This window comes from Bdellovibrio reynosensis (assembly GCF_022814725.1).
Taxonomy (GTDB): Bacteria; Bdellovibrionota; Bdellovibrionia; order Bdellovibrionales; family Bdellovibrionaceae; genus Bdellovibrio; species Bdellovibrio reynosensis.
Genome location: NZ_CP093442.1, coordinates 1,208,215 through 1,265,885, shown reverse-complemented (window position 1 = coordinate 1,265,885; position 57,671 = coordinate 1,208,215). Strand labels below are relative to the sequence as shown.

The following is a 57,671-nucleotide window of genomic DNA, read 5'->3' as shown; positions in this document are numbered from 1 at the left end:
ATCTGTTGCAATTTTCCAGACTGTAAATCGTAAAAGCAAAGCCCTTGGTTTTCGCACAGGAACACCACGGTTTCTTTTTTTTCGTAACTTAAAATCAACGGACTTGATTGCGCGCGGTTGGCGATATTTTCAATATTGCTGATCCATTGAATTTTGCCAGTGTCAGCGTCAAGGACAAAGTTTTGTTTTGCCCCGGTGATGGCGACGGTTTTGCCATCTCGGCTGATAGAAGGGCAAGACATGGATCCCCCATCTAAAGCAGTCTTCCAATTAAGCTTTCCTGACTTTGCTTTTACAGAATAAATAAAACCGTCCCAAGAACTAAAATAAACCGATTCATTCATCACTAGGGGGCTGCATTTGATGTCGTCTTTACTTGCGAAATCCCAAAAGTGTTTGCCGTTTTTAAGATCGAAGGCTTGAAGAAATCCTGTGTTAGATCCCATGAAAATCAGATTATTGCTATCATCTAAAGCAGGTGAAGAATGGGGATGATTTCCAATAAGATTTGAATTCCAAAGCCAGGCTCCGTTTTTAGCATTCAGCGCCAGCAAAAAACCATCGGGGCCGTTAAGTTCAACGCCGACATATAAGACGCCATCATGCAAAAGCGGTGAAGACCCAATCGTCATACCGGCCTTCGTTATCCAGCGTATGCTGCCATCATGTTTGTTTAAACAATAGATAAAGCCAGCATAATCACCAAAATAGATGCTGTCCTTATCTACAAGGGGGGTTGAGTGCAAACCGCGGGTAGCGACGGCACTTACAAACTGCCACTTCAGTTGACCTTGCCAATCATAGGCCCTTACAAAACCAGTGTCGTCGGCGACATAAAATCCTTCATCATCTACAGCAGGGGAACTTTTAGAAGCTCTGTGAATTCCATTGTTCAGATTTTTTACCTGCCACTTTAAAGAAAAAGGTAGAAATTCATCTTGGCTAGAAATATCAACTCGCCCCCAGCGCGCGGCATTTCCACGGTACATGGAAGTCGCTTGCGAGGGGTCCGTGACAGAGTATTGTAAAGGGCTTGCAGTGACGGCAGTGGCCAACTTTTCAAAACTAAAATCCGATTTAAGCAATGGTAAAGTTTTGTATTCGACCCAAGTAAGTAAACCTAGGATTAAAATGCAATAGACGATGAAAATTATCTTCTTCATAAAATTTCCGCCCAGAACAAAGCCATAAAAGACTTTTTGCAGACATCTTTAATATGTAGCCGTGTTTGCAATTGCGATTCGGTGCTGCGACGGGACTGCAACCAAAAATCAAAATTGCCGTCATCATTTTGGCAGATGCGATGAATTTGATTTAAATAAACAATCGGATCACATTGCGTGCGCGTGGAAGGGGGACGAATAAACGGGTCATAAATTTCGCCCGCATTTTTCAGATTTCTAATTAAAACAGTTTCACAGTGCACGTTTGCATCTAACATATTTAAAGATACCAGACGTGGGGCCCCACTGGTCGCTGGGTCCTTTGAAAACATATAAGGTATGAATTGCAGACTGGCCAGAAGAAGCAATAAACCTAATGATGACTTATTCTTTATCAAATTCTGATCTAAATAAGATTCCCAAGGTTCTTTGCCCAGAGGAATTAAAATGAATAATCCTAAAAGTAAAAACATTGTTAATGGATAAAAGTAACCAACGATGTGCCAGGAAAATAAATGAAATAAGAAAAATTGTCCCAGGATCAAGTAACGGTGCAATGGTTTTTTACTGAATAAACCAAAAACTAGGATCGTTTCCAAGATAACGACATAGATTAAACTTAAATGCTGTAAAAGCGGACTTAAAAAACTAGGGCGAACTAAAGCGACACCGCTTAGCCATTCAGGATTGAATTTTAAAAGGCCTGCTCCCCAATAAAAAATCCCAATTATAAATGGAATCAGTTGTTTTTTATGGGGAACAAATAAAAATGCCAGATGCACAATAAAACCCATGTAGTGGTAATTGCCCATAAGGCCATAACTAAGACTTAAAAAGTAAACTTTCAAAACAAGCAGCCCAGCTAAAAGAAAGTAAGCAACCCGCTTTTGTAAATAAAAAGCAACGGCGGTGATTAAACCTAAAGCTGCATAAAAGTATAAAAACAAAGCCGCATTATTACCGTCACTGAATCTAAACGATTCGCAAAAGGGCATCATCGGCCAACACAGGGGTAAAGCTGCGCTAACTAAACGTAAAGAATTTTCCATCCAAAAGTAGGCACTTAGTACATGGCTCAGTGCCAGTAAAACTCCATACAGATTTAAAGCCCGAGAATGAAAGATCTCTGAAATATTCCTGCAAAAATATTTCTTCATGGTGAGGACCTAATGACTATTTTTGATTTCTTTATAAAATCCGCCGGCAATAACTTCGCCGATCGTGAATCCATACTGCAGTTCTTAAAAGTGGAGGCGATAAAATCAGTGCGGCTGAACTGGACATTCGTAAAATCAACGTTTTCAAACTGACTGTTAAAAAAGCGGGCGCCATCTAATTTTACATTTTCAAACTTCGCATTTTTAATCTGGCAGTGGAAACATTTGATTCCCGAAAGGTCCGATTCGAAAAATTGCACATCTTCTATTGAGCTTGAAACTATTTTGGTACCTACGAGTTTTGATTTCACCCACGAGCTGTTTTTGACCGATATTTGCTGCCAGTGATTTAAAATGAAAGAGGAGTTGGTGAAGCTTGCATTAATTATTTGAGAGAATGCCAACGGCTTCTCATCATAGATCACTTTATTTTGCTTCTGACCGCTAAACACAGAGGGGCTAAGCAAATTAGCTCGCGTAATTTGCGTTTGAAAAATTAAGGCAACAAAAGTAGCTCCGAAAATTCCGATGGCCTTCATGATTTAAAAATCATGACAGGAATTTTACAGAGAAACAATCCAGTTTTTTTGGGTAATTTCCGATAAATAAAATGTGATGCTTGCACGTACTTTTTTAATCACATCGTTGCTTGTCTTAGTGGGCTGCATGAACGGCGGCTTTGAAACTCTTTCTTCAGCGTTGAAATTAAAGACAACTTTAAAAGCGGCATATAAAACAACGGACGTTATTGCCCTACAGTGGCAAGTCGCTAAAGGTGATCAGGCGCCAGAATATTTGCAGCTTGAAGTTTCTACGGATGATGGAAAAACTTGGACCGTTCATCAAGAGAATATTGAACCTACGGGTCTGTATGATTGGGATCTTAGTCCATTGCTTCCGGGAACTTATAAAGTGGCCTTGGTCACTTTCATTAAAGGCACTTCAGAACGTTTTATTCTAGGCTCTATTTTTATCGACAATCAAGTTCCTGTGGTAGGTGCTGATCAATCGATCTCGGTCACTGAAGACACGGTAAAAACCTTTGATATCAATCTTCCTGTAGAAAATGATCAGTACACTCTTTCTATTGTATCAGCACCGACAAAAGGAAGCCTTACGGGTTGCACGGATGGTGGTTCAACGCTTCAGTGTGTGTACACCACCAGTGCCGATAATGATCTTGATGATCAGTTTACTTATAAGATCGTGGATCGTGCTGGATATGAATCAGCCATTGGGACAGTGAATTTCGATCTTCAACCACTCAATGACGTCCCCGTTATTACGACCCTTGCTTGTGCTGCTTCGGCCGGCGAAAACGTTCTTTATTCCTGCACTATAAGTGCAACAGATGTGGATTTGCCATCACCGCTGACCTTAAGTTATCAGTTAGATCCAGCGACGACCTGTGGACCATGGTTGACTATCGACTCAAGCACAGGAGTCGTTAGTGGAACACCGGCTGGAAGTGATGTGGGAACCTCATGTACGGTGGAAGTTTATGCTGAAGACGATGTAAGTGGTCAAAGCCAGCATTTTGCTTGGAGCTTAGCGATCGAAAATTCCCCTCCGATTATAATTTTAACCGGCGGACCCTATTCTATAAATGAAGATGCAGGCTTAGCGACAGTAATCCCGGCAGGAAATATTTCCTCCATCGAAGAGGGCGGAGCGAGTACCTACAGTCTTTCGACGCCGTCTGTTTCTGGTGATCTGTGCGAAGATCACACGGCAGCGCCGTTGGCGACAAACCTATCGATTGATTCAAGTACAGGAGCGGTGAGCTTTAGACCTCAAGCAAACTATCAAGGCACTTGTTATATCCGAGTCAATTTAACAGATAGCTTTCCATCAACGGGTTATTTGGACGTTCCGATTCAAGTGAACAATCAGCAGGATGCCCCGGCGGTAGCAACTAATTTAACCCCGTGTGCAGCTGCCATCACAGAAGACGTACCTTATACTTGCACTGTCACAATCACAGACCCAGACCCTGAAGTATTGACTTTAAGTCGTCATGCCTCTGACACCTGCGGTTGGATTTCTGAAACCTATGGGGCCGACAATAGAACCGTGACTTTTTCAGGAACTCCTAATGATAGCGATGTGGGTGTTTGCATACTTGCTTTAGAAGCGGCAGACCCTTTGGCGGCGAATCACATGCAGTCACTATCCATCACAGTGAATAATGCAGAGCCCACTTTAACAATCGCAGCTCCAACCACCTTGGTTGAAGATGTGGAAACAATGCCAGCCACTGTCTTAACTGACGTTCAAGTCGTTTCTCTGGATGAAACCCATGGGACATATTCTTTAGATTTTACTGGGCTTACAGGGACTGCGTGTAACGATGCTGCCGTCATCGCTGTCCCCTCGGATTTCAGCATTAATTCAACCACGGGTGCTGTCACCTTTTTGCCACGTGCTGATTACTTTGGAACTTGTTATGCAAATATTCAATTTGATGATGGCAATGGGGCTGGCAATTCGATTGATACTAAAGAAGTGACCTTTGTTGTGGATCCAGTTAACGATGCTCCGCAAATTACAGCGATTCCAACCAGCCACGAAATTCTTTTAAATCCAAGCGGCGCAACCACATCCTCATTTAATCTGACTATTGACGTGGGCCCAGCGAATGAAAACAGCCAGTCATTACAGTTGATTTGTACAAATTCGAATACTTCCAGGTTGACGGTGGATTGCACGCAAAACCGCAATGGTGATGGCGTTTTGACAGTGAATCTTTCTGCGATAGCGGGACTTGATACCTCTGCTATAGTGACAGTGAAAGTCAAAGATAGCGCAGCAGGAACGGATGAATCCACCGTGGCTACGATCCATGTTTCTGTCACGGATGCTGTGGTATTATCGGCCATTGCTGCGAGCACAAATAATTATAATATCTATGACCAGGCGGTTGCTCAGTACAGTACGGGTGTTGCTACTTCTACGCGAACTTTTGTCGTGACCGTAAATCCGGGTGTGACAGTTTCAAGTGCAGATCCAAGTTTGCCAGCCATGCGAACGGGCTCTTTGGTCGCTGGGGCGCGTGTGCGATTGATTAATAAGGGATCGATAATAGGCGCTGCCGGTGCTGGTGGAAGTTCTGCATTTGCAGCGACTGGTGCTCAACGCATGGGTCAGCATGGAGGAACTGCATTTAAAATTGAAGCTCTTTACGCCCAAGTGGATATTCTGAATGACGGATTTATTTTCGGCGGCGGCGGTGGCGGCGGTCGCGGTGGAACAGACAACACAGATGCAGGCGCCGGCGGGGCCGGGGGACGTGGTGAAGATGCAGTCGCGAACGTCAATGGCACTGCGGGGGCATTGGCCGGGGGATCTGGTGGGAACAAAGCCACAAGCCTTATTTATGGAACAACACCAGCGGCAGATTATGCGCCTTCAAACGGAATCGGTCCCACGGATGGAATGGCAGGACAGGGTGGTTCAAGTTGTTTAATTGGAACGGCTTTAGGAAACAGCGCCGGTGAAGCTTATTTTGGCCGAGGTGGTTTTGGTGCCGGCTTCGGCGGTGGGGCGGGGGCATGTTCTGTCACCTATGGCGGTGGCGGCGGTGGTGGGTATTATGGCGGTGGCGGTGGTTCTGGGGGCCTAGCTGACAATCAAGATGCGGGAAACGTGAATACCGACACCAATGGTTATAATGGCGGTCATGGTGGCGCCGCAATTGAAGTTCCGACCAGCGTGAATTCGCCTAGCGATATAAATATTGATATCACCCCAGGGGCTACAAGCAAAATAGCGGGTTGTGTGTGGAACGACTTTAGTGGCGTTTACCTAGTTTCAGTCACGTCAGATAGTGATGTGAATAACAGAGCACTGACTTTCAGTTCAACAACGAGTCTTGATGTCAGTGCGCCGCCAGGAATTAAATTCTGGAACAATGGTCGTGGTAAAGCCTATCGCTAGTGGGCTGTACTTGAAGCGTGCAGCGGCGAATGGAAATCCACCTCCAAGGTCACTTTCGTATTTAACAATCTTGAAATAGGGCAATTGGCTTTTGAATCTTCAGCGATGGCTTGAAATGTTTTAGCATCACAGTCTGGCACTTGCGCGCGCAGTTTAAGTTTTGAAGAGGTCACCGTAAAGCCGTCTCCTTGTTTTTCAATGGTCACGACAGCACTGGTTTCAAGGCTGTCAGCAATAAATCCTTTTTTCTCTAAGGCTCCAGCTAAAAACATGGAAAAGCATCCCGCATGGGCAGCGCCAACAAGTTCTTCAGGATTGGTCCCTGGAACATCTTCAAAGCGATTTGAAAAGGTGTAAGGAACATTTTTAACAGCGCCACTTTCAGTTGAAAGTTCACCTTTGCCTTTTTTTAAGTTGCCTCTCCAGATAGCACTGGCTTTTCGATCCATGAAATCCTCCTCATGAGCGGCTATTTTACGATCAACTTAAACAGGTAAAGTAGCCCCGGCGCTAAAATACACACTTGGCAAAAAGGGCCTAATGCTGATGAAATGATTCCCATGAGTTTAGCAGTATTCTTTCAAGATCTAATTCAACGAGTCGAAGAATCCGACACCATCACCAATGCCGGAAAAGACAAAGAAGGTTTTTATAAGCCAACCAGAACGATTTTATTGCGGCACTTGCAATTGCTAAAAGACCTCCATCAGAAACCGTTGGCAAAACAGATGGTGAAAGCATCCTGGGCTTACGTGATTGAAAACGTACCTCCGGAGTGGCTAGTGCCAGCTCCGGAAGACCGTGAAGAATTAAAGAGGATTTTAGAGTAAGCCTTAGTCGGCTTTGTAGGTGATCGGAATGATCTGTGATTGCGTATCTTCAATCACTAAATCACGAACGGCTTTATTTTTCGGCGCATAAAGAATCAAATTGTTTGCAGCGTAGCCTTTTTGCAAAGGCACTGTGATTGATTCTTGAGCCTTGAGTTCAATTTTTTCTGGGATTCCATCAAAAGCCTGGCCCAATGGATTTGCAGAAATTTTCGTCCATTGTACATCGTTTGTTTGAAGGTAGTCATCATATTCAACCGCATAACCCACTTGGTGAGTTGTTGAAATTTTCAGACTTAATTCACCAGTATCATTAACCCCAACAAGCGCAAGTTCCGCTTCGATAATCGCAAGTGTTGAATTATCAAAAACTTTCATTTCGCGCAGGTCAATCACCGCAGCCGTGTAGTTTTCTTCTGTTTTTGGATTGGTTACAGAATCAGTTTCAAACTTCTTGCGAAGTTCACGGGCTTTTGTGCCATCTAATAGAAGGCTAGAGAAAACCTCGCCACTTAAGCCTGGCAAGGACCCTTGGGTTAAACCTGCTAATTCTTGATCCATGATGCCATCGTTGTTTGTATCAAACTGCACGTTCACTTCGCAGTTATTCCAAGTCGTCATGCCTTCAAAAAGTTTAAGAGCAAACTGAATAAATTTGCCACCATCGCGTTCAACAATACGATAGCCTGCAGATTGAAGATCACAATGACGATTGTGAACAACGTCAGGTCTGTTATCTTTTTTGCGACCATCTTGCGCTAACAAATTGAAAAGATAAGCAGTGCCTGGGTTTGCGCTTTTGTTTTCAATCGTGATCTCTGCCATGCTGCCTGGTGCATCGTTGGCAGACGTTGACTGAACTACAACTTCCTTAGCCTGAACTTGGGAAATTAAACGAGTCACCACCAGAGCTGGCACTTGCAAAGCTTTTTCGCCTTGCGCGTTTTCAAAGACCAAATATCCATCTAGTTCATCAGTGGCGTTTTTAATTCCTGCTGCAGAAATCTTTGCAACAACCGTGATGGTTTTGCTTTCGCCCGCAGCCAGGGTCACAGCCGGGGCAAGCAAGTTCAAAGAAGCTGACCCAGTCCATACTGGTCTCACAGTGATTTCTGCTGCAGTGATATTTTTTAGAATGATGTCTTTTTTAAGACTCTTTTTCTTTTCAACATCAGTGATGCCAAATGAAAGGCTTGCTGGAAGACTGATCACTTGCGCTTTTAACGAAGCACCCACTTGAACGCGACCTGCACCTTGGCGGCTCACGCTATACTGATTTTTCTTTTCATCCACCATGAGCTTGGTGTGGCCCATAGCAACTGATTTTAGCTCTAGGGGAGTCAGTGCGCTGAATTTTTGTTTTAACAAAGCCATAACTCCGGCCATGTGAGGACCTGCCATCGAGGTTCCAGACATAGCTTCACCTTTAGCTCCACCGCCCATTGCCGCAGAAATGATATTGGATCCCGGAGCAGCAATTTCAGGTTTGATCATACCGTCTTCAGAACGGGGACCACGGGAAGAAAAGTCTGAAACCGTGTCTGCTAACCAAGGCTTTTCAATTTTGAAAGCAGGCTTTAAGTTGGCAGTCACAGAACCTTTTTGCAGGTGTTCCTTAATTTTTTTTGCAGCTTCTTGAGTGATCATGACGCCAGGGATTTCAAATTTACCTTCACCGCCCATGACAAACGCATCACCCGGGGCATTGTTGCCAACGACGACGGCAATGGCTCCAGCCTCTGCCGCACGTTTGATTTTTTCAGTGAACGCCACTTTACCACGATCAATAAAGGCTATTTTGCCTTTCACTTGATCTTTTACTTCTTGTTCAAAATCAGTATCAGCAAATCCTAAGAAGATGATTTCACCTTGGGCAATAGCAACGTCTGCTAAAGGTTTAGTGACCGCACCTTCTACGAATTCAGTTTTAAGGCTGTCGTTTGCAAAGGTAAATTCTGCCGCAGCAAAGGTTGTATTAAGGTCGCTATTGTCTACGCTTGATGCAACGGAAATCGCCTCATCAGAAACACCGGGGGCACCGACAACATAAGGAAGGTCGCCAGAGTTTCCGCCAGAAGCCACAACGATCACGCCCCCTTTTGTAAGGTTGCGAATTGCGTGATTGTACATGATATGAGCACTGCCGTAGTTACTGCCTAAAGAAAGATTGACGACATCTAGTTTGTCATCAAATTGCAAATCGCCATTGGGATCCATCGCGTATTCCAGACCCGCGATCACCACTTCGTCACTGGTGCTGCCCTTAGCGCCAAAAACTTTAATAGCATATAGCAAAGCTTCCGGAGCCACGCCGCTATAAGTGTTCACGCCATCACCGATACCAGCCACGGTTCCAGCCACGTGGGTTCCATGCCCACCCTCATCAAGAGGATTGGCATCACGAACAGGAATGCGATGTTCAAGATTCTCAGAACCGGAATGGTAGTTGGTGCCGGCAAGGTCAATCCCGCCGACAACTTTAGTATTAGGGAAAGCGGCATTAGGCTGACTTGGGTCAATGGATTCATAGGCTTCAGAAGTGCCTTCACCATTAAACATTTTATGGGTGTAGTCGATGCCGGTGTCGATGATGCCGACCTTCATGCCTTCACCGCGGATGTTTTGCTTATAAGCTTCTTCCACGCCGATATAATTTACAGAAGTTTTATCGTTAAGAACGGCTAACTGAGACGCTTGGGTCAAAGCTTTAGGGCGGGCAAAAGTTCCTGACTTTTCAGTCATTACAACGTTCGGTAACGCTTTAATTTTTTCGTACGCATCTGCCGGGGCCCAAATAGCAAGACCGTTTAGAACTAAACGGTAGCGTTCCAAGATCTTGATTTTAGGTGAAAGCGCCTGAAGCTCAGCAATAGTTGCAGATTGTTCTTCGTCGATTTGCTTGATGATGTCTTTGTTGATAACGATGCTGCCATCTTCTTCGCGCGTCGAATATTCAAGCAAAGATTCAGTTTGTAGTTTTAAGATGGCAGTAAATGGTTCTTCTGTGGTGGGACGGTTTGAAAACAGTCCTTGGAAGAATTCGGTATTTAAAAATTCGCTGGGTTTGCTGTTAGTGCAGCCTGAAATTAAAAGTGCTGACAGTGCTAGTGTTGATAGCTTTTTGTGCATTGATCCCCCCTGGTGGACTCAGTGTCAAAGAGGCTCCACCCCGGAACCTTTTTTGCCACCTCGGCCGGTGATCCAAGAACCATGCCGGGCCTGCTGGTGTCAATTTTTATTCCCGTAAAATGGGCCCGTTTCAATTGTAATTTCCCATGGGGGCCCCACGGCTTATTGTGGGCCTTTGAGGGGCTAAGTAAGATCACTAAAACCTCATATAAAAAGGAGCCACTATGCAAAAAATATCTCCCTGCCTTTGGTTCAACACCCAAGCCGAGGAAGCAGCCAAATTTTATACCTCTGTTTTTAAGAATTCGAAGATCCTAAGAACCAGTTATTATGGTCGCTCTGCGGCAGAAGTGTCAGGGATGCCCCAGGGGTCGGTTCTTACCGTAGAGTTTGAAATTGAGGGGCAATATTTCACGGCGCTAAATGGTGGTCCTATTTTTCAGTTCACCCCGGCGATTTCGTTAATGGTGAACTGCCAGTCCCAAGCTGAGGTGGATGAGCTTTTTAAAAAAATGAGCGCAGATCCCAAAGCCGAGCAGTGCGGTTGGCTGAAAGACAAATTTGGAATTTCCTGGCAAATAGTTCCTGAACAATTAAACAAAATGATGGAAGATAAAGACCCAGAAAAAGTAGAGCGTGTCATGCAAGCGATGCTTAAAATGAAAAAGCTCGACATCGCAGGGCTTGAAAGCGCATATCGAGGATAGATTTGACGAAACCAGGGCCTTCAGAATTTAATATAATTATGAAGGCTTTAAAGATCGCAGTTTATGGAATCGCAAAAAACGAAGAAACCGTGGCCGCTCGTTGGGCAGCATCTGCTGCGGAAGCCGATGTGAGGGTCGTCTTAGATACAGGCAGCACTGATCGCACCGTGCAGGTTTTGGCCGCTAACGGGGTTGAAGTTCACAGGGCATTGATAACGCCTTGGCGTTTTGATGAAGCTCGCAATCGCAGCCTTGATTTAGTCCCCGCGGATGTGGATATTTGTATCTCATTAGATCTTGATGAAGTTTTAAGTCCTGGTTGGCGCGACGAAGTCATTAAAGCATGGATTCCCGGAACAACCATGATCCGTTATCCCTTCATCACAGGTTTCCACCAAAATGGAAGTCCTTCGCAAGTCAGTTGGGGGCATAAGGTTCATAAGCGTGACGGCTATCGCTGGAAGTACGCAATTCATGAAATCTTAAGACCCGTGGGCCAGCACCAAGAAGTTTTCACCCAAGGTTTTAAGATCGAACATCTTGAAGTTAAAGAAAGATCCCCAGACAGGTACTTAGATATTATTCGCCAATGGTCGCTTTTAGAACCGGACGAACCACGCTATCAACAATACTTAGCCAGAAATCTTTTTGATCAAGGGAAGTACGAAGAATGTCTTGCTGTCTTAGAAAAATATTTTAATCTTCCTAATCTTGATGCGCCCGAAAAAGCTTTTTCCTATCGCATACAGGCGTGGTGTTATCGCCAGTTAAACGCAGGGCCCGATCTTATCGTTGAAGCTTTGTTGAAGGCTGTAGCGAACTCCCCAAGGGAAAGAGAAACCTGGGCCCATCTGGCAGAGGAAATGTATTTTTTTGGAAACATTCCCAACGCCTATTCCGCGTTAACCAATGCACTTCGTATAAAAGATGTTTACCAAAGCTATCGCTTAGAACCAGACGTATGGAATGGAAAACTTGAAATGATGATGGACAAAGTGATCGTTGAATTAAAAAGAAGCCTTTAGGAAAAAAACCGAGTCTTGCAACTCGGTTTTTTTTCAGTCTTTAGTTTTTAGGTTGGTCTACGATACGCAGATACGGTTTTAATGTTTTCCATCCTTGTGGAAACTTTTGTTTAGCTTGCTCATCAGAAATTGATGGCGGAATGATCACTTGATCGCCGGGGTGCCAGTTGACTGGTGTGGCTACTGTGTATTTCGTCGTAAGTTGGCAAGAATCTAAAAGTCTTAAAACTTCATTAAAATTTCTGCCGCTGCTCATCGGATAGACTAACATCGCTTTAATTTTTTTATCAGGTCCAATGATGAATACATTTCTGACGGTTTGGTTGTCTGATGGAGTTCGATTTGCCGAAGGCTGTTCTTCAGCTGGCAGCATATCATAGGCTTTTGCAATTTTTAAATCTGCATCACCAATCATAGGAAACGTGACTGCCGCCCCTTGGGTTTCTTCGATGTCTTTAGCCCATTTTGCATGATTATCAATAGGGTCGACACTAAGACCGATGATTTTTGTATTTCGCTTGTCAAACTCAGGCTTCATTCTAGCCATGCAACCTAGTTCAGTTGTGCAAACAGGTGTGAAGTCTTTGGGATGTGAAAATAAAATCGCCCATCCATCGCCAATCCAATCGTGGAAAGTGATTTTGCCATGGGTGGTTTCAGCTATAAAGTTAGGTGCTTCGGAATTTATTCTTAAAGCCATAATAAGCTCCTCTAAAGTTGTTAAATTAGGTGAACTTACTTTGAGTGGAGTCATCACTGAAAACAATGGGAAAAACTTTGTATGCTCTCACTGTAACAGTGATGTATTACTTGGTAGTTATATGGACTCAAGAAAAATTATTTTGAATTTAAGGCCCCACGAATTTCTGTGAATAAAAGTTCTGCTGTCATTTTTAATTTTACCGATGAACTAACTGAAAGGGGTGAAACTAGATGCACCGGTAAACCGGGACTGCTCCAGCCAGGCAAGGCATAAGCTAACGCTCCATCTTCGATCGCTTGGCGGCAAATAAATTTCGGGACCAAGGCTATGCCACCCCCAGCAATGGCCATATTTAAAAGACTGGTCATTTGGTTACTTGAAATACGTGGCTTAATTTTTAACAGCGCTGTCTTACTTTCATTTTTTAAGCTCCACTTTGATATCAAATTGGGGTCGTTCAAAGTTAAACAATCATGATTTTCTAAATCTTTCGGCCCGCGGATTTTTTCTTTTTTTCTTAGATACGTTGGCGAAGCCACCGGTACTAGAACGATTTCGCCAATTTTTTTGGCTTTAAGGCTGCTTTCAGTTAACTTGCCAATTCGAACGGCTAAATCAAATCCCTCTTTGACTAAATCTAAAACTTCATCGGTATAAACTAGTTCAAAATTCAAAGCCGGGTGAGTCTGCCCAAGACGGGCAATGGTGGGGGCGATGACTTGAGAACCTAAATCTTCTGGAGCCGTAATACGAATCAAGCCAGAAACTATACTGTCTTGACCATGCAACGATCGCTGCGCATCTTCTAAGGTCTGGATAGGGCCGACACATGAATCATAAAAAGCTTTTCCCGCAGGGGTCAGAGTCAAGCTGCGGGTTGTTCGTAAAAGCAATTTAGTTCCAGTGTTATTTTCTAAGGCAGTGACAGCTTTACTGACCGTGGATTTCGGGATCTTTAGTAATTCCGCTGCTTTTGAAAAACTAGAGTTTTGTACGACTTTAACAAAGATCCGAGTCAATTGTAAATCCATAAGGGACCCCCCTATTGTTTCTATACGGAAACAGTGTATTTCAATTTATGCCTCTTATCAACAATGCGATGATGAGAGATACTAGAGGTGTTCATTAAGGAGTCATTTATGAAAAAAGAAACTGTTTTAGTCATTGGTGCTTCAGGCACTGTAGGTTCTGAGGTCGGAAGTTCATTAAAAGCTCAAGGTTACACCGTTAAATCTGCAACCAGCAAAAAAGCGAGCGGTGAAAATTCCGTTTATTTAAATTTAGCTACTGGCGAAGGCATCAATTCAGCCTTTGAAGGTGTGGATCGTGCCTTTTTACTTTCTCCTCCGGGATACGCCGATCAATACAGAATGTTGTCGCCGCTGATTCAAGAAGCGAAACGCCGTGGTCTTAGAAAAGTTGTTTTAATGACTGCTATGGGTGCTAACGCTGTTGAAACGGCCCCGTTTCGCAAAGCTGAAATTGAATTAGAAAAATCAGGTTTGGCTTATAACATCGTTCGCCCTAACTGGTTTATGCAAAACTTCAATACTTTCTGGGTTGAGGGGATCAAGCAGCACGGAAAAATACTTTTACCTGTGGGCACAGCCAAAACTAGTTTTATCGACGCCAAAGATATTTCTGATGTGGTTACAAAGTTACTAATAAGTGATGAATTTAATAATCAAGCTTTTGATATCACCGGACCTGAAGCCTTAAATCATGATGAAGTTGCAGCGCTGATTTCAGAAGCTACAGGCAAAAAGATTGTTTATTCTGAAATTCAACCTGCGGAACTTAAAAAAGCTTTTTTCGTCGCAGGAATGCCTGAAGACTATTCTGACTTTTTATTGATGATCTTAGGTTTTTTAAAAGAAGGCTACAATGCGGGAATTACTGACGGAGTGAAGCGAATCTTAGGTCGTGAGCCGCGCACGATGAAAAATTACGCCAAAGAATATCGATCATCTTGGGTATAAACTTCACAGGCGAATGTAGAGGTGAAAGCTAAAGGTCTTATCAACCTTGGTCCGGCAAGTGTGTCAGTTTCTGTATATAAACTTGATGCAGAATTTTAATAAGCCATACTTAACAGATAAGGTGAGGTAGTAATGAAGTATCGCTTAGGGCTTTTAGCTTTTCTTTCTTTTGTCGTTCAAACCAATATTTCAGAGGCTAAAGAGATTCCGGTGCAAGCTAGATTTTTTTTCGGAAATTCTACGATTGATCCTGAACAACTCAACACAGCTGTTGAAGCACAAGGCATTAAAAAGTTTGAGTCTGCGATGCAGTTCGGGGTTGAGGTGACTTATCCTGTTCTTAAGTATTTAGACTTTGGCGTTCGATATACTAAACACTCTCAAACGAACACTGAAGATACGGATAACATTATTACTGAATACAGTACCAAAATTGATCAAGACGGTGTTCTTTTGGTGGGACGTGTGCCGATACTTCGTGAAGGTATTTTCCGTGTAGATGCTTTCGCAGGATTCGGGGGCACGAATACCACCGTCACAGTCAAGTCTGCAACCCAAGATGGTGAATACACAAGAAAAGAAGCGGAAGGTTGGTTTTCAACTCCTTACGCCGCTTACGGAGTTTCCGCTGGTATTGGTTACAAACAGTTATACCTTATGTTTGAAGGTGGAATGGAAATAAATAAAGTTTCTGGATTCACCCGTGCAGGCTCAGTAAGCGCAAACATGGATGAAGTAGATCTGTCGGGTTCCTATTTCACCATCGGTATCATGTTAGACGGTATCCCGGGAACGATTGGCAAATAATCTATAACTTAGGCTGGCTGATCCCCTGAAGCTTCAATGGCTTTATTTAAAAGGGCAAAACCTTCAGCGCCCGCCAATTTTTCAGCGAACGGGTCGGTGAACAAGCGGCTTTCGACGTCAGGCTTGTTTTGATTCTACCGCACGCATGGCAGCGACCAGCAGTGATGTTTTTCCGATTCCGTCCATAAGCTTCCTTTAATTATTTTAAATAATTTTATTAGGCTTATTAAAAATGGCAAGGGCGAAAAAATTTGGTTGACAGGTTACGTAACCAGTTACATAAAGGCCGACATGAAATTCTTTGATCAAGTTGGCAAAATGGCGATGGGGACACGGATACGTTTTCTTGGGGATAAAATAACTCAAGACGCGGCACAGATTTATAAGGTGTACGACAACGCTCTTCAGCCCAAGTGGTTCCCCGTATTTTATGTTTTATCTTCAGATGGTGAAAGTACGGTTACGGCTATTGCAGAATATATTGGTCATTCCCATGCCTCCGTCAGCAAAATCCTGGCCGAAATGTCTAAAGCCGGCCTTGTCTTAGAAAAGACCGATCCAAAGGACCGCAGAAAAACTAAAATTTCTTTATCAAAAAAAGGCAAAGAGATCGCCAACAATATCTCTGATCAGTTTCAGGATGTAGGCGCTGCAATTGAAGAAATCTCTGCCCAAACCACTCACAATCTGTGGGCCGCTATCGAAGAATGGGAATATTTCTTAGCGCAGAAGTCTTTATTAGAACGAGTCATCGAAAAGAAAAAGCAGCGGGAATCCATCTCGGTTAAAATTGAATCCTATAAGCCAAAATACAAAGAGGCCTTTTTTAAACTCAATGAAGAATGGATCTCTAAATATTTTAAAATGGAACAGCCGGATCGTGACGCTTTAGGAAATCCCAAAGGTTACATTTTGGACAAGGGCGGGGCGATCTTTGTAGCCACTCTAAACGGGGAACCGGTTGGAGTTTGTGCGTTGATTAAACGCGATGACCTGAATTGTTTTGAATTAGCCAAAATGGCTGTTTCACCAAAAGCCCAAGGGAAAAACATCGGATACTTACTTGGTAAAGCGTGCATTGAAAAAGCGGAAGAATTAAAAACGGATCGTCTTTTCTTAGAAAGTAATACGATCTTAAAGCCTGCCATTCGACTTTACGAAAAATTAGGTTTTAAAAAAGTGGTGGGACCACCTACTCCCTATGAACGTTGCAATATTCAGATGGAACTAAGATTAAACACGGGGAACTAAGGTTTTCTTTTCGTAACCTTTACGAAATTTAACTTTAAGCCGCGTGATTTTTTCTGAAGTCTATTTTTAAAATGCCTTTTGTTTTTAAAAGCAGGAGGCGACCTATGTGTTTCTCAGCGACAGTCAGTTATGGTGCCGCCACAGTTTTAGTCGCGACCGGCACCATCACCACTCTAAAAAACAAATTAAAAGAACAAAGGATGATCGCGGCGATTCCTTTTTTATTTGGCATCCAACAAGCGGCTGAGGGAATCGTGTGGCAAACGCTACGAACCGATTCTGCAGCCTTTCTGGGGCATATTGGCAGTGTTCTTTTCGTGACGGTCGCTTTGGTGATCTGGCCAAGCTGGTTACCCTGGTCGCTTTATCAAATAGAGCAAAACGAAAAAAGAAAAAGGATATTAAAAGCCATTGGGATCATGGGCCTAATAGTGTCTTGTTTGGCGGCTTGGGTTCTTTCTGCTTCAGAAGTTCATGCCTATCAAACAGGCCATAGCTTGGGGTACACTTTTCACAATGTCAGAAGATTCTGGCCCGCCAGTCTTGATTTTCTTCTTTACGATATTCCCACTTTAGTACCCTTCTTCGTTTCAAGTCTGCGCACAGTGAAAATAGCCGGTGTATTAGTATTTTTAGGAATGATGGTCGCTGCCATCGTTAACCGCGAAGCAAGCACTTCGATTTGGTGCTTCTTTGCAGCATTAATCAGCTTTTATATCGCTTGGAATGTGCTGTGGGTGCAAAGAGGAAGAATTGCGTAAAAGTCTTCGTTTTAAAAGCAAAAATCTGATACATAAAGAATGAATAGCAAAGGAATCAGTATGGACGCTCATTATGGCAAAGTGATGCAAGCACGAGATCAAATTAAAGACGGCGGAAGCAGACTCTATTTTGCTTACTCTGGTGTTTTAGATCGTCAGGCTTTTGAAATCTGGGCCGAAGAACACAGCTATCAATTTTTTAAATTGCCAGAAGGCCAAGTGGCTGAAGCAAAAGGTGTTGATTTGATTTTTGATTTCCCTTCACGCTGGTGGGGCGGTCGTGTGGCAGGATTGACGGAAAAAACAGGATCCTCTGTCTTCGGAAGACTGTTTGAAATTCCGGCGAAAGAATGGCCTATCATTCAACACAAAGAAGGTGTTGTGACAGGAATGTCAGTAGAAAAAATTTTAACTGTGACAGTCGACGGAAAAGAATTTGAAGCCACCGTATTTGTGACTTCGCCAAGCCGTCAAAGTCTTGATGGTCCTGTAAGTGATAGATACCTTGAAGCTCTGGTTCGCGGCGCAAAAGCGTCTGGACTGCCACAGACTTATGTGGATTCGTTACCCACAAAAGCCAAATAAGAATCTTTAAAGACTTGCGCGGAAAGACAACATCAATGGAGTGGTTTTCAGGGACTGTGTTCCAGTCCCGCCACTTTGTACTAAACCAAATTGAAACCGACCATAACCAATATTGATCCCGCTTCCACCAATCAGCGCAAAGGTCGTGACCCCCGGGGTGCCATCGTCACAACGATTGTATTCTCCGACGGCATAGTCAGCCCCAGAGTAATCTGGTTTTATACATTGCGGATCCGAGTTACCTAGGGCATTTAGATAAGGGTTGATGCGGAATTTGCCAAAGCGAAACGCCAGCTGCAATCCAAAATACATTCCTGAAATATTGGGTTTCGTTGTCACTTTGGTGATGCCCGTATCATGGTGAATGTTGGCTGAAGCTTCAGAGCTTATAAACGCAGGACCACCGAAAACCCCTAATGTGAAGGTGGATTTGTCATCACCAATCAGACGATAGGTTAATCCAGCCGCTCCCACCAAGCTTTGTGCAGATATGTCGCGCACATCAGTTGTATAGGCAAACGTGCTTACGGTTGAAGACATTTCACCTTGCACTTTGCTATAACCAAGCATTCCGAAAAAACCTAAGTCACCTTTGCCAGAATAGTTGAAGGTCAAACCAGCAACGTGACCCGTGACTGTCCCTGAATTTTCGACGATCAATGGATCGCCATTAGCAAGAGTTCCTTCTTCCCTGATCCCTTCCATTTTCACTGTCCCAACAAGTGGGGAAAGGGATTTTCCGTCGTTATCTAAACTTGGTAGGGCGGGGGAAGAAAGAATTTGTCCTGCAGCCTCCATAGACATTTCAAAGGCTGCTGATTCGGGATAACCGATTGCAAAAGCACGTGAAGATAGAATCGTAGACACAATAAAAAAGAAGCTTAGGTTCCTGATCGTCATGAAATTAGGCTAGCAGTTCAAGATCAGGAAGTCAGTGCGTGACTATGAAGTCCTAGACCCTAATCAAAGGCGTGAATATCTAAACATTGCAGTGCTGGATTGTTTGCCACATAAAAAGATTGGTAGGCGTAATCATAGCCCATCTTTCGAATCCATTTGACGTTTTCTGTCACTGGTAACAACACCGCCGGCTGATTGTAGCGAGCAAAAAAGGAAATGTTGAATTTACCAGTGGGATAGCTTGAGTGTTGGCAAACTCTGCTGGGCTCATCAGTTCTGACAGGGCGATCATCCCAGCTACATTCGCCAGGGGCGATGTAAGTTGTTTTTGATCTTTTAAAATGCATCGTCAGCCAGTTTCCGTATTCTTGGGCATAAAGTTGAAATTCATGATTGCCTCCGCCACGGCAGCGCAGGTGAAAAGTTTCAACAGCTTGAGCTTCAGAGGTAAGAACAAAGCAGGCAATAGCAAAAATAAAAGTTTTCATTGTCGCAGCTTACTGCTGAGGAAAACGGATTTCAAAACAAGTTCCCGGATTGTGTCGATTTAAACTAAGGGATGCACCATGACTGTCGACAATGCCTTTAGCAATGGAAAGACCCAAACCAGTGCCTTCGCCGACGGGTTTCGTGGTGAAGAAAGGATCAAACATTTTTTCTTCGGTCTCAGTGGATAGGCCTGGGCCTGAATCAATCACACGAACGATAAGACTGTCAGATTCTTTATTCAGCTCGATTTTCAGTTCGCGCACCGGTTCTTCTTTTACTGCTTCAATGCCATTATTAATCAAATTGACCAGAACCTGTTCAATTTCAATCGGATCGCAGTGAATCATTTCGACCGTATTAAGTTCGACATTCAATGTGACTGCAAACTTTTTAGCTTTCCATTCAGTTAGAATTAATGATTCAGAAATAATATGCGCTAAGGATTCAAGCTTTCTAACTCGGGTCGAATTGGTTCGGGAATAATGTTTAAGCCCTTTAACGATATGACTGATGCGAGAAACTGATTTTTTAATGCTTGCAGATCTTTGCGCCCACTTTTCGGGTTCGTTCATGTGGCGATCTAATAAAGACATTTGTCCTTCAATGATCGCCAAGGGATTATTGATTTCGTGGGCGATGCCCGCCGCAAGTTCACCGATAGAAGCAAGCTTTGCGTTTAACATCGCACGACTTCTTTCTACGTCAATTTGCTTAGTCAACGTTCGCTGGGCATGAATGTTCAATGCGACTTTACCGATTGATACGATATCGCCCGATTGATCCCGAATAGGGTAGACGGTGGCAAGATGCCACTCGTCTTTACCGTTATTCATTAACAACTCTTCATAGGTAATAGGTTTTCCAGAGCTAAGAACTTCTAGGTCTTTTAAATGGCTGTTGTCGGCATGGGTCAAACTTAAAAAATCTTCCAGTTTTTTACCAATCAGTACCGAACGCTGCAGCCCTAATGACGAAGCAAACGCAGTATTGCAGTTAGTAATTTGGCCATCACGATTTTTAACGATCAATAAAACTGGGGCCGCATCGATAACTTGTTGCATGCGTATTTGAAAATCTCGTTCATCGGTGACATCACGGGCAGAGGCGTAACGCACGCCAACTTCGTTATCTGCCGCCGCACTCCAGCTTAGAATGCGGTAAGTGCCTTGGGCCGTAATATAGCGATTTTCAAAACCAATCGAACGAAATCCCAGGTGTAGAAGTTCGATGTTTTTTTTCGTCGCTTCGCGATCCTCTGGATGAATGAACTCAAAAAAAGGACGACTTAAAAGTTCTTCCTCACTAAAGCCCAAAGTTTTAATTAACGAAGCGCTGACTTTTTTAAGCTTTCCATCTGTACCAGCCACTGCCATGAGGTCGCTTGAAATTGACATAAAGCGATCCAGTGTGACTTGGGAATCTTCGACTTCTTTTAGTGTTGCTAAAACTTTTTCGTACTCTTCAGAAGCAGTCTGCAGATCGTTGCGTGCACAGTTAAACACCATTAAGCCATAGCACGCGAAGATAGGGATTAAGACGATGAATCCCATTGATAAATAAAGGCTTAAAGAATTCTTAGCAAATATGTTTGCGAGGGCAAAAAGGATTGAGACGACAAGAATCAAGCACAGTGAAATGAAAATGTTTTGGTATTGCTTCTGCCAAAACTTATTCGGGCTCACTTGTTCGTTTGATTTGGTTGGCCGCAAAACTCACTCCACAATAAGGGATACGAAGGTCGTACCCTTATTTGGACTACTTAACAACAAACTTCACAGCTTTGCCGTCTTTTATTTCAAAAACTTCGGCTGCTCCAAGATAGGTTTCAACTTGAATACCGGTTTTATTGGCAAGCTTTTTAGCATGTTCCCCTTGTGCTGGAAGAACGTAGATTGGAATTCCAATTTCTTTTTGTTTAGGGTCGGAAGCAGAAGGCAAAGACGTGGATCTGATATCAGTCAAAGTCCATGAATAAACTTTCACTGGCGTCCACTGTTTATTCTTTTTTAATAAAGCAACAGCGTATTGATGGCGTAGGTCTGCACCTAAAAGCACCACGTCTTTTTCGCCGTTTGCATCAAGATCCGCAATGAAGCCTACCGGAACAGCCTTTGGATCGATGTCTTTAAAAAGATCTAAAACAGACTTGCTGTAGTCTTTAACGTTGAAAACCACAAATTCAGGGTTCCAAGTTTTTAAAGCGGCTTTTGCTTCTGCTGGTAGTGAAACCTCTGCTTCACCATTGCTGATTTTAATTTCGGCAGAACCATTTGCAGATATAGAAATAGGTGCGGCTTTGCAAACTGATGTAAGAAGTAACAGTGCTAGTACTGATTTCATTATCGAACCCCTCTGCTGTTAGCAGGTCTTTGACGAGGACGGATCCCTGAAGCACCTAGTTTTCTAGGGCAGGCTGTTCCTTTAGGAGTCATAAAAACATGATTTCCAAGGGGGCCGCAATCATTGAATTGGCGAGCCCATGCGGGGCTTGCTATGCTGGGATTATAATAATAAAGAACGCCATTTGCTCCTTCATTATTTGCAGTAGTAATAGCGCCTTTGCATTCATTTAATGCCTTTTTATCATCTACAGTAGTTGCATTAATATTGTTGCGAATGCGGTCTTGGGTCCAGCTAAACTGATAGGGTTGATAGATCACTCCACAGACACTGCTAGGGAAAACCCCAGAATCCGCTCTTGATAGAACGACCTTTGCCACCGCAACCATGCCATCACGGGATTCACCACGAGTTTCATGATAGCAATTGCACAGAAGACAAGTCGTCGCGGACTGTCTAGCGTTACAGGTGATGGGTGCTGCTTCTGCATTAAAACTAAAAAAAGAAAAGCCTATGAACAATGTCGCAACGATCTGTATTTTCATAAATTCCATTCTAACAACCTAAAATACTTTCGGTAGAAGTTTTGAGTTTATTTAGGATATTTGGTCGAAAGCTCTGGTGGGGTGGTAAAGATCAGTAAAATCGAATAGATACGGCGCATTGAGAGCTTTAAGGAAATGTCCGTCGGTCATTGCCACCTTCTTGTATTTTAGCTAAATTAAACGCTTTAGAGGTAAATATGCAGCCGGGATCAAAGCCAGAAAATAAGTTCGCTCCACCATCAGATGTTAAGTCGGTTCTTTCAATGTTTAAGAAGCCTAAAAAGGTGGTGGTCACTGCGGGGATGCCCTACGCGAATGGACCTTTGCACTTAGGACACCTTGCCGGAGCCCACGTGCCTGCTGATATTTACGCTCGTTGGATGCGTATGTTAATTGGTGCAGAAAATGTTCTTTTCGTAAACGGCAACGATGATCACGGGTCCACCAGTGAAGTGGCGGCGGTGCAAGCTGGAAAAACAATTCGTGAGTTCATCGATACAATTCACGAAAAACAAAAAGAGACTCTAAAAAAGTATTCCATCCAAACGGATGTGTTCACGGGCACATCTCGTCCTGAAACTTATCCTTTGCATGAAGCTTACTCGCAAGATTTCTTGCGTCGTCTTTTTAAAAACGGTCTTTTAGAAAAACGTATTACCAAGCAATGGTACGATCCAAAGATGAATCGTTTCCTTCAAGACCGTTTCGTTCGCGGCACTTGCCCTAATTGTGGTAACACCGAAGCTTACTCTGATGAGTGTGATGCCTGCGGTACGCAATTTGATCCAAGCACATTGCAAAATCCACGCAGCCAATTAAGTGATGCTAAGCCAGAGCTTAAAGACACCGCTCACTGGTGGCTTGATATGTGGAAGGTCGCCGATCCTTTAAAAACTTGGATCGACACCAAACAAAAAGCATGGCGCACAGCTGTTGTGCAAGAAGTGACGAACACAGTTTTAATCGGCTGCCGCTTTGAAAATCAATTTGAAGAAAAATATAAAGAAATCAAAGCAACTTTGCCTAAGCATAAATCTCGCTATGTGGCGGGTAAAAAGGTAGAGTGCTTGTTTGATTCAAAAGCGGATTTGGCGACAGCCCAAGCGACTTTGGAAGCTGCTGGCATCCCTTCATCTGTAACTGACAAGTGGGGATATCGTCCCATCACTCGCGACGTATCTTGGGGTATTCCAGTTCCTTCTGAACTTGATGCAGAGATGAAAGGTAAAACACTTTACGTGTGGCCGGATTCTTTGATTGCGCCTATCGTGTTTACGCAAGTGGCTTTAAAGCAATCAGGTCGCGCGCCTGAAATGTATAAAGACTTCTGGTGTGATCCGGAAGCGACAGTGGTGCAATTCCTTGGGCAAGATAACGTTTTCTTTTACGTGATCATGCAAGGGGCAATGTGGCTTGGTCACAAGGACAATGCTTTGGCGTTGCCTGCTAAAGGTGATTTGCAAATGACTGAAATCCTAAGCTGCTATCACTTGATGGTGAATGGCGAAAAGATGAGTAAGTCTAAGGGCAATTTCTATAGCGGTGATCAACTGATTGAGATGGGTTATTCGCCGGATCAAGTTCGTTATTACTTAGCTCTTTTAAGTTTGCCTGTGAAAGCTTCGAACTTTGATTTTGAGCATTTCGCTGAACGTAACAAGTTCTTGGCGGGTCCAATGAACGCGGCATTTGAAAAACCGATTTCAGCTTGTAACGGTAAATTCAATGGCGTTGTTCCTGAAGGTAAATTGATAGGTAAGGCCGAAGCTGAAACCGTGAAGCTTGTGCAGATGTATCTACGTTCAATGCAAAAAGGCGATTATGCTATTTTGTTGGGGCAAGTTGAAAACTATGCGCGACAAATTAACTCGTTATTCACTCAGTATAAACCCCATGATGACCGTGCTAATGAAGCAGAACGTAAAGATGCCTTGTTCACATGTTTCTATGTTTTAAAGAACTTGATGATCATGCTAGCGCCATTCGTGCCAGAGACTGTGGATGCTTTACGAAAGTCTTTGAATCTTCCAGAAAGTTCGCTGCGCGCAGAAGAATTAGGAACGGGGATTCCTGCTGGTCATAAGATTGGACCAAAGGGAATTTACTTCCCAGCAGTAAAGGACGCAGAACCTGCTGCTGAATAGTTCCAATTGTATTTAAAAACCCTAAAACCCGAACACTGTGTTCGGGTTTTTTATTTGTTGTTTGAACGGATACTTGCTTTCTACGGTCATCAAAATATCATTTCAACAATGACTATCCAGCGTAAGATCAAAAGACGAATCATCATTGCCATTTCTATCCTTGTCGGTTTAATTCTGCTATTAGCCGTCACCGCGTTTTTTATTTTTAGAATGCCTGCCTTCGGCGGATCATTTGAAGGCCGGCGTTTAGAGCGCATGAAAAGCTCCCCTGAGTATCAAGACGGGCGCTTTGAAAATAGTCCGAAACAAAACACGGATAATTCGTTGATAAAGAATTTTAAACTTTATCGTCAGGGTTTTGTGCGTGAACCTGAGTTTGAAATTCCCGTGAATAAGATTCATCCTAATTCATTGCAAAAGGCTGCTGCACCAGGATTTCGAGTGAACTGGTTCGGACATGCGACGGTGTTATCTGAAATGGATGGCGTTAGATTTATGACGGATCCGGTACTTTCAGAAAGAGCCTCGCCATTCAAAAGCGTGGGACCTAAACGCTTTCATCCGACGCCTATTCCCTTGAATGACATGTCAGGAATCGATTTTGTCGTCGTTTCCCATGACCATTATGATCACCTGGATATGGAGACGGTAAAGTATCTTGCAAAACAAGCCACTCATTTTTTTGTGGGTCTTGGTGTGGGTGCCCATCTTGAAAAGTGGGGAATCCCTGCCGAGCAAATCCATGAAATGGATTGGTGGGACGAGTTTACTTTTAGAGGATTAAAAATTATTTGTACTCCGGCCCGCCATTATTCTGGTCGTAAAGCGATGGATAATTCAACCTTATGGGCTTCGTGGATTGTTAAAAGCCCCAATCACTCGGTTTATTTTAGTGGCGACACGGGATACGCTGGTCACTTCGCTGACATCCGTAAAAAATATGGACCCATTGATATCTCGTTTATGAAAGTCGGCGCCTATGGTGAAACATGGCTTGATATTCACATGGATCCAGAATCAGCGGTCCTAGCCCACAAAGATCTTGAAGCGAAAATCATGCTTCCGGTTCACTGGGCCACCTTTGATCTTTCCTATCATGCTTGGGAAGAGCCGATCTTACGCACGCTATCCGCTGCTAAATCAAAAAACGCCGAAGTCATTACTCCCGAAGTAGGGGAGTGGTTTGAATTTGGTAAGCCCTTCATCAATCATAATTGGTATCAAAAGAAATAATTCGCCGTGATCGCAAAGGAGCTGTTAGTTAGCAGGTCTTTTTCCCGCTGAGTTTTCAAAAATTAAATGTATTTTTCGAAGCAGTAGTGAGCTTCGAAGCGCCACGGTTTATTTAGAATAGGTCACTTTTTAACTTCAGGAGGGGCCGATGAAGGCAGTGCAAATCGAAAAATACGGCGAAGCCGATGAGCTTAAAGTTCAGAATGTTGAAAATCCTAAGCCTAAGAATAATGAAATATTAGTTCGCATCTTCGATGCGGGTGTGAACCCATTTGATTGGAAGGTTCGTCGCGGTTACATGAAAGACATTATGCCCATGAATTTTCCTCTGACAATGGGTTATGACTTCGCAGGCGAAGTGGCCGAAGTTGGAAGTGGGATCACAGACTATAAAAAAGGTGATAAAGTTTTTGGATTCACTCAAGGGGCCTATGCAGAATATGCTATCAGCGATGTGAATCATATTGCAAAAATTCCTGCCGGGATAAGCACGGAGTTGGCTGCTTCTTTGCCGACTCCTGCGCTAACGGCTTATCAAATTATCACAAATCATATTCAAGCGCGCGGAGCAAAAGAGGTTTTAATTCATGGTGCAGCTGGATCTGTGGGCTCGATTGCAGTGCAAGTGGCAAAGTCCTATGGGATTACTGTCTATGGAACTGCAGCAAAAGAAGACGAGTCCTTTTTAAGGGACCTGGGAGTCACTGCAGTCATCGACTATAAAACGCAAAAATTTGAACAGTCCTGCAGCAATCTTGACGCTATTGTCGATCTTGTTGGCGGTGACACCCTGACGCGTTCATTTCAGTGCGTGAAGAAGGGCGGAATTATAGTAAGCACCGTAGCCCAGCCGCCGGAAAACTTAGTCAAAGAAACTGGGGTTGAGGGAAAATATTTTTTAACCAATCAAAACTCAGAAGATCTAACGGCCATCGCTAAATTGGTTTCAGATGGAAAATTAAAGGTGCGAATTTCCGATGTGCTCCCTTTAGAAAAAGCTGCGGAGGCCCAACGACTTAATGAAACCGGTAAAGCCCACGGTAAAGTCGTTATTCATGTTCAATAGGAATAATTCGTTAAGTTCAGAGTTGATTAATGGCTTTTAAAGGTCAAAAATCAACTCTGTGACTTTTATTCTTAAAAGGAGTCCTTGTGGCTAAAATTCAAATTGAAGCAACCGTTCACGCGGCCCCTGCAAAAGTATGGTCTTATTGGACAAAGCCAGAGCATATTCAAAATTGGAATTTTGCTTCCGATGACTGGCAATGCCCACGGGCTGAAAATGATTTGCGTGTCGGTGGAAAGTATTCTGCAAGAATGGAAGCTAAAGACGGAAGCTTTGGTTTTGATTTCACGGCGATTTACAATGAAATCGTCGATCAAAAGAAAATCACCTACACCATGGAAGATGGCCGCGTGGCATCGACGACATTTGAAGATCTTGGTGGGAATACCAAGGTCACCACGATTTTTGATGCAGAAAAAATGAACCCGGAAGAGATGCAAAAAAACGGGTGGCAGGCGATTTTGAATAATTTTAAGAAGTACGTTGAAGGAAACTAACGGTTTGAAAGCTCTATTTGTTTTATTTGTTTTTGTTGGTTCTAGTTCTTTTGCTGCAAATAAAATAAGTGCGAACCAAGAAACAAAGATTGAATTTTCGATTGTTCGCACGGGGACGGCTAAAACCCAAGAAGCCTTAGTAATCCAGGGCGGCGCCATCAGTAAAAAAATGACCTTAAATCATTCTGCTTTTTTAATTCGCCATGGGAATGATGTGATTCTTTTAGACACGGGTCTGGGGAAAAATATTGATCAGCAATTCAAAAAAGATATGCCGGTTTGGGCAAAACCTTTCTTTTCATATGAAGAAACTAAGGCTGCTATAGATCAGATTCCAGCAGAGCTTAAAGAAAAGATTAAAAAAATCTATCTCACCCACGTGCACTGGGATCACGCCAGTGGCCTAGAAGACTTTTTACCTGGAGTGTGCGTATCAGTACCAGATGAAGAAATGAAAGAGCTTACTGATCGCAGGGCCGCAGCGACTTTTCCTTCCCAGTTTTCCCATGCAGATTTGAAGTGGTGTAATTTTAATTGGTCTAATAAAGCTTATCGCGGCTTTGATCAAAGTTACGATGTGTTTGGTGATGGAACTGTGGTCGCAGTACCGCTGCCAGGGCATTCTATAGGCTCTATGGGAGTTTTTGTTCATACCAAAACGAAAGATTACTTTCTAGTCGGTGATTTAGTGTGGTCCGCGCGCGCCATTGAATTAGGGAAACATAAATTCTTTGTCGCTTCAAAAATCGTCGATCGCAATCGTGAAAAAGTCATGGAAGCCATCGAAAAAGTTCGCGAAGTTGCAAAAAAAGATAAGTCCCTAATAATCATCCCAGCGCACGATGCAGAAGTGCAAGACACGCTAGGGTATTTCCCGAAGTGGATTCAGTAGCTTTCTTAGATGCTTACCGTCGTGATTTCGACCGTGAATGTTTGTTCGCTGATGGTCAGATCCATTTGTCCATTTTGAACTAATATTGCCCAGCGATTGTTTTTATCGGTTTTATCGGCAACAGTATCTAAAAACTTCGGATCGAAAGAATAAAGTTTAAGGTCTTCGGCGCGATGGACTTCGCCATTTTTTATTTCAGTAAGTAAAACTTCGGGATTTTTATAAGTAAAGACCATCACTTGTTTTGCTGTCTTATTTGCTTTATGAAGTTTGCGTGCTGATGGATTTCCAATCTCGATCCATAGATCTATTGAATTGTGCAGACCCAGTTTGCGAAGGGCAGGGGCTTCAGGATCAGCTAAGCCTCCGGGGCTAAATTCAAGGCCCTGTTCGTAAGCCAAGCAATATGCAAGGACTCGGCTTAACATATAGGGATAAGTTTCAGACGGGTGTTGGGCTACGCGGAAATCCAAAGTTTCGTAAACTCCACGATCCACGTCAGATAAATCTATTTGAAAGCGATATAACATGCCCTCAACCTATGATCTTTAATAAAGGCATGCAAGATTAATTCGGGAATGGTCCCATGGAAACTGGCGCCAATCTGAACGGTTTACGACTTGTGCCAAGCTCGCTATTAGTATCGATGCCAGAACAATACCAATTAGTTCCGACTTTTCCGCATATACCGTTAGTGCCTCGCGCTTCAACGTCCGTGACCGTGCCAACAGCATTTAGCGAATTTAAAAGCGTCGGAGAATGATGATATTCGTTCGTCAAATAATCGTTGTTCCCGTGTTGATCATAACGATTAAACCCCCAGCAAGAAGCTGCTCCGTTTTGGATAGCGCAATGGTTGTAGTTACCACCAACAAGTTTCGTAACGTTAGTCCATGTTCCTGTGCTCACAGGAACTTTTTGATTGCTAGAACTACCATTGCCTGGGTATTGCCCCCAACATTTAATTGAAGTCGTTCCGATGCGGGCGCACGCACCATAGTTTGTCGCCGAGATTTCATCAACATTGGTAAGACCCGGCACTTGAGTTAGGCTGATACGATCCGTATTGTCGTTCAGGCCCAACTGACCATGAAGGTTGTAGCCTGTGCACCATACAGTTTTGTCTGTTTTTAATACGCAACCGTGATAACGGCCCATTCGCACGCTCACGTTATCAGAACCTGCCGCAGTGACTTCCACGGGCGTATAATAAGTGCCAATCTCCATATCAAAGAATGGAATGATGTCGACGTTGCCCCAGCAATACAGTTTACCAGAAGCAATGGCACACATGACATCACCAAAGCTTGCCGCGATATCCGTCGCACCTGTCGACAATCCGGCAGGGATTGCTGGATTACCTGAAGTTGAACTTGATCCTCGCAGATAATTGCGTCCCCAACATTGAACTGCACCAGAAACAATAGCACAGCTTCCTGTGTTTGAAGTTACAACCTTAGTAGCTCCAGAAGTCAGATTTTTCACCTGAGTCACTACTTGATATATCCTGTCGACTAAAAGATTTCCGGTCTTAGAGTAGTTGCTATCTCCTAGACACTTCACTGCGCCACTGAAAATACCGCAGGCATGTTCAACGAAGATCGAAAGACTGCTTGCACCGCTAAATTTAGGACTTAACACATGGGCATTGGATTGCAGTGGTTGCGTATCACCATGCTGACCCCAGCCTGAAAAACCAGTGCAATAAACTTGGCTATTTCGAATAAAGCAAGTGTGAGCACCCGTTGATCCCGCAACCGCCGTGACTCCACCAGTGCCATTAACAACTGGAGTTAATGGGATGTTAGAAACTCCGGTAGGTGAATTGATACCACCTTCACCAAAATAGTTTTTGCCTTTACAGTGCAGGTCACCGCTAAGAACCGCACAGAATTGAATGCCGTAATAAATATCAGTAGCACCAGCAAGTTCTGTCATTAATACCGGTGATGATTGATCTGATGTGCTATTACTTAAAAGTTGATTGTCGGCATTGTTTCCCCAGCAATAGACTTGGTTTGAGCTATTCTTAGCGCAAGTGCCGTAATAGCCAGTCCACACGTTAGTAACCGTGCCAAGACCTGGGACTGCAGTCGGGGTCGGAACTAGAGTCATATGACCGACTCCAACTTCACCATTGGTGTTATATCCCCAGCAGTACAAAGTTCCTGCTTTGATCGCGCAAGCATGGGTTTGACCCTTAGATATTTTTGTAACGCCTGTTGCTAAACTTGGAATGGCCACGGGAGCCGTCGTCGAAGATACAGTCGCTGGATCACCAAGAATTCCGAACTCTTTAGCACCCCAACAGTACACAGCACCGTTTTGAATTGCGCAGGAATTCATGTAACCGACAGTGACTTGAGTAACACCGGAACTCATCCCAGTTACCAAGGTCGGAGTCCATCTGTTGCTAGTACTGCTTGTTCCAGTTAAACCCGCACCTGGATAAGTATTGTGATTTCCTTGACCCCAACAATATAAGGCACCGGTATTTAGAATCGCACAGACGTTATTGTAAGCCGTCGACATTGCAGTGGCCGGTGCCGCAAGAGACATCAGAAGTGGGGACGAATAAGGTAAATAGTTACCTTGCGCAAGTTGTCCGTTACCATTGAAACCCCAACAGTAAACATTTCCGTTGCTAGTCATCGCGCAAGTGTGATTGTCGCCGGCACCAATAGCCACAGCATCCTTACCTGCAGGACTGTCATTGTCGCTAATAAAAATATCCGCGTTAGAAATATAAGATGTACCACCGGTGATGCTGGTGATTTTAATTGGAACGCGTTTATAAAGCTCATCTGCCGCATTATCAATCGTAGTTAGACTTCCGAATGTGATGGACGTTGAACCTGACGGTACTGAAGCCGTTCCTGAAGTCACAGCCATTGTGTAATCAGTGCCAGCCGTCGCACAATCAACGCCAGTACAAGTGTCTCTTGTCCAATTAATAGCAACGGCACCCTTGTCCGTCGGATGCGATAGGGTGGCCATTAAGTTTGTTGTAGCTCCTTCGGAAACGTAAACGTCTTGAATAGTTACTAACGGTGGCGCTTCATCATCAGTGATAGTCACTGTGTGCACAGTGTTCGTACCCAGCGATCCACCGACTGGTGAACTTAAAGTGAGTTTGAAAGTTTCAGAGTTTTCTTCCGTCGTGTTATCAAGAATTGGAATCGCGATATTAACTGTTGTACTGCCAGCCGCAATCGTCGCAGTCCCGTTTGTTGCCGTATAGTCATTGCTCATTGTCGCAGATGGAGCCGAGCCATTTGAGAATGTATAAGATACCGAGACCGCCACATCCACAGCACTTGGAATGCTGACAGCCACGTTATGAGTAGGATCGTTATATTCAGAAACAGAAGATGTCGTCGCCGTAAATTGAATTGCCGGAGAGTTTTTAGTCCACGTTGCAGACGTCGCCGTCGCATAGGTCTGCCAGTTACCGGCAGCATCCTTACCCACCACGCACACTTTTATAGTGCCGTTAGCCAAGGCAGAAATATTATCGGTGATGTTCACTGTGTAAGCGACCTCGGAAGCGGAATAGCCCGTCGCCACAGAACAATCTGTGGATCCTGATACGCCGACCTTGTATTTATAGCCGACAACACCACTGCCACTGACATCGATGTTTAAGGCATATTTCGAGCTGCTGCCAGTAGGTTGTCCAGAAAGAGTCGCTGTCGGAGGAGTATTATCAAAAGTAATCGAAGCAGAACTTGCCATGCTACTAACGTTACCGGCGGCATCTTTCACCCACGCATACAAAGTTTTTGCTTCATTCACCGTGCTCACTGTGAATGTCGCAGGCAATGTAGCACCCGCCGTCCAAGTGCACGATGCAACGGTCGTACTATTTTCCATTATACAATAAGTTGCAGGGGAGCCACTGACTGTAGAAGTGATATTAAATGTTGTGCTGTTCGTTGGCGTTGAATTCGTTACCGAGAACGCAGTAATACTTGGTGCCGTCGTATCAATAACGATATTTTTATTTGTACCAAGTGAACCCGCAGCGCCGGTGGCAGGTAATGTTAAGGTGGCATTATTTGTTGCCGCATCCTTAATAGTAGCAGAAGGAATAGTTAATGAAGTCGTTGCCGCATAGTTTAGGTCGGCAGCAGTATCAGTCGCTACCACCGTATAATTAAATACTAATGTGGAAGTGCCAGATCCAGACACATAGGAAGCCGAACGGGCAGGAGTCGTGTTTAATGCGATCACCGGTGTGCCAGTGACAGTCACATTTTCGCTAAAGGTGATGCGAACATCTATAACTTCGCCCACTGTGTAAGCGCCGTCTGTCTTATTTGAAGTGACGTTGGTTACGGTTGGTACGGTGGTATCGATTACTAATGCGCTAGAACACGCCGAAGTGACGGAATTTCCTGCCGTGTCCGTGGAAATAACCTGATATGTATAAGTATTGCCGTTAGTCCCAGTGAAATTTGAAGTCGTTGCGGAACTTGAAGCAGAGTTTTCAGTACCAGTATACGTGTTACAAGCAGCCCCGGTATAGAAACGCACTTTTTGTGACGCTAGATCACTGCTGGTTGATTTAGTCCACTGGGCTACAAGTGACGTCGTATTCGTCGGAGTTGTCTGCTGCCAAGCCAGAGACGCTGCATTTACTGGAGCAGTGATATCATAAGTAACCGTAGAGTCCGTAGTTGTAGATGCATTATTCGTATTGCCAGCAGGATCACTGACTTTGCCTGCCGTAATAGAAGGAATCAAAGTTCCTGCCGTCGTGATTGCGGTTGCCTGCAGTGTCCAAGTGATATTATCAGATGTCGATAAAGTCCAAGTGATACCAGAAGCTGTACCACCTTGTGTGATATCCGCAGCAACGAAAGTGCTTGGATTTATAGCTTCCGTAAAGATGATCGTGAATTCAATCGGCAAGGTGTTGGTTGGATCCGTTTGGCCAGAAGCCTGATTGATAGTTAACGACGGTTTAGTAGTCTCATAAGTAATTAGATTATCCGTGCTAGTGCTTGCTGTGTTGTTATTACCAGCCACATCCGTCAGTTTATTGGCAGTGATCGAAGGAATAAGCGTCCCAGCGCCAGTGATGGCCGTTGCTTTTAAAGACCACGTGATATTGTCTGAAGTGGTGAGTGACCATGTGATGCCTGTTGCAGTTCCTGATTGGGTAATATCTGCAACTGCAAAGTTGGTTACGGCTTCACTAGCAACGATTGTGAACTCAGCTGGTAAAGTATTTGTTGGATCTGCTTGACCTGATTTTTGATTGATAGTCAAAGTAGGAGCCACTAAATCTTGAGTCCAAGTGACACTAGTAGCTGAAGTTAAAGCTTGCTCCACAGCAGCAGAGTTTTTACCGATCACGCAGACTTTAATGTCTGTATTACCTAATCCGCTCACGGAATTAGTAATATTCGTAGCCGCGGCGATATCACCTGAATAACCAGTGGCATCAGCACAGTTGGTAGAGGCTGCAACGCCGACCTTATAACGATAGGTCTGAATATCAGCACCGGCCACGTCAATATTAAGTGTTGTTTGGTTGGTTTTACCAGTCGGTTGTCCCGTGATTGTCGCGATCACCGCTGATGTATTTACGTTAAAGACAAAATCATTATTCGTCGCCGCTGTCGAGTTGCCAACGGCGTCTTTCGCGGCAACTCTTAAAGTGTACTGAGTGCCATTTACTAAGGTACAGCCTGCAAATGTATAAGATGTCGTCGCCACAGTCTGTTCAGCGCAGACCGAAGCTGAAGCATCATTGTTACGGATCTCTACAGTATACTGCGTACTACCAGCCGCTGCGACCCAATGAGCCGTCGCGGTCGAGCCATTCGTCAGCCATTCATCTTCGGTTGCATCAGTGCCACCAGTAACACCTGAGATAGAAAAGGCATCTGGGGCTTGAGTATCGATCACGATATTTTTATTAGCACCTAAAGAACCAGTTGCACCCGGAGCAGGCAGAGTTAAAATCATGTCATTTCCAAAGCTGTCTTTAATAGTGCTTCCGTTTAAGGACAGGGAATTCGCTGATTCATAATCTAAATCTGAAGAGTTGTCTCCAGCCTGAACCGTATAATTAAAGATTAAGGTATTTGATCCACTGCCGCTGACATAAGTAGCGATTTGATCTGTAGATCCAGTTTCAATTAAAAGTTGCGGAGAGCCACTTGCCACAGTCACGTTTTCGCTAAACTGCACTGACACCGGTACTACTTGACCGGCTTTGTAGCTTCCATTAGCTAAAGAAGAAGTCACTGACGCCACAGTACCCGGTAAATCTAGTGTATAAGAAACAGTTCCAGCTGCAGACGGCGCATTGCCAGCTAAATCAGTCAAAGTCGCTTTTGCAGTCAATGTACAAATTTCTGCATTGGCTGGCGCAACTGACACAGTTAAATTTACTACAGCTGACGTCGTTGAAGCAGCAGACACTCCTGCCACTGACGCCGATCCACTACCTGAACAAGTGATAGCCCAGTTACTTAAATTTTCAATCGAGGTGGAAAGCATGTCTTCGCTAAAGTTTACAGTTACAGAAGTCGGTAAGCTTGAGCGAATACTCGTTGCAGGATTAAACGAAGCCACCGTCGGTGCTGTGCGATCTAACACTAAAGCTGTAGAACAGGCAGATACAGAGACGTTCCCTGAAGTATCAATCAAGGTGAGGTTATAGGTATAAGTTTCACCATCCGCTCCAGAGAAAGTGCGAGAGGTTGCCGAAGTCGCTAGTGAAATGGCTGAGCCTTCTAAAAGTAAACAACTCGCATCCTTATAGAACTGGATTTTTTGATCAGCTATGTCCGTTGAAGTTGAAAGCGTCCATTGCGCCGTCACAGGACTTGCTTTAGACGGAGAAGACTGTAACCAAGTTAGGGCGTTTGGAAGAGCAGGGGCGGCCGTATCATAAGTTACCTGATTGTCGCTCGCCGTGGAAACGGTATTATGATTTCCAGCAAGATCAGAAAACTTATCAGAGTTAATCACTGGCTGAATCACACCATTGTTATCAACGGCAGAAACAGTGAGGTCATAGTGAGTACTATCAATTTTCGTTAATGTGTGGCTGCTAACTAAAGCAGAACCTGTAAAACTTATGTCAGAATCAGTTAAAGATGATTCAGCAATTGCTTCACTAAAAACTAAAGAGAAGTTTACTGGCAAAGAATTCGTCGGATCTGTTTGTCCTGTTTTTTGGCTGATCACAACGCTTGGGCGAATTGTGTCGAAGTTCCAAATATAACTTGTTGCGGCTGTGAATGGTTGCCAGAAATTATTAGAATCTTTTCCGACCGCGCAGATTTTTAAATTTTGATTCGCTAGCGAAGTAAGATCATCCACGATTTTTGTGCTAATCGCAGTTTCAGAAGAATAACCCGTCGCCACTGTACAATCCGTACTTGCTTGCGGCCCGACTTTGTAGCGGTAATGAGTGACATTGGTACCAGAAACCGTAATATCTAGATCATTCACGTTGCTTGGGTCTGCAGGACGACCGCCTAGAACAGCAGCGACTTCCACTCCCAAACCAGAAATGCCTAAGCTATCATTGTCGGCAAGGTCCGGGTTTGTGTAGTTCCAAGTTAAATTCTGCGAATGGGTATTTACCTCTGTTGGACTGTAAGTAAGAACGACCGTACATGAAGCATGGCCATTTAATGTTCCCGAACAAGTGCCGCCAGTACCAGGGTAAGTTCCACCCTTAAATGCAAAGGGAGCCGACAACGCGCCGAGAGTGAATCCTTGTGCTGGCGCATCCCCAGAGTTTGAAAAAGTTAGAGATTTTTCAGCCACCGTATCTTTAAGCTGCGGACCAAAATCAAGACTTGCTGAAGATGTTACTTTCGCACGCGTGGTTTTATCTTTTACGACGAATGAAATTTGGTTTGTATCAAGATTTTCGAAATGCTCGCCAGTGAAGCGAAGCTGAAAACTTTCATCACTTTCAATTTCAGCATCACGAGTCGCTTTGATGATGAAGCTAATCGAAGTGACCCCCGGCTGTACAATAAGTGTTCCATTTGACGCTTCAAAGTCACCGTTTTCGTCATTTAAAGTCCAACCCAGATCTTCATTCTTAAGAGTTACGCCTGGAACAACCGGAGTCTCAATACTTAAGGTAATTTGATGGCCAATACCTTCATCAAGGGACACAGCAGTGCCAGATTCCACTGTGATTTTTCTCATGACTTGATTTTCGCTTAATAGAGGAGCCAGCGTTGCGTCCATACAGCTTGTTAATAACAAAGCAAATAGAGCAGTTGTGATGTGTATGAAATACGAACTGGCTTTAGACATCATAGTCGTCTCTTCGGCGGAATCCTACGGAATGTTTAGTATCTTTACAGGAATTTATTTTGGAATTTATTTAGTTCTTACAAATGTTTACCTTGAGTGAGTCCTCGCATTTTTACTATGGGGGTGCAGGTAAATATTCTTAAATTAAGACACTGGTGTTGTTTGAGCCTTTACATCTGGACGGTGTTTCGCTTTTGTCTTACTGTCCATCGTTATGAGTGACGATAAAAACCAATTTGGCTGGAACTTTGATAACACCTATGCGCGATTGTCTGATGTTTTTTTTGAAAGAATAAATCCGACTCCGGCGCGTTCCCCTCACATGGTCATGTTCAATGAAGATCTGGCTCGCACGCTAGGGTTGAATGTTTCTGCGCTTTCTAAAGAAGGTCAGAATTATTTTGCTGGTAACAGTCTATTCGATGGGTCAGAGCCTTTGGCGCAAGCCTATGCCGGTCATCAGTTTGGACATATTAATATGCTGGGTGACGGCAGAGCGAATCTTCTAGGTGAACACGTGACTGCAAAAGGTCAGCGTTTCGACATTCAGTTAAAAGGGGCCGGCCGCACGCGATTTTCAAGAAGGGGAGATGGCCTAGCCGCTCTAGGTCCTATGCTTCGCGAATACATTATTAGCGAAGCGATGTTTGCGTTAAATATTCCGACCACAAGAAGTCTTGCGGTTGTAACAACGGGCGAACAGGTTATTCGTGAAACTTCTTTGCCGGGAGCGGTGCTCACTCGAGTTGCTAGCAGTCATCTTCGGGTTGGAACCTTTGAATATGCGGCAGGAGTTGAAAAAGGAAAATACCTTCGCGAACTTGCTGACTACACTATTCAACGTCATTACCCAGAGTTAGCGTCCCAGCCTGAACCCTATGTAGGTCTTTTAAAAGCCGTGATCGAACGTCAAGCTTCCCTGATCGTCAAATGGATGCAAGTGGGTTTTGTTCACGGTGTGATGAATACAGACAACATGACAATTTCAGGCGAGACGATTGACTATGGTCCGTGTGCTTTTATGGATCGTTTTTCTTTATCTACTGTTTTTAGTTCCATTGATACCCAAGGAAGATATTCCTATGGCCAGCAGCCCTCTATTGGGCAATGGAATTTAACTCGTTTTGCGGAAACTTTGTTGCCTCTATTCAGTACTAATCAAGAAGAGGCTATTGCTAAAGCGGAAGCAGCTTTGGATACGTACGCAGAACATCTTTCGCGTTATTGGGTTTCTGGCATGCGTGGAAAATTAGGTCTCGTGAAAGAGGGTGAAGATGACATGTCTCTTTTTAACTCTTTGCTTGAAATGATGGAAAGAAATCAAGCCGACTACACGAATACCTTCCGTGCTCTTTCTGAAGGAAAGATGTTGGATGAGCCTTTATTTAAAGACGGTGAATTCGTAGAGTGGTACAAGGCGTGGCAGGCTTTGAATCCTGATTTGGAATTAATGAAAAGCCGTAACCCCGCCGTCATTCCACGCAATCACATGGTTGAGAAAGCCTTAGCTGCCGCAGTCGAAAAGGATGACTATTCAGTGGCACAGCGGTTACTTGATATTGTTAGAAACCCGTTTGTAGAACCAGGGGATGGCGATGAATTCAAAAGACCCGCTAATGATGAAGGCTATCAAACTTTCTGTGGGACATAAGGTGTGCGCATGTCTTCTAACGATCTTCTAGGTTGGGCGGCCTCGCTGATTTTGATCGCTACGATTGTGAATCAAGTGCGAAAGCAGATTCGTGATCGGACGGCTGAGGGCGTTTCTATTTATCTTTTCGCTGGGCAGATTGTAGCTAGCCTTGGACTTGCTGTTTATTCTTATAATCTTGGTAACTGGGTTTTTACGGTTTTGAATTTGGTTTTGTTGATCGCGAATATTACTGGCTTCTATTTTACCAGGAAGTTTAAGCGCGAAGAGGGGAAGGGCAATTAAGATTCGCCTTTTTCCATTTCGATAATTCTCTCTAACGATTGATGATGGAACTTTGCTTGTTTGCCTTCAAGTTTTAAGCACATTTCTGCGTTGATTGTTTTCTTTGTTGGTTCTTCAAATTTTACTTCTGGAAATCTTGCTGCGAATGTCTCAAAGCTTTCTTCGATGATGAATTCTGCGTGTTCAAAGCCCGATGCGTAGTTCGCTCCTGGTTTTGGTGCTGGGAGTTCTACCAAAGGAATTTCGTGGGTCTTTGTTTTAAAAGGTGTGTGCAACTTAAATGTGGCAATAGGGCGGCCGTTAACGTTGGCTTCAGTGAGTAGCGTACCATGATTTAATAAGTGAGTTTTGTATTCTTGGTATTCTTCGGTCGTTGCGACTCGGAAGCAGAGATGGTCGGAGGCTAAGTGGGTTGGTAGACCTAAGGCTGCCAGAGCATCAATGAGGGACTGGAAGAATTGTTCGCCGCGGCTTCTGAAGTCTTCAAATTCGAACTTTGTCGTGATCGTTTCCATCGGGAAACACTGTATTCACTTTTAGGCATCTATTCAACCGACAAAAAAGGATCGATATTTATGTCAGGTGATATCATTGACGGAAAACAGCCTTAGCTTGGTAATAACATAGTGATAGCAGCGCATTAGAAATAAATACTAAGGATTCGCGGGAGATCTTTGAGGAGGTCTGAAAATGCACACGCAAAACTTTGGCGATCTTTCAGCGATAACTTTAGCTCCGCCTGGAAATCCAAACGGAGCTCTGGTTCTTCTTCATGGTGTCGGCAGTAATGAGCGAAATATGCTGGAACTTGGGCCGATTCTTGCCGAAGACCGCCTGATCGTTTCTTTAAGAGGCCCTTTGGTTTTGGGCGCCAATGCTTTTGCGTGGTTTCATGTTCAATTCACAGCTCACGGGCCGATTCATAACTGGGATGAAGCGAAAAAGAGTTTGCAACTTATTGAAGAAGCTTTGTTGGATCTTTCTGATAAAACGAAAATCCCGTTAGAGAAGATTTCTATTTTTGGTTTTAGCCAAGGCGCGATCATGACTATCGGTTTGGCTTTGCAATCAGAACTTCCGCTTGAAAAGTACATTGCATCTTCTGGGCGAACTCTGCCTGAATTTGCACAGGCTTCTGAAAAATCGCCTTTAGCAAGTTACAGAGATCGGAAAATTTTTATCGGCCACGGGGAATATGATTCTAAACTTCCAGTAGCTCTTGCCAGAAATACCGAGCGAATTCTTCGTTCGGCCGATTTGGATTTGATTTATAAGGAATACCCAGCCGACCATTCCGTTTCCCCTGAGCTTATTACCGATGCAAGAAAGTGGCTTAAGTCGTTATGAATCGTCGATCAGCTATTCTGACATTAGGTTGTGCGGCGATGGGGTTTTCAATTTATAAACTATTGAGGTCTTCTATGTTGGACAAACTAATGAATGGTCCCAATTCCGAAAGAATGCCGGTTTTGTTCATCGGTCATGGCTCACCAATGAATGCGATAGATTCAAATCCCTATACAAAAACATTGAATAGCCTTGGCGAAAAACTTCCGAAACCAAAAGCTATTTTAGTTATTTCGGCTCATTGGATGACGGAAGGCTCATGGATCACAGAAATGCCAAAGCCAAAAACGATTCATGATTTTTACGGATTTCCTCAAGAATTATTCGATGTTCAGTATCCCGCTCCGGGCAGTCCTGAAATAGCTAAGTTCATTCGCGAAAGTGTTCAGCATCCACGAATTCACGCAGACACAGAGATGTGGGGATTGGATCATGGTACTTGGTCAGTGCTTCGCCATTTGTATCCAGCAGCAGACATCCCAGTGCTGCAGCTAAGTCTGCATATGGAAAAGCCCGTCGAGTATCATATAGAACTTGGGAAGCAGCTCTCGCAGCTTCGTGATAAGGGGATTTTAATTTTAGGTAGCGGCAATCTTGTTCACAATTTGCGAACGATTCGTTGGGAGCCGAATGCGCAGCCCTATGATTGGGCGGTTGAATATGATGAGTGGTTGAAGGCGAGATTGCTTGATCGAGATTTCTCTGCGGTGCTCAATGATTTCCATCGGACGGAGGCAGGGAAGATGAGTATTCCGACGATGGAGCATTATTATCCGCTTCATTATGTTTTGGGTGCTGCGGATTCTGCGGATGAATTGAAGTTTGAGTATGAAGAGTTGCAGAATGGGTCGATTTCTATGCGGAGTTTTAGTTTGGGGCGGGGGTAGGTTCTTACAGGCTCTTCGTTCGCTTTGCTCACGACTCGCTTTGTGCTGGTTTCAAGCTTTGCTTGAAACTTCGCTGGCGTTCCCAAGGGGATGGGGCTCGGGCCGTCGTGGCCCTCGGTCGCGTAGCGACTGCCTACGGCGCCCTCGAGGACGCATCCTGCGTCGTCGAGTGAACCCCTGTTGTTGGGCGACGAAAATTTTTTGGAGATTTTGACGGGCTTGTTCGCCCAACGCTTTTAAGTCCACTTCCCCTTGGGGTACGTGAACTATCGTAAAAATAAAAAACCCAATCCGTTGGATTGGGTTTTTTATTTTTAATATAAATTGGCGTTCCCAAGGGGATTTGAACCCCTGTATCCTCCGTGAAAGGGAGGTGTCCTAGGCCCCTAGACGATGGGAACGTTTAGAGTTAAACAGACTTTTTCTTTCTTCATCCTTCTTGCAAAAGCGAAGTTGGAAAAAATGGTGGCTCGCGATGGATTCGAACCATCGACCCCTTCATTAAAAGTGAAGTGCTCTACCAGCTGAGCTAGCGAACCACTGTCCGTTTAGGAAGTGCTAATTTGTAGTAACACGGGACCAAAGTCAATACGATTTCTTACTGTTTTTTAAAAAAATCTGCGTTTTTTTATAAAAAAAAGGGCGTTGCTCAGGCTCTAAGCAACGCCCCCATAAAAATCTCTAACCTTGCTTAATTATTGAACAAAGGCTTTACCCACAGCGTCTGCTCACGGCCCGGTCCAACGGAAATTACGTCGATCGGTGTTCCTAATTGTGAACCTAAATAGTCGATGTAGTTCGTGCATGGACGTGGCAAATCCGAAAGTGTTTTTACTTTCGTTAAATCTTGCGTCCATCCAGGGATCCACTCGATCACTGGTTCTACTTTTTCTAATTCGTATGGAGAAGTCGGAAGCTCTGTGATGATTTCGCCGTTTAATTTGTACGCTGTGCACACGCCAATGCGCTCGTGTCCCGTTAACACGTCTAACTTCATCATCGCTAGATTGGTAATGCCATTCACGCGAATTGCGTATTTAAGCGCCACTAGATCTAACCAACCACATCTTCTTGATCTACCAGTCGTAGAACCGAATTCGTGACCGTCAGCTTGAATTTTTTGACCAACTTCATCCGTTAATTCAGTCGGGAATGGACCGCTTCCTACGCGAGTCGTGTAGGCTTTAAATACGCCGATCACTTTGTTCACGTTCATCGGGCCAATACCCGCACTTGCGCACGCGTTTGAAGCCAATGTCGAAGAGCTTGTTACGAACGGATATGTTCCGTGCATAATATCTAACATCGTTCCTTGCGCGCCTTCGAATAGAACTCTTTTTCCTGATTTCAAATTGCGATTGATGAAAAGGCTTGTGTCTTTTGCACGGTACGGAGCCAACTCATCAGCGACACTTTGCACTTCGTTTAACAAGTCTTCTAATTTGAAAGCTGTCGTCTTGTAGTAGTTTTCAAGCATGAAGTTCTTTTCACGCAATGCTAACTCGATTTTTGCTTTTAGGTTTTCGCGATCAAAGATGTCGCCGAATAAAACCGCTCTTCTTGAAGCGCGATCTTCGTAGGCAGGTCCAATACCTTTTCCTGTTGTGCCGATTTTGCTGTCGCTCAACGCAGCTTCACGGGCAGCATCCAAAGCTTTGTGGTAGGGAAGAATGATCGTCGCTGTATCAGAGATCATTAGTTGTTTTGGATTTTGCAAAAAGCCTGCAGCTTTTAGTTTTTTGATTTCATCGCGGATAGAGAAAATATCTACCACAACACCTGAAGCGATCACGCACGTTGTGTCTGGTCTAAGAATTCCGCTGGGAACTAAGTGAAGAACCGTTTTTTGACCGTTAACTACCAGAGTGTGTCCTGCGTTGGCGCCACCTTGGTAGCGGACAACCATATCGGCTTTCTCTGCAAAAACGTCGATGAGTTTACCTTTGCCTTCATCGCCCCATTGGGCCCCGACAACAACAATACCTGCCATGAAATTTCCCTTCATGTACCGGTGTCACAACCTGGTACGTACAATTTGTCCCTCAAAGGTTGAAATCAGGCAAGTTTTGTTTTGTTTTTATTCTCCTTTAAAAGGAGCCGCTCCATACCACGGAGCTCTTGGGGGAAGTGTGTCAGAAGTGGAGCCATCAATGAAGAAAGCCATTAACTTATTAGCTGCAACCTGAGATGCTTTAAAGAACGCATCTTCCGTATTTGCTCCAATGTGCGGGGTTAAAACCACGTTGTTATATGAAAGCAGATTCGAATTTCTGCTAAGAGGTTCTTTTTCATACACATCAAGTCCGACGGAGCGCAGCCAACCTTTTTCTAGAGCTTCGCATAAATCATTTTCGTTGATGATTGAACCGCGGGAGGTGTTGATTAAAACGATGCCGCGATGAAGATATTCAAACTGCGATCGGTTTAACATATGTTCTGTTTCCAATGTTTTCGGCACGTGGAAACTTAAGACGTCGGCCGTTTTTAAGACTTCCTCATAACTTAAGCGCGGAATTTTAAGGCGTTCAAATACCTCGTCATCCTGGTAAGGGTCATAGGCGACGACATTCATGCCGAAGGCTTGAGCAATTTGTGCAACTCGTGAACCAATTCTTCCTAAACCCACGATGCCGTAAGTGCGACCGCTTAGTTCAATCCCCGTAATGAGATCCCGCTGCCAGTCACCGGCCTTCACCATCTTGTGACCTTGGTGAATGTTATTTACGCAGTTTAAAACTAGCGCCCACGTTAACTGTGCAGCTGATTCAATGTTAGCCGATGGAGTGTGCATCACAGTCACGCCCCATTTCTGGGTCGCTTCTAAGTCGATGTGATCAAATCCACTTGTGCACGTGATGATAAGCTGCAACTGGCGAGCTTTTTTTAATAGTTCCTCGTCAATTTTTGTGCGACTACGAATCAATAAAGCGTGGGCACTGACTAAATGCTCTAGCGGCAAATGCTGAGGGTGATCGCTGCGCACGACTTCAAATTGAGAATGCTGGTGCAGATATAAAAAACTGTCTTGCGCAAATCTGTCAGTGATTAAAATTTTCTTTTTCATGGATTTTGCTCCAACCACAGTTTTGCTTCGTCAGTTAAAATCGAAATATGATCCAGGCTTAAGAAGCCTGGATCAAAATGTCTTAACGTGTGACCAAGGCATTCAATCAAGCGCACCATGTCTTCATCAGGAATGTAGCCCATGTGACCAATGCGAATGATTTTACCTTTGGCTTGATCCTGTCCACCCATGATGGTGATGTTGTGAGTTTCCTCTAGGTGCAACCGAATTTTTTGCCCATCCATTTTTTGCGGGACCACTAAAGCTGTCACAGAATCACTAGGGGAGTCCGCATAAAGCATCATGCCTAGTTTTTGCCCAAAAACTCTTGTGAATTCTGCTTTACGATGAATGGATTTAAATAATTCTTCCAAGCCTTGTTTTTGAATCATGTCTAAAACAACGTCTAAAGCGCGAATGATCGCGACATTGGAAGAATAAAAAGTTTCACCGGCTTGGTTGGCTTTTCTTTCCTTGCGCAAATCAAAATAAAATCTTGGTGTTGTGGCTTTTTCTGCAAACTTCCACGCTTTTGAAGATAACGAAACAAAAGTCATGCCTGTAGGAAGCATGAAAGCTTTTTGCGAACCTGCGACCAAGCCATCAATATTCCACGCATCCATTGGTAATGGATAAGCTCCCAGCGCTGTGATTGCATCAACCAAGAATAAAGTTTCTGGGTAAGCGCTAATAATTTTTCCTAAAGCCTCAATGGGGTGCGCTACAGCGGTGCTTGTTTCACAAGCTTGGCAAAGAACGGCGCGCGCATCGGGATGATTTTTTAATGTTCCTTCAACAATGCGCAGATCAACGGCTTTTCCCCACGGCACATCGATCATGATCACTTCTGCGCCATAGGCTTTTGCCATCTCGGCCCAACGTTCACCAAATTTTCCTGAATTGATGGCGATCACTTTGTCGCCCGGTGACAGAACATTAACAAGCAGCGCTTCCATGCCCCCAGATCCTGTGGAGGTCAAAAGAAACACGTCTTGCGTTGTCTGAAAAATGGTCTTAATTCCCGCTAAAACTTTCTTTAAGATTTTATCAAACTCAGGCGTTCTGTGGTGAATCATCGGCAATGCCAAAGCTTTGCGCACCTCTGGGTGAAGGTTCACGGGACCCGGAGCTAACAAGCTGTATTTGGCATCAAATGTTGTCATTGTTTTTCCCATTTTTTTGAGATGACTTCCTTCTAAATTTATACTCAACTGGTCCTGTGGACGCAATCTTTAAAGGTCTGCTTATAGCAGCTGCATTTTCATCTCTTTCGCTTACTGGCTGTGCCTATCGTTTGGGTGCGGCGACGCGAAGTATGCCCGGCGGGTACAAGCAAATCTCCGTGCCTATTTTTAAAAATAAAACCCAGGAGACGGGGATTGAAGTGGCGTTCACAAACTCTTTGGCACAAGAGTTTCAACGTTCGCGCATTGCTCGTGTTGTGGACAATTCATTATCTGAAGTGGCTGTGATTGGATCGATTGATTCAGTTCAGTATTTACCAGGAGCAAAACGCGTTGCTGGTGATTCTTCAACACCGTATCTTCCTCTAGGAACCGTTATCGCGTCAGAGTATCGCATTCTGTTGCAGGTAACAGTTAAAGTAGTACGTCAAGCTGACGGAACCGAACTGTGGAGTGGAAGTTTCAGCGGAGAGCGTACTTATGCAGCACCTCAAGTAACGCTAGCGGGCGTCAACTCGGTGAATCCTCTTTACAATCTTTCTGCGCGAAGGCAAAACATTGACGTCATGGCGAACGACATTATGGCGGAAGCCCATGACCGTATCACTGAAAATTTCTAAATGAAAAGCTAGCTAAAGATGGCACTGATTGATGCTCAAAAATTTTATAAAGATCTTGAAAAAGGTCAGCTAGCGCCGTTGTATTTTCTTTTCGGTGAAGAACCTTATTTATTAAATCAAAGTGTTGAAAGATTTAAATACGCAGTTCTGACTGAAGGAGCTGTGGATTTTAATTACAGTCTTTTTTATGCAAGCGACGCAGATGTTGTCGTGGTTCGTGATGCGGTTGAAACTTTACCGATGATGGCTCCGCGCCGTCTGGTGATTTTAAAAGAAGCGCAAGAACTGACTGACAAAGAGTGGGCCGAATTTGATTCGTTGATTGATAGCCCGGTGGATAGCACTGTGTTCGTGATCCTTGCTTCACGCATTGATAAACGTAAAAAACAAATCAGACAGCTGCTTGATAAAGCCGACTGCGTTGAATTTAAAAAGCCTTACGAAAATCAGATTCCTTCTTGGATCAACTACATCGCGCAAAGTTTGGGTCTGACGATCAGTAACGATGCTATTCACTTGTTGCATAAACTTGTGGGCCATCATTTAACAGAAATCGAAGCTGAGCTTAAAAAACTTGGCGACTTCGTGGGTGGCCATCGCCGTATTGAAGTTCAAGATGTGGCGCAAGCGGTGTCACGCTCTAAAGAAGAAAACGTTTTTGATTTTACAAAAGCCATCGGTGAAAACGACCGCGTGAAGGCGTTAGAGCACTTGGTTCATTTGTTGGATCAGGGGCAGAACGAGATCGGCATTATCTCGCTAGTGGCTCGCCACGTGCGTATTCTGCTGACCTTAAAGCGCGGCATGGAAGAAGGCCTGCATGGAGCTAAACTTGCTCACTATGCCCAGGTACCTCCGTACTTCCTTGAAAGCTATCTTGATCAAGCCCGACTTTGGACTGCGAAAAAGCTAGAGCAAACTCTGGTGGTCCTGTCAGAGACGGATAAAGCTTTAAAATCATCACCATTGTCTAGCCACATCTGGCTTGAAAACATGGTTCTTAAGACTTGTGGGACAACCTCTGCCCACGCTATCTGATTTAGTTTTCCTTCAGAAAAACCGATCAGTTCCCTATGAGATACGAAGACAAAAGTGGCAGTTTCCGCCGCCAATATCCACGACGTGATTTTTCGCGCAAAATAGGAGTCCTTTGCGACGGCAGTTATTTTGTGTGTGATTCACGGGAAATCGGTGAGGGGGGGATGTCTATTCGCTCAGAATACATTCTGACGGAAGGCCATCAAGTTGTCTTGAGTTTCCAAGTTCCTAACGGAAACTTCGTTTTCTTGCGCGGTACGATTGTATCAACGCAAAAAAAACAGGGTGACGGTACCGTCACCCATGGTTTGAGCTTTAACGAGATCGATTTCTCAATCAAACGTCAAATTCGCTCTTATGTTTCTGCCAGAGCAGATTCAGCTTAATTACTTGCCAGCAGTGTTAGCGCGAACAGAAAGACGGCTGATTTTGCGAGAAGCAGTTTCTTTCTTAATAACGCCAGATTTTGCAGCTTTCATTACTTGAGCTGTGAACTTTTTCAACAACTCAGGAAGAGCTTTAACGTCTTTTGCTTGGATAGCTTTAACCAAGCTTTTTTCAACTGTTTTTACAGTGCTTTTGCGTGCGTTGTTAACAGCTGTTTTGCGAACTGATTGACGAGCTCTTTTTGCTGCAGACTTATGATTTGCCAAGGGATAACCTCCACAGTAATCTTTTTTTACTAAAACGAACCAAAGGGATTAACATACGGTGTCTCAGGAAGCAAGGGTATTAAAAGAAGATCGCAAAAAGGTCTTCAAAAGAGCCTTTTCCATGGCGTCAGGTACCTTAACTAGCCGCATCTTGGGGCTTTTACGGGATATGGCGCTGGGGGCTTTGTTTGACCGAATGATCACCGATGCCTGGTCGGCGGCCTTCCGTATTCCTAATTTCTTTCGCCGTTTATTGGGCGAAGGCTCCCTTTCCGTGAGTTTTATTCCGGTTTTCATGGAAGCTAAAGCCGCAGATCCCCACGGCCCCCGTGCCCAGAACCTCGCAAACGGGCTTTATACCTTACTGTTGGTGTTCTTAGGGGCTCTGACACTTTTAGGAATCGCCTTTGCCGATCCGCTCTTTCAAGTTCTTTTGTCTGACACCTATGGCGCTAGCCCCGAAAAATGGGAACTCACAGTGCGCATGGGCCGCATCATGTTCGGTTTCATCTTTTTTATCTTAACCTACGCTTACTTCATGGGCCTATTAAATGCCCTTGGGAGTTTTGGTCTGCCGGCGGTGGCGTCTGCTTTGTTAAATGTCTCAATGTTGGCATTTACTTTCATGCCGGCACATTGGTTTCCGCGGGCAGGGGATGGACTTGCTTGGGGAGTTTTAGTCGGCGGAATTTTACAAGCGTCCGTGGTGTGGTGGGCACTAAGAAGCACAGGACACTTGCCGCGATTTAAATTCACCGGCTGGAGCGCCGATTTAAAAGCGGTGTTTCGCAATCTTGTGCCTGGTTTAGTGGGCATGGGGCTTACCCAATTTACGACTTTGATAAATTTATATTTCGCAAGCAGTCTGCCTGAAGGTTCTATTTCTTATATTTATTGGGCGGATCGTTTGTTGGAACTGCCGTTGTCGCTGGTGTCGGTAAGTTTAGGTGCAGCGTTGTTACCTACCTTAAGTGATCTTGCTTCTTCAAAAGACCGCGAGAAATTCTTAGCCACCGCTCAAGATGGTTTCTTGATGAATTTATTTTTGTCTTTACCAGCAGCTTTGGGACTTTATTTCTTAGCAGAACCCATCATCGAAGTTCTATTCTTGCGTGGCCGATTCACAGCGAATGATGTTGTCTCAACGGCCGCTGTATTAAAAGTCTACGCAGTAAGCTTGGTGTTAATTGCTGGCAGTCGAGTGTTAATGCCTTTGTATTATTCCGTGAAGAACACCTGGTACCCAGCCGCAGTTTCAGTATTAAGTTTAGCCCTGCACATCGGCATGGCCCGATATTGGATGGAAGAGCGGGGACTGCAAGGCCTCATCATCTCAAGCACGCTAGCAGCCTTGCTCAATTTCCTTCTACTATTCGCAGCTCTCCCAAAATGGAATTTGTCATTTGCAGGAAAAGAGCTCTTCATCGCAATCACAAAATTTCTCATCGCCGGTGCAGGCCTCATCCTAGCAATCCAATTCCATCAAGCCTTCCTAGCATGGACGAACGGAAGCATGAAGCTAATAGCCCTAACCCTAACAATCCTACTAGCAGCAACAACCTACCTAACCATCGCCCACGCCCTAAAGGTGCCTGCTTCTTTTTTGGGTCTACACCGCAGCAAAAACTAAAAGGTGCCTGCTTGTTGAGGGCTCCTGCCCTCAACCCTCCTAGCGGAGGGCTACGCGAAAAAATGCCATCCTGGCATTTTTTTCTTTTTACGGTTGCGCCAAGTCACCACCGGGCGTTGCCGGACAAAGATTGCAGATTCAGCCTATTTCACAACCGCACCGGTGGTGATTATTAACAGAGATTAATGGGCCAAACATTCTGACACTGTTTGTATTTTTATTAAAAAATTTTGAAGTGCCAAAGTTGGGTGTACGCTACCTCTTTCATTTAAGAAAATTCGAGAAAGGTTCATTGCTATGATTAAAGCAAAAGGCATTGCTGCACAGGCTGCGAAAGCGCCACTAGGCCCGTTTGATTTTGAACGAAGAGATCCTAAAGATCACGATGTAGTGATCGATATTAAATTCTGCGGGATATGCCATTCTGATATTCATACGGTGCGCGATGAGTGGGGAGCGGCGAGATATCCGATCGTTCCCGGGCACGAGATTGCGGGCGTCGTTCGTGCCATTGGTCCTAAGGTTACAAACTTTGAAGTGGGTGATCACGTTGGCGTGGGTTGTTTTGTTGATTCCTGTCGTGAATGTACGAACTGTAAGCAGGATCTTGATAACTATTGTTTGAACGGAATGAATTCGACCTACAACGGTTTTGAGAAGGATGGCAAAACGCCGACACAAGGCGGTTATTCTGATGTCATCGTCGTTGATGAAAATTATGTCTTAAGAATTCCAAAATCGTTACCACTGGATAAAGCCGCACCGTTGTTGTGTGCAGGGATCACGGTTTATTCACCGCTCATGCATTGGAAGGCGGGCCCAGGTAAAAAAGTTGGTGTAGTCGGTTTAGGCGGGCTTGGTCACATGGCCGTTAAAATCGCGCGCGCTATGGGTGCTGAGGTCACAGTCTTAAGCCATTCAGATAAGAAGAAAGAAGATGCATTAAGAATGGGCGCTCATCACTTTATTTCTTCGAGCGACAAGGGTGCATTTCAAAACAGAGCGGGGAGTTTTGATCTAATCATCAATACAGTTTCGTCAGCGGACTTAAACTTAGCCACGTACTTTGCACTTTTGAAACTGGATGCCACGCTGGTCTCGGTCGGAGCGCCTGATAAGCCACTCTCTATCCATCCAATTTCGCTGATCATGCAACGACGAAATTATGCGGGTTCGCTGATTGGTTCAATAAAGGAAACGCAGGAGATGTTGGATTTCTGCGCCAAACACAACATCACACCAGAAATTGAGATGGTGAAAGCCGATCAAGTGAACGAAGCCTACGAGCGCGTTCTAAAGAGCGACGTTCGTTATCGCTTTGTGATCGACATTGCGACCGTATAAGAAACAAAAAGGCTGCTTTTTTAGAGCAGCCTTTTTTATTTGGTAGATTCCAATAACGCACTATGGGCGTAAAGAACAACCAGGCACCTTCGATTATTTGTTTTCAGCTAAAGAGTTGTAGCTTTCGCTGATAGTCGTTTGTCTTTCAACTTCTTTTGACCAGCGTTTTACTTCGCCTTGGTAGCCTTTTTGTTTGGCTTTCCATTCGTTTTCTTCGCTTGCTACTGAACGTAATTTTTTGCTTACTTCAGTGTTTTGCTCTTTTAGGCTGTTCGCTCTTGAACTCCAGATTTTCTTTTCTTCTTGCAACTGTGACATTTGCAATTGGTAGTCACTGATGTTCATTTCGCGTTTCTTTTGGTTTTCTTTAATCTTAGCGATAGCCGCTTCGAATTCAGCAATCTTAGCGTTTTCTAACGCCATTTTTGATTGTTCATCAGCGATCAGACGTTGCAGGTCTTTTTCCTGAGTGCCGATTTTGCCCATGGCTTTATTATTATCTTCCATTTGCTGCTGGACTTGTTTTTGTTGTCCTTCAACTTGGGATTTCACTTTACCAACTTCAGTGATGTTGCCTTCAACCACTTTTAAGTTTTTCTCGTACTCATTCAAATTTGATTTTGAATTGTTCAAATTTGTTTTAATACGCTCTAAGCCCTCTTTCGCCGTCGTTTGTGCGAAAGCTGTCGTGTGCAGGCTCATTAAAACACCCAAAGTTAAAGTCATCATTGCTTTATTGAGTTTCATCTTGAAATCCCTTCCTTATTGTTCAACCAAACCTGCAACATTGTCTTGTTGAGGGCATACATTTTTAAGTGAAGAACGGTAGTGACCCACTTCGTCCTCCCAAATTTCACCTTTAAACTTCCAGTTCAGGCTCTTTTCTTTTTGAACCTTCAATTCTGGACGTTCTTTATCTGTTGGATCACCACCAGCCATTTGATAGCGGATGTGTTCACCAGCGCCAGAGTACAACTCATACTGAAGAACATCGTTTTGATCCAAAACTTTGCTTAAAGAAGCAAACATATCAGCAAAACGAGCTTTCAAAGCCTTCGCCGCTGCTACACGCAATTCGCCTTTTTCTTTTTCGATACGAGCGATGCCTTTTTCGCGTAAGTTCTTAATAGATACGCGGGCTTTTTTAGCAATGTGATACTGGATTCTTGCGCTTAAAAGTTTTCTTTCAGCAGAAGTGATCGCAGAAGATCCGGTTTTGTTAGAACCTTTTGCTTTTGCAAGCTCTGCATTCGCTTCACTTTGTCTTGCGATGAATTGGCGCTCTAAAGTAACAAGAGTTAAAGAGATCTTGTTAAAGCGTTGAATCTCATCTTCGTAAGTGTTGATCTGTCTTTGATTGTTCATGAAAGCCGGGTGGCGGGCTAACTCAACGATGAACGCGCGAGGTAAACCATCCACTTCTTTAAGATCCGAGTTTTTGACCCAGTTTTTAACTGTTTCATAGTAGCTCAAGTGATCTTTGTGCGACTTCAAGTACTCATCAAGTTTCTTTTTCGTCGGACCATACTTTTTGTTCATCTCAGTCAAAACTTGAACGCCGTCACCGTATTGGCAAAGGTTTAAGTAACCAACTGTACGAACAACGTAAGATTCCGGAGCAAAAGCATTTTTAAAGAAGTCTGTATGTAGCGAGAACATGTTTCCTGCAGCACCTTCATAGTCTTCACTTAAAACTTGAGTCCAAGCGCTTTCGATCGCAGCTTGCAACCATAGAGGATTCGACTTTTCCACTTTCAAATAAGATTGGAAAGCGTCTTTATAATCACTTTTTTGGAACTGGATACGAGCCAACGTCAACGCACCTACGGAACGCAACTGAGAAGACTTATCGCCATCAGTAGCATCCATTAAGCGGTTTAAGTGACCAATAGCTTCGTCCACTTTACCTTGGCGGTAATTATTTAAGGCCATCAATAAAAGAGCATCTGGATAACGTTTTGATTTTTCAGTGATGAAAATCAAGGCGTCTTCCATCAGACCCAATTGGCCTTTTTCAGAGTAATATTTAGCGCGAGTCAATTGATAGTCATCGTTTTGAGTCACATCAATTTCAAACTTAATCACAAGAGGATCAATCATCGCGATGTCAGAAACTTCCAATAAAGAAATGTTTTCAGCTAAAGCAGCCGTCGCTCTTTGTTGCCATTCTTTGTTTTTCGTTTCTTGAGAAACTTGGATCATGTATTGGCGGAACTCAGAATATAAACCTAAGCCTTTTGCAGTCATTGCGTAATTAAACAAAGACTGAAGACGGTGCTCAGGATCTTCCATAAGTTCAGCAAATAGGCCCATCGCCATCTCATAGTTCTTGTGGTACTCAAGGAAAATCATGGCTTGAAGTAACTTATAATCGTTAGGCTTCATTTCATCGATTTTCGCCAAGTTCACAAGTGGATCTTGAGTTTTAGCGTCAGCGATATGAGGCAGCATTTTTACGTCTGGAATTTTCTTAAAAGCATCTGCAGACGTGATATTTTTAGGCGCTTCAACCACGGCTTTATAAGGAGCGATGTTGAATTGTAAAACCGGTGATGCCGTTTTGCTGCGTAAAGGTTGCAAGTTCAAAGCTTGAGAAGCGGGTAGGCGTAAAGGGGAAACTGATCCCGCTTGCACCTGGCGCTCTTCACCTAAATCCAATAATGGAATTGATTTGATTTTAGTGATTTCAGTTTTACCTTTGACCGTCTTTTTAGTGTAGACGTCATAGGTTGGAACCATGCTTGATTTCACTTTTAAACCCGAAGCCGCTGGACGACCGGATTTTTTCACAGTCAGTGCGGAGTTAGCCAAAGCAACACCACACACAAAAGGCAACGCAATTATAATCTTATAATGCTTAAACATATGTACCCCACCTTGGAGATTTTTTTAGTGCCAGTAAGTCAAACCTAATAAAAGTTGTGTGTCGTTAACGACCTTGGCACCCAAGTCACGGCTTGGAGCAATCGTGCTGTATTTAAAACGATCTTCGTTTGTAAATTTATTAATAAAGTCAGCACGGATCGCAAAATGTTCACTGAAGAAAATTTGCTGATTGATGCCGATTTGATAACTGAAAGCACTTCCTGATTGGTCACCTTCTTCTTTTTTGATGATGTAATCAGTAGTACCAACACCTAAAGAGATACCCATATCAAAATAGATGATGTGTTTATCTAGTAAGCTCATTTTCGCGTATAACGGAACATAAGTGACCGAAACTGTTTTCGATGAATCAAAAAAGTTATAGTTCGGAGCCACACCGTTTTCGTCGATGAACTGTTTTGTGTTGTCATTGTTCTTCATGTCCGCTTTCGTGTAGTTTACATCTACACCCACGCGTTCATTAAAGAAGTAACCTACTTGCAGGGAAGTGATAGTACCAGTACCAAACGGGTCATTAATAGGTACGCCGCCAGATACGTTTAGGTAATATCTTTCTGCTTTTGTGTAACGGCGGTTTTGCACAACGCTAAAATCGTCATCTTTTGCCGCCCAGTATTTTTGTTCCAATTTTTTGATGTCTAATTTATCGCTGCCTCTTTGGTCGCCATTCGCGCTGTTAGCAGTGTCGCTAGCCGTTTGTGCGAACGCTTGAGATGCAGTCAAGATGATCATTAAGAGTGTCTTCTTCAACATATAATTACCCCCGCCTTAGTTTGTACTCTTGAATAAGAATGGATATGTCACTAGCACTCGAGTTCCACCTTGTGGGTTAGGAAACTTCCATGCTGCAACCCGATTCAATATACATCCCTCAACGGTCGCATTCTTAAGTGTTGTGTCCCCAATTAACTGTTGCTCTACCTGACCTGTAGGTCCGATAGTGAATTTCACTGCCACTTTACCGAATAGATCCGGGTTCGCGCTCAGTTGACGTTCGTAGCAATATAAAATCTGTCCTAATTTTGATTTGATGTATTGAGCGATCACTTCACGGTCAAGACCGCCAGTAATTTCGCCTTCTTCTTCGATCAAACCAACGCCACCGCTACCAGTTCCACCAGCAGCAAGGCCGCCCATGCCCGAAGCATTTTTACCACCACCGCGGCCGGCAGTAGAAATAGTCACACCAGAGCCATTTCCTTCAGTACCCCAATTACGGCCTGATCTTTCGATATTTCCTACTGCAGCTAGCGCTCTTCCAGAAGCACCTGTACCAGCTTTCGTGCCGTTAGCAAAAATCACGTTATTGCTTTTTGCTGCTTGCGCGGAAACTTTACCGATCAATTGAGAAACTCTTCCGCCTTGAAGAGACTTCATCATGTTAGCAACACGGCTTCCGCCGCCACCGCCATTAGGCATTTCGTTTTTAGGACCTGCAGCAGACGGGTTTTCTTTAACCACAACTTTTGTTGGAGTTGTAGTTTCAGACTTTTTACGTTTTTGTTTGATTTCAGTTTTAACAATGATTTTCTGAGCGGCTTTTGGTGGAGCAGCCACGACTTCCATTTCCTTTTTCGGAGCGAAGATGCCCACAGTCAAAAGGAATAGGGCAGCGCCAAGCACCAGCAATACGCCACGCTTAGATTCTTCATCAACCAATTGGTCAGCTGTGATATAGCCCCATCTAGCTGCATCTTCCAATGACACAGTTCTTTGGCTGATTTCAAGATCACCAACGGTTTCTTTTTTCCATTCCTGGGTTGGAGTACTCGCGATTACAAGCGGAGTCACTGCCATGGAAGGTTTAAATTTTTTATTAAGTGGAAGAACTTTGGTTTCAACTACTTTTCCGCCCTGACGAACGATGAAAAGTTGGAACTGTTTTCCAGCGTCACGTTGTTCCTGACCGGCCTTTTCAAGACGCAAATAAAGATTTGCTTCTTTTTCAATCGGCGTCAGAGTCAATGTGCAGTCAGTAAGCTCAATTGTTTGCTCTTTATCCAAGCAAACTGCAGGCATCGCTGCACCTTGAGCCGATGACATATTCATATTGATATACCACCAACGGTTGTCGCGGAATTCAAAGAGACCTTGAATGCCTTCCGTTTTTGGCGCAATAGAAATCACATCGGCCAAGCGAGATGAACCGAAAGTGTGGGTAGAATTCCCGGGACGTAGCTTCCAACTTTTTGCCGTCCCATCTTTGAGGGATTGGCGTACGATCAGTGTAAACATGATAAACCCCAAATCAGATTATTGATTTAAATAAAGAGCGGATTCGCGAATACGGCCATCCATATCCTTCTGCACATCATAAAGAGGCATGAATTTCACACCTCTTTTTTGCACAAGGTAGGCGCCATCAGGATTACGAATCGTTCCTTTGAGGCTCATGTCACCGAAATTGACTTCTTGAACTTTACGGACTGTTCTTTGTTTGGCAAAGGCAGTCGTAGCACTCAGAAGAAGGAAAGGGATCATCGCTGCGATGATTCTTTTCACTTGAATCCTCCATAATTACAAGTCTCCCGAGATTACGTGCTGACCGACTTTGTTTTGTGTTTTCAAATACTGTATTTTCTTACCTAACCAATCACGCAATTCACTTTGCTGACTGGATTTTAAAGCTCTTTCATAAGAATCCAACGCGAGCGTCGGGCTTCCTTTGTATGTCTCTAGCAAGTGCGCTTGTTGTAACAAGAAGTCTGTGTTGTCTTTTTTCATTCCAAGCAAATCTTTGATTGTGCTTAGAGCTTTTTCGACTTCACCCTTCTGCGCGTAAGCCTCACTTAACAAGATACCTACATTCAAAGTATACAAACTTTCTTTTGAATGTGCAGAAAATTTATCAACTGCGCTCGTAAAATCTCCCTCTGAGAATGCCTTCACCGCAGCGAAAGTTTTCATTTCTGTCGAAGGCATTTGCATGTCTAGAACTTTTTCGAAAAACGGCATCGCCGAAGTGATTCCATCTTCTTTATAGACTAGTCTTGCTTTCTGATACACGAATGGAGCTGCTTCTGGTTGCAACTTCAATGAAGCCTCAATCATCCACAAAGCTTTGTCCGTGTAGCCTTTCGACTCGGCACCAAGACTTGCGTAGAATAAGCCCAGGGCGCGCGTTTCAGGAGCTTTAGCGAGCTCTAGACCAAGGTTCTCTACAGTCTCGTACTGTCTAGAAGAATAACAATTTCCTGCGATTTCCAATGCTGAGGCAGCAGTGAAATTTCTAGCCGCGACTGCAGTCTTGCTGCAGGCTTTCGCCGTGCGAGTATCAAACTGAGACACCTTACCGATCGTGAAGTCAGAGGAAGCAGGTAAGAACGCCGCCATTTTTTCAGGCGCAGGATATTGCACTTGCGGAGTCACTGTTTGATCCGCACGAATATTGGCGTAAGTTCTTTCAGTGCTAGCACCTTGGCCTTTGGAAGCCGCTAGAACTTTTAGCTTCGCTTCGTTTTCATTCTTCTTATCTTGGATCGGAGCTGTCATCTTAGCGATCTCAGCTCTTAAAGCTTCCTGATCTGCTGGGCTTAAAGAAGCAGGCAATGGCATACTTTGTAAGCTTTCAATGAAGTTACCATAGCAGCGGTCGATACCGCGCATAGCTTCAAGCTGTTGATATGGATCTTTACTCATTTTCAAAGTGCTGTAATAAGCAGTGTGGGCTTTATCAAGCTTCTCTGTTTTAAGTGAAAGAACCATCGCGAATTTTTCTTCACGTGCTTTTACGCTTTGTTTAGCCAATTCATTTTCTAAAATGCGGGCTTGAATTAAACGAGCTTCCGCACGAACCTCAGCACTTACATCACGGCCGTTGGCTTTCATCGCAAGGTCAAAAGCTTGAGTGTCTTTACCTTGTTCTAAAAGTCTTCTAGCGCGAGAGATTATGATCTGAGTAGTGAACGGCTCAATACCTTTTGCAAGGATTTGCTGTTGCAATTTATCTAGCTCATTTGAATTTGGTTCATTTTTATATGAATCCAAAAGTTTGCCATAGATTCTTTCTAGAGTTTTAGAATCTGCTGCCGCAAGAATACCTTGGTACGCAGAACGAGCTTCCTTGGTTTTCTTTTCAAGTAAATAGATATCTGCAGCCATCTCTAGGTGAGTGTTACGGCCTTTCTTATCTAGGTCCGCAATTTTCACTAAAGTTTGCGCTGATTTTGAAATCTGGCCAACATCAGCGTAAGCTTTTGCCGCTTCTTTTAAAGCATCCAAATTACGTTTGTCTTCTGGATACTTCGAAACGAATTTCATTGATAACTCAGCCGCATCAAACACTTTACCTTCAGCATAAAGAAGGCTTAAGCCTTGCCATAAAGCATCTTGGGAAAGTTTTGAACCTTCGTGTTCTTTTGCGTAAGCAACCAGGCGGTTTGCAGCTTCAGTTTTGTTACCTGTTTTTGCGTACTCTTGAACTTCCGTGAAGTGAGCTTCTTCTAAGATTTTACCCATGTTTTTCTTACGGGCATCGTCAGAAGTAGAACCCATCACCTGTTTAGAGAAGTTCTTAATACCTGTGAAGTCTTTACGGATGTTTAAGATATCTAGGATCAAGTCTTCAGATTTCTTTTTAATCTCGTCATTGCCTTTGATAGAAGCAAGGGGAGTCAACCACTTTTCAGCCTCTGGGTAATTGCTT

48 protein-coding genes and 2 tRNA genes (2 of these 50 only partly in view) are annotated in these 57,671 nt (G+C 43.9%); 23 read left to right on the top strand and 27 right to left on the bottom strand.

The features are described from left to right. The 3 genes in view from MNR06_RS05865 to MNR06_RS05855 are tightly spaced (each overlapping or abutting the next) and all read right to left on the bottom strand, a layout consistent with a single transcriptional unit that may run on beyond the window. Positions 1 to 1,163, bottom strand: the 5' portion of a protein-coding gene (locus tag MNR06_RS05865; protein ID WP_243539999.1) for an outer membrane protein assembly factor BamB family protein. 112 nt of this gene lie to the left of the window's left edge; only the first 1,163 of its 1,275 coding nucleotides appear in the window; it begins with the start codon at positions 1,161 to 1,163; the stop codon falls past the left edge of the window. Next, positions 1,160 to 2,320: an HTTM domain-containing protein gene (locus MNR06_RS05860; protein WP_243539998.1), complete on the bottom strand. Its 1,161-nt coding sequence runs from the start codon at positions 2,318 to 2,320 to the stop codon at positions 1,160 to 1,162. Before MNR06_RS05860 ends, MNR06_RS05865 begins: the two co-directional genes overlap by 4 nt. After that, entirely contained in the window at positions 2,317 to 2,859 is a 543-nt protein-coding gene (locus MNR06_RS05855) for a pentapeptide repeat-containing protein (RefSeq protein WP_243539996.1), read from the bottom strand. Before MNR06_RS05855 ends, MNR06_RS05860 begins: the two co-directional genes overlap by 4 nt. Positions 2,860 to 2,935: 76 nt before the next feature. Between MNR06_RS05855 and MNR06_RS05850 the strand changes: the two genes are divergently transcribed. After that, complete coding sequence (locus MNR06_RS05850; protein WP_243539994.1) at positions 2,936 to 6,256, top strand: Ig-like domain-containing protein; 3,321 nt, start codon at positions 2,936 to 2,938, stop codon at positions 6,254 to 6,256. On the opposite strand, the gene MNR06_RS05845 is transcribed toward MNR06_RS05850, so the two are convergent. Then, positions 6,253 to 6,705 (bottom strand): OsmC family protein, encoded by a 453-nt coding sequence (locus tag MNR06_RS05845; protein WP_243539993.1) that lies wholly within the window; start codon positions 6,703 to 6,705, stop codon positions 6,253 to 6,255. The genes MNR06_RS05850 and MNR06_RS05845 overlap by 4 nt on opposite strands. 111 nt (positions 6,706 to 6,816) lie before the next feature. Between MNR06_RS05845 and MNR06_RS05840 the strand changes: the two genes are divergently transcribed. After that, entirely contained in the window at positions 6,817 to 7,086 is a 270-nt protein-coding gene (locus MNR06_RS05840; protein WP_243539990.1) for a hypothetical protein, read from the top strand. Between the two features lie 3 nt (positions 7,087 to 7,089). On the opposite strand, the gene MNR06_RS05835 is transcribed toward MNR06_RS05840, so the two are convergent. Continuing rightward, the gene (locus MNR06_RS05835) at positions 7,090 to 10,215 is read right to left on the bottom strand and encodes a S8 family serine peptidase (RefSeq protein ID WP_243539988.1); all 3,126 of its coding nucleotides are present in this window, start codon (positions 10,213 to 10,215) and stop codon (positions 7,090 to 7,092) included. Positions 10,216 to 10,439: 224 nt separating this feature from the next. On the opposite strand from MNR06_RS05835, the gene MNR06_RS05830 reads away from it, so the two are divergent. Together MNR06_RS05830 and MNR06_RS05825 are read left to right on the top strand one after the other, a co-directional pair. After that, positions 10,440 to 10,922, top strand: a complete 483-nt coding sequence (locus tag MNR06_RS05830; protein WP_243539987.1) for a VOC family protein — start codon at positions 10,440 to 10,442, stop codon at positions 10,920 to 10,922. Positions 10,923 to 10,924: 2 nt separating this feature from the next. Further along, positions 10,925 to 11,947, top strand: a complete 1,023-nt coding sequence (locus MNR06_RS05825) for a glycosyltransferase family protein (protein WP_243539985.1) — start codon at positions 10,925 to 10,927, stop codon at positions 11,945 to 11,947. Between the two features lie 40 nt (positions 11,948 to 11,987). On the opposite strand, the gene MNR06_RS05820 is transcribed toward MNR06_RS05825, so the two are convergent. Both MNR06_RS05820 and MNR06_RS05815 read right to left on the bottom strand, forming a co-directional pair. Beyond that, positions 11,988 to 12,647, bottom strand: coding sequence for a peroxiredoxin (locus MNR06_RS05820; RefSeq protein WP_243539983.1), 660 nt, complete (start codon positions 12,645 to 12,647; stop codon positions 11,988 to 11,990). 137 nt (positions 12,648 to 12,784) lie between these two features. Continuing rightward, positions 12,785 to 13,681, bottom strand: coding sequence for a LysR family transcriptional regulator (locus MNR06_RS05815; RefSeq protein WP_243539981.1), 897 nt, complete (start codon positions 13,679 to 13,681; stop codon positions 12,785 to 12,787). Between the two features lie 108 nt (positions 13,682 to 13,789). On the opposite strand from MNR06_RS05815, the gene MNR06_RS05810 reads away from it, so the two are divergent. The 5 genes from MNR06_RS05810 to MNR06_RS05790 all read left to right on the top strand — a co-directional run bounded on the left by MNR06_RS05810 (position 13,790) and on the right by MNR06_RS05790 (position 18,033). Continuing rightward, entirely contained in the window at positions 13,790 to 14,629 is an 840-nt protein-coding gene (locus tag MNR06_RS05810; RefSeq protein WP_243539973.1) for an SDR family oxidoreductase, read from the top strand. Between the two features lie 132 nt (positions 14,630 to 14,761). Next, complete coding sequence (locus tag MNR06_RS05805) at positions 14,762 to 15,436, top strand: hypothetical protein (protein ID WP_243539972.1); 675 nt, start codon at positions 14,762 to 14,764, stop codon at positions 15,434 to 15,436. Positions 15,437 to 15,727: 291 nt separating this feature from the next. After that, positions 15,728 to 16,687, top strand: coding sequence for a bifunctional helix-turn-helix transcriptional regulator/GNAT family N-acetyltransferase (locus MNR06_RS05800; RefSeq protein ID WP_243539970.1), 960 nt, complete (start codon positions 15,728 to 15,730; stop codon positions 16,685 to 16,687). Positions 16,688 to 16,791: 104 nt separating this feature from the next. After that, positions 16,792 to 17,448 carry a DUF6629 family protein gene (locus tag MNR06_RS05795; RefSeq protein WP_243539968.1) on the top strand — a complete coding sequence of 219 codons (657 nt, stop codon included), beginning with the start codon at positions 16,792 to 16,794 and terminating at the stop codon, positions 17,446 to 17,448. A gap of 60 nt (positions 17,449 to 17,508) precedes the next feature. Further along, on the top strand, positions 17,509 to 18,033 hold the full coding sequence (locus tag MNR06_RS05790) for a gamma-glutamylcyclotransferase (RefSeq protein WP_407933210.1): 525 nt from the start codon (positions 17,509 to 17,511) through the stop codon (positions 18,031 to 18,033). 6 nt (positions 18,034 to 18,039) lie between these two features. Here MNR06_RS05790 and MNR06_RS05785 read toward each other — a convergent pair whose 3' ends face one another. The 5 genes from MNR06_RS05785 to MNR06_RS05765 form a co-directional block, all read right to left on the bottom strand. Beyond that, positions 18,040 to 18,900: a hypothetical protein gene (locus MNR06_RS05785; RefSeq protein WP_243539957.1), complete on the bottom strand. Its 861-nt coding sequence runs from the start codon at positions 18,898 to 18,900 to the stop codon at positions 18,040 to 18,042. Between the two features lie 92 nt (positions 18,901 to 18,992). Further along, positions 18,993 to 19,421, bottom strand: coding sequence for a hypothetical protein (locus MNR06_RS05780; RefSeq protein ID WP_243539956.1), 429 nt, complete (start codon positions 19,419 to 19,421; stop codon positions 18,993 to 18,995). Positions 19,422 to 19,430: 9 nt separating this feature from the next. Beyond that, complete coding sequence (locus MNR06_RS05775; protein ID WP_243539948.1) at positions 19,431 to 21,131, bottom strand: sensor histidine kinase; 1,701 nt, start codon at positions 21,129 to 21,131, stop codon at positions 19,431 to 19,433. Between the two features lie 46 nt (positions 21,132 to 21,177). Beyond that, positions 21,178 to 21,762 carry a hypothetical protein gene (locus MNR06_RS05770; RefSeq protein WP_243539946.1) on the bottom strand — a complete coding sequence of 195 codons (585 nt, stop codon included), beginning with the start codon at positions 21,760 to 21,762 and terminating at the stop codon, positions 21,178 to 21,180. Then, on the bottom strand, positions 21,762 to 22,307 hold the full coding sequence (locus MNR06_RS05765; protein WP_243539944.1) for a cell wall hydrolase: 546 nt from the start codon (positions 22,305 to 22,307) through the stop codon (positions 21,762 to 21,764). The genes MNR06_RS05770 and MNR06_RS05765 overlap by 1 nt, the downstream gene beginning before the upstream one ends. A 197-nt stretch (positions 22,308 to 22,504) precedes the next feature. Between MNR06_RS05765 and MNR06_RS05760 the strand changes: the two genes are divergently transcribed. The 5 genes from MNR06_RS05760 to MNR06_RS05740 all read left to right on the top strand — a co-directional run bounded on the left by MNR06_RS05760 (position 22,505) and on the right by MNR06_RS05740 (position 28,139). After that, the gene (locus MNR06_RS05760) at positions 22,505 to 24,451 is read left to right on the top strand and encodes a methionine--tRNA ligase (RefSeq protein WP_243539942.1); all 1,947 of its coding nucleotides are present in this window, start codon (positions 22,505 to 22,507) and stop codon (positions 24,449 to 24,451) included. A 108-nt stretch (positions 24,452 to 24,559) separates the two neighbouring features. Further along, positions 24,560 to 25,684: an MBL fold metallo-hydrolase gene (locus MNR06_RS05755; protein ID WP_407933209.1), complete on the top strand. Its 1,125-nt coding sequence runs from the start codon at positions 24,560 to 24,562 to the stop codon at positions 25,682 to 25,684. A 148-nt stretch (positions 25,685 to 25,832) separates the two neighbouring features. Further along, complete coding sequence (locus MNR06_RS05750; RefSeq protein ID WP_243539938.1) at positions 25,833 to 26,750, top strand: NADP-dependent oxidoreductase; 918 nt, start codon at positions 25,833 to 25,835, stop codon at positions 26,748 to 26,750. Between the two features lie 86 nt (positions 26,751 to 26,836). Then, positions 26,837 to 27,247: an SRPBCC family protein gene (locus tag MNR06_RS05745; protein ID WP_243539936.1), complete on the top strand. Its 411-nt coding sequence runs from the start codon at positions 26,837 to 26,839 to the stop codon at positions 27,245 to 27,247. Next, a complete protein-coding gene (locus tag MNR06_RS05740) occupies positions 27,234 to 28,139 on the top strand; it encodes an MBL fold metallo-hydrolase (RefSeq protein ID WP_243539928.1) in 906 nt (301 codons plus the stop codon). Before MNR06_RS05745 ends, MNR06_RS05740 begins: the two co-directional genes overlap by 14 nt. A 5-nt stretch (positions 28,140 to 28,144) precedes the next feature. Here MNR06_RS05740 and MNR06_RS05735 read toward each other — a convergent pair whose 3' ends face one another. Together MNR06_RS05735 and MNR06_RS05730 are read right to left on the bottom strand one after the other, a co-directional pair. Then, positions 28,145 to 28,669 (bottom strand): YaeQ family protein, encoded by a 525-nt coding sequence (locus tag MNR06_RS05735; RefSeq protein WP_243539926.1) that lies wholly within the window; start codon positions 28,667 to 28,669, stop codon positions 28,145 to 28,147. A gap of 37 nt (positions 28,670 to 28,706) precedes the next feature. Next, complete coding sequence (locus MNR06_RS05730; RefSeq protein WP_243539918.1) at positions 28,707 to 36,440, bottom strand: Calx-beta domain-containing protein; 7,734 nt, start codon at positions 36,438 to 36,440, stop codon at positions 28,707 to 28,709. 211 nt (positions 36,441 to 36,651) lie between these two features. On the opposite strand from MNR06_RS05730, the gene MNR06_RS05725 reads away from it, so the two are divergent. Together MNR06_RS05725 and MNR06_RS05720 are read left to right on the top strand one after the other, a co-directional pair. Further along, positions 36,652 to 38,088: a protein adenylyltransferase SelO gene (locus MNR06_RS05725; protein WP_243539916.1), complete on the top strand. Its 1,437-nt coding sequence runs from the start codon at positions 36,652 to 36,654 to the stop codon at positions 38,086 to 38,088. Between the two features lie 9 nt (positions 38,089 to 38,097). Further along, the gene (locus tag MNR06_RS05720; RefSeq protein WP_243539914.1) at positions 38,098 to 38,373 is read left to right on the top strand and encodes a hypothetical protein; all 276 of its coding nucleotides are present in this window, start codon (positions 38,098 to 38,100) and stop codon (positions 38,371 to 38,373) included. Here the strand turns inward: MNR06_RS05720 and MNR06_RS05715 are convergent. After that, positions 38,370 to 38,888 (bottom strand): VOC family protein, encoded by a 519-nt coding sequence (locus MNR06_RS05715; RefSeq protein ID WP_243539912.1) that lies wholly within the window; start codon positions 38,886 to 38,888, stop codon positions 38,370 to 38,372. The genes MNR06_RS05720 and MNR06_RS05715 overlap by 4 nt on opposite strands. A gap of 175 nt (positions 38,889 to 39,063) precedes the next feature. On the opposite strand from MNR06_RS05715, the gene MNR06_RS05710 reads away from it, so the two are divergent. Together MNR06_RS05710 and ygiD are read left to right on the top strand one after the other, a co-directional pair. Next, positions 39,064 to 39,720 carry an alpha/beta hydrolase gene (locus MNR06_RS05710; protein ID WP_243539910.1) on the top strand — a complete coding sequence of 219 codons (657 nt, stop codon included), beginning with the start codon at positions 39,064 to 39,066 and terminating at the stop codon, positions 39,718 to 39,720. Positions 39,721 to 39,794: 74 nt separating this feature from the next. Next, on the top strand, positions 39,795 to 40,607 hold the full coding sequence (ygiD, locus tag MNR06_RS05705; RefSeq protein WP_243539908.1) for a 4,5-DOPA-extradiol-dioxygenase: 813 nt from the start codon (positions 39,795 to 39,797) through the stop codon (positions 40,605 to 40,607). A gap of 325 nt (positions 40,608 to 40,932) precedes the next feature. Here ygiD and MNR06_RS05700 read toward each other — a convergent pair. From MNR06_RS05700 to MNR06_RS05680, 5 genes are all read right to left on the bottom strand, one after another. After that, positions 40,933 to 41,008 (bottom strand) — tRNA-Glu (locus MNR06_RS05700). A gap of 62 nt (positions 41,009 to 41,070) precedes the next feature. Next, positions 41,071 to 41,146 (bottom strand) — tRNA-Lys (locus MNR06_RS05695). 152 nt (positions 41,147 to 41,298) lie between these two features. Further along, positions 41,299 to 42,597, bottom strand: coding sequence for an adenylosuccinate synthase (locus tag MNR06_RS05690; protein ID WP_243539906.1), 1,299 nt, complete (start codon positions 42,595 to 42,597; stop codon positions 41,299 to 41,301). Positions 42,598 to 42,684: 87 nt separating this feature from the next. Beyond that, positions 42,685 to 43,671, bottom strand: coding sequence for a D-2-hydroxyacid dehydrogenase (locus MNR06_RS05685; protein ID WP_243539904.1), 987 nt, complete (start codon positions 43,669 to 43,671; stop codon positions 42,685 to 42,687). After that, positions 43,668 to 44,834: a pyridoxal-phosphate-dependent aminotransferase family protein gene (locus tag MNR06_RS05680; RefSeq protein WP_243539902.1), complete on the bottom strand. Its 1,167-nt coding sequence runs from the start codon at positions 44,832 to 44,834 to the stop codon at positions 43,668 to 43,670. Before MNR06_RS05680 ends, MNR06_RS05685 begins: the two co-directional genes overlap by 4 nt. Positions 44,835 to 44,986: 152 nt before the next feature. Here MNR06_RS05680 and MNR06_RS05675 point away from each other — a divergent pair, with 152 nt between their 5' ends. The 3 genes from MNR06_RS05675 to MNR06_RS05665 are packed head-to-tail and all read left to right on the top strand — an operon-like array spanning position 44,987 to position 46,899. After that, a complete protein-coding gene (locus MNR06_RS05675; protein WP_407933208.1) occupies positions 44,987 to 45,475 on the top strand; it encodes an LptE family protein in 489 nt (162 codons plus the stop codon). A gap of 18 nt (positions 45,476 to 45,493) precedes the next feature. Then, the gene (holA, locus tag MNR06_RS05670) at positions 45,494 to 46,513 is read left to right on the top strand and encodes a DNA polymerase III subunit delta (RefSeq protein ID WP_243539888.1); all 1,020 of its coding nucleotides are present in this window, start codon (positions 45,494 to 45,496) and stop codon (positions 46,511 to 46,513) included. Positions 46,514 to 46,548: 35 nt separating this feature from the next. After that, positions 46,549 to 46,899, top strand: a complete 351-nt coding sequence (locus tag MNR06_RS05665; protein ID WP_243539886.1) for a PilZ domain-containing protein — start codon at positions 46,549 to 46,551, stop codon at positions 46,897 to 46,899. Here the strand turns inward: MNR06_RS05665 and rpsT are convergent, their stop codons facing one another. Next, a complete protein-coding gene (gene rpsT, locus MNR06_RS05660) occupies positions 46,900 to 47,166 on the bottom strand; it encodes a 30S ribosomal protein S20 (protein WP_243539884.1) in 267 nt (88 codons plus the stop codon). Positions 47,167 to 47,224: 58 nt separating this feature from the next. Here rpsT and murJ point away from each other — a divergent pair, with 58 nt between their 5' ends. Continuing rightward, on the top strand, positions 47,225 to 48,796 hold the full coding sequence (murJ, locus tag MNR06_RS05655) for a murein biosynthesis integral membrane protein MurJ (protein ID WP_407933200.1): 1,572 nt from the start codon (positions 47,225 to 47,227) through the stop codon (positions 48,794 to 48,796). 297 nt (positions 48,797 to 49,093) lie between these two features. Further along, positions 49,094 to 50,140 carry an NAD(P)-dependent alcohol dehydrogenase gene (locus tag MNR06_RS05650; protein ID WP_243539873.1) on the top strand — a complete coding sequence of 349 codons (1,047 nt, stop codon included), beginning with the start codon at positions 49,094 to 49,096 and terminating at the stop codon, positions 50,138 to 50,140. 93 nt (positions 50,141 to 50,233) lie between these two features. Here MNR06_RS05650 and MNR06_RS05645 read toward each other — a convergent pair whose 3' ends face one another. The 6 genes in view from MNR06_RS05645 to MNR06_RS05620 are tightly spaced (at most 24 nt apart) and all read right to left on the bottom strand, a layout consistent with a single transcriptional unit that may run on beyond the window. After that, positions 50,234 to 50,887 carry a hypothetical protein gene (locus tag MNR06_RS05645; protein ID WP_243539871.1) on the bottom strand — a complete coding sequence of 218 codons (654 nt, stop codon included), beginning with the start codon at positions 50,885 to 50,887 and terminating at the stop codon, positions 50,234 to 50,236. A 15-nt stretch (positions 50,888 to 50,902) separates the two neighbouring features. Further along, positions 50,903 to 53,005: a tetratricopeptide repeat protein gene (locus tag MNR06_RS05640; RefSeq protein WP_243539869.1), complete on the bottom strand. Its 2,103-nt coding sequence runs from the start codon at positions 53,003 to 53,005 to the stop codon at positions 50,903 to 50,905. 24 nt (positions 53,006 to 53,029) lie between these two features. Then, positions 53,030 to 53,779: an outer membrane beta-barrel domain-containing protein gene (locus MNR06_RS05635; RefSeq protein ID WP_243539867.1), complete on the bottom strand. Its 750-nt coding sequence runs from the start codon at positions 53,777 to 53,779 to the stop codon at positions 53,030 to 53,032. 15 nt (positions 53,780 to 53,794) lie between these two features. After that, positions 53,795 to 55,261 carry an AgmX/PglI C-terminal domain-containing protein gene (locus tag MNR06_RS05630; RefSeq protein WP_243539865.1) on the bottom strand — a complete coding sequence of 489 codons (1,467 nt, stop codon included), beginning with the start codon at positions 55,259 to 55,261 and terminating at the stop codon, positions 53,795 to 53,797. 18 nt (positions 55,262 to 55,279) lie between these two features. After that, entirely contained in the window at positions 55,280 to 55,528 is a 249-nt protein-coding gene (locus MNR06_RS05625) for a hypothetical protein (RefSeq protein WP_243539863.1), read from the bottom strand. A 15-nt stretch (positions 55,529 to 55,543) separates the two neighbouring features. After that, positions 55,544 to 57,671: the 3' portion of a tetratricopeptide repeat protein gene (locus tag MNR06_RS05620; RefSeq protein WP_243539861.1), read on the bottom strand. It continues 1,580 nt past the right edge of the window; the window shows 2,128 of its 3,708 coding nt (coding positions 1,581-3,708); the start codon falls outside the window, past its right edge — the gene reads right to left on this strand; its stop codon occupies positions 55,544 to 55,546.

Bases quoted from the DNA above. Each gene is read 5' to 3' on its own strand.
- MNR06_RS05860 (WP_243539998.1), bottom strand. From the start codon at position 2,320: ATGAAGAAATATTTTTGCAGGAATATTTCAGAGATCTTTCATTCTCGG.
- MNR06_RS05855 (WP_243539996.1), bottom strand. From the start codon at position 2,859: ATGAAGGCCATCGGAATTTTCGGAGCTACTTTTGTTGCCTTAATTTTT.
- MNR06_RS05850 (WP_243539994.1), top strand. From the start codon at position 2,936: ATGCTTGCACGTACTTTTTTAATCACATCGTTGCTTGTCTTAGTGGGC.
- MNR06_RS05845 (WP_243539993.1), bottom strand. From the start codon at position 6,705: ATGGATCGAAAAGCCAGTGCTATCTGGAGAGGCAACTTAAAAAAAGGC.
- MNR06_RS05840 (WP_243539990.1), top strand. From the start codon at position 6,817: ATGAGTTTAGCAGTATTCTTTCAAGATCTAATTCAACGAGTCGAAGAA.
- MNR06_RS05835 (WP_243539988.1), bottom strand. From the start codon at position 10,215: ATGCACAAAAAGCTATCAACACTAGCACTGTCAGCACTTTTAATTTCA.
- MNR06_RS05830 (WP_243539987.1), top strand. From the start codon at position 10,440: ATGCAAAAAATATCTCCCTGCCTTTGGTTCAACACCCAAGCCGAGGAA.
- MNR06_RS05820 (WP_243539983.1), bottom strand. From the start codon at position 12,647: ATGGCTTTAAGAATAAATTCCGAAGCACCTAACTTTATAGCTGAAACC.
- MNR06_RS05815 (WP_243539981.1), bottom strand. From the start codon at position 13,681: ATGGATTTACAATTGACTCGGATCTTTGTTAAAGTCGTACAAAACTCT.
- MNR06_RS05810 (WP_243539973.1), top strand. From the start codon at position 13,790: ATGAAAAAAGAAACTGTTTTAGTCATTGGTGCTTCAGGCACTGTAGGT.
- MNR06_RS05805 (WP_243539972.1), top strand. From the start codon at position 14,762: ATGAAGTATCGCTTAGGGCTTTTAGCTTTTCTTTCTTTTGTCGTTCAA.
- MNR06_RS05800 (WP_243539970.1), top strand. From the start codon at position 15,728: ATGAAATTCTTTGATCAAGTTGGCAAAATGGCGATGGGGACACGGATA.
- MNR06_RS05795 (WP_243539968.1), top strand. From the start codon at position 16,792: ATGTGTTTCTCAGCGACAGTCAGTTATGGTGCCGCCACAGTTTTAGTC.
- MNR06_RS05790 (WP_407933210.1), top strand. From the start codon at position 17,509: ATGGACGCTCATTATGGCAAAGTGATGCAAGCACGAGATCAAATTAAA.
- MNR06_RS05780 (WP_243539956.1), bottom strand. From the start codon at position 19,421: ATGAAAACTTTTATTTTTGCTATTGCCTGCTTTGTTCTTACCTCTGAA.
- MNR06_RS05770 (WP_243539946.1), bottom strand. From the start codon at position 21,762: ATGAAATCAGTACTAGCACTGTTACTTCTTACATCAGTTTGCAAAGCC.
- MNR06_RS05765 (WP_243539944.1), bottom strand. From the start codon at position 22,307: ATGAAAATACAGATCGTTGCGACATTGTTCATAGGCTTTTCTTTTTTT.
- MNR06_RS05760 (WP_243539942.1), top strand. From the start codon at position 22,505: ATGCAGCCGGGATCAAAGCCAGAAAATAAGTTCGCTCCACCATCAGAT.
- MNR06_RS05755 (WP_407933209.1), top strand. From the start codon at position 24,560: ATGACTATCCAGCGTAAGATCAAAAGACGAATCATCATTGCCATTTCT.
- MNR06_RS05750 (WP_243539938.1), top strand. From the start codon at position 25,833: ATGAAGGCAGTGCAAATCGAAAAATACGGCGAAGCCGATGAGCTTAAA.
- MNR06_RS05735 (WP_243539926.1), bottom strand. From the start codon at position 28,669: ATGTTATATCGCTTTCAAATAGATTTATCTGACGTGGATCGTGGAGTT.
- MNR06_RS05730 (WP_243539918.1), bottom strand. From the start codon at position 36,440: ATGATGTCTAAAGCCAGTTCGTATTTCATACACATCACAACTGCTCTA.
- MNR06_RS05725 (WP_243539916.1), top strand. From the start codon at position 36,652: ATGAGTGACGATAAAAACCAATTTGGCTGGAACTTTGATAACACCTAT.
- MNR06_RS05720 (WP_243539914.1), top strand. From the start codon at position 38,098: ATGTCTTCTAACGATCTTCTAGGTTGGGCGGCCTCGCTGATTTTGATC.
- MNR06_RS05715 (WP_243539912.1), bottom strand. From the start codon at position 38,888: ATGGAAACGATCACGACAAAGTTCGAATTTGAAGACTTCAGAAGCCGC.
- MNR06_RS05710 (WP_243539910.1), top strand. From the start codon at position 39,064: ATGCACACGCAAAACTTTGGCGATCTTTCAGCGATAACTTTAGCTCCG.
- ygiD (WP_243539908.1), top strand. From the start codon at position 39,795: ATGTTGGACAAACTAATGAATGGTCCCAATTCCGAAAGAATGCCGGTT.
- MNR06_RS05690 (WP_243539906.1), bottom strand. From the start codon at position 42,597: ATGGCAGGTATTGTTGTTGTCGGGGCCCAATGGGGCGATGAAGGCAAA.
- MNR06_RS05685 (WP_243539904.1), bottom strand. From the start codon at position 43,671: ATGAAAAAGAAAATTTTAATCACTGACAGATTTGCGCAAGACAGTTTT.
- MNR06_RS05680 (WP_243539902.1), bottom strand. From the start codon at position 44,834: ATGACAACATTTGATGCCAAATACAGCTTGTTAGCTCCGGGTCCCGTG.
- MNR06_RS05675 (WP_407933208.1), top strand. From the start codon at position 44,987: ATGCCCGGCGGGTACAAGCAAATCTCCGTGCCTATTTTTAAAAATAAA.
- holA (WP_243539888.1), top strand. From the start codon at position 45,494: ATGGCACTGATTGATGCTCAAAAATTTTATAAAGATCTTGAAAAAGGT.
- MNR06_RS05665 (WP_243539886.1), top strand. From the start codon at position 46,549: ATGAGATACGAAGACAAAAGTGGCAGTTTCCGCCGCCAATATCCACGA.
- MNR06_RS05650 (WP_243539873.1), top strand. From the start codon at position 49,094: ATGATTAAAGCAAAAGGCATTGCTGCACAGGCTGCGAAAGCGCCACTA.
- MNR06_RS05645 (WP_243539871.1), bottom strand. From the start codon at position 50,887: ATGAAACTCAATAAAGCAATGATGACTTTAACTTTGGGTGTTTTAATG.
- MNR06_RS05640 (WP_243539869.1), bottom strand. From the start codon at position 53,005: ATGTTTAAGCATTATAAGATTATAATTGCGTTGCCTTTTGTGTGTGGT.
- MNR06_RS05635 (WP_243539867.1), bottom strand. From the start codon at position 53,779: ATGTTGAAGAAGACACTCTTAATGATCATCTTGACTGCATCTCAAGCG.
- MNR06_RS05630 (WP_243539865.1), bottom strand. From the start codon at position 55,261: ATGTTTACACTGATCGTACGCCAATCCCTCAAAGATGGGACGGCAAAA.